This is a genomic window from Kitasatospora sp. NPDC022856 (genome assembly GCF_055561235.1).
In genome coordinates, this window is sequence record NZ_JBVHHE010000045.1 from 1 (window position 1) to 44,578 (window position 44,578).

The window sequence follows — 44,578 nt, forward strand, 5'->3', positions numbered from 1 at the left end:
CGGTCAGGCCCCCACCCTCCGGATACCTCACACCAACGGCATACCGCAGGGATCATGAACCGTCACTACCCGACGACAACCCGAAATCCTCAGTAGGTGGATTGGGGGCGCGAGGAAGCGCCCCGGGCGAATCTTCGCGGGCCCCGGCGGACTGCAAGGAAACGACGCCCACCAGAGACCGCGCGACACCTTCGAGGAGGCACCGCCGTGCATCAACTCATCGCCAGCCGGTTCCTGGACGATTACCTCGTCCTCCGCCCCGGTAGCACGGCTGGGATCAAGGTCCCGGCCCGACAGTTCGCCGAACTGGAGCAGTGCACGGAGGCCGGTGAACCGGCCCCGGCGTGGCTGGTCGAAGGTGCCCGTCGGCGTTGGGCGCTCGACCTCGCACCGGATAGTCCGGCGCGGGACTACCTACTGGTCCGCACCAAGGCCGCCCCGCGGTACAGCCGGGCGTCGTGGGAGATCAACCTCGGTTGCAACTACGACTGCGAGCACTGCTACCTCGGATTGAAGAGGTTCGAGGGCCTGTCCATGGATGGCAAGGCGAAACTCCTGTACACCATGCGTGACGCCGGTGTTCTATGGCTCCAGATCACTGGCGGTGAGCCGACCGTCGACCGGGACTTCACCGCCTCGTACGCGCTCGCAGCCGAGCTCGGCATGATGATCACAATCTCCACGAACGGCTCCCGGCTGTGGCAGCCGAAGATCCTGGAGGTCCTCACCACGCTGCCCGCCTACCGGGTCGTCGTCAGCGTCTACGGTGCGACGGCCGCCAGTTACGACGGCCTGACACGCCGCAAGGGCTCCTTCGCCATGTTCCGGAAGGGCATGTCCGCCGCGTTGGAGGCCGGAATCCCGATGCGGCTCAACCTCGTCGTCACCGAGCACAGCGCCGACGAGGAAGCCGCGATGGTCGCCATGGCCGAGAACTGGGGCCTTGAGCACAACTCCTACGTCAACATGTCGCCGACGATCTACGGTGGCGACGAGTCGCTGCCGTCGCAGTCCGCCCGGCACCTGCGGCAGCGGAAGGTGTTCTCCGGCTGCAACGCGGGCCACACCTTCTTCCACTCCGACCCGCACGGCATCGCGTCGATCTGCAAGGTCGGCCGCGACCCGAGCGTGGACCTGATGGCCGAAGGCGTCGACGGTCTCCGCAGGCTTGGCGCCATCGCCGACTCCCTCATGCTTCGCACCGGTGGTTGCTCCGGCTGCCGGCTCTCCGGCTCCTGCGGGGTCTGTCGGCCGCTGGCCAAGCTCTACCAGGAGGCGAAGGCACCACTCGCAAGTTACTGCCGGCACGGACGGAAGAGAAAGGAGGTGTCAGCATGAATCCGGTGGCCCTGGTCCAGCTCGGCAGGTCACGCGTCGGCCCGGTCGAGATCGAGATGGTCGATGACCTGGACGACCTCGCCGAGTCGACGAAGTGCTCCTGCAACGCGGGCGACGACAACCCGTTCTAGATCCTGACCGGTCCGGTCATCGCAGGCTCCGGCTCATTCGCGCCGGAGCCTGCGGCATACGGTGCCCGTGAGTAGGGTGCCGCCATGCGATTCGAATGGGACCGGCTGAGCCCCCTGGTGACCGTCCCGTATGTGCCCACCCTCGGCCCGGTCCACCCCGACGCTCTCACCGCCGAGTTGTTCGCCGACGTCCTGGCCGTGGCCGGTACAGGCTGCTTTCTGCCGCACGACAAGGACCAGCGCTGGTCCACCACGAAGGACGAGACCGTCCTGGTCGAGGCAATCACCCAGTACGGCGGCCACACCCTCATTCCCACCCTCACCCGGCGAGGCCGGGGCGCGATCAAGCTCCATTCCTACAGCCGTGCCGCGCCCGATCTGCCCCGCCTACTCGACGCAGCCGCCGACTTGCAGGCCGAGTACGGCGCCGGGGCGGCCCGCGTCCTCTGGTTCCAGCCGGCCGACGCCGTCCCGCCCGCCGGGGCCACCTGCACCCGGGTCCAACTCAAGACGTTCGGCCCCTTCGAGCAGCTCGGACCGAGAGTGGACGAACTCCAGAACCTCCCGGTGGCCGTAGCCGCCACCTTCGCCGAGTTCGCCGATGTGATGGCCGCTGATGGCTTCGCCTTCCTGTGGAACACATTCCAGGCCGGCGCCCTGGATGGACCGATCCTCGCCGTCGTCGTCGACGACAAGGTGGCCGGGGCGATCGGCCCGATGGAGATCATGAAGGACTCAGGCGGCGACCCGCGGCTGCTGCCCCAGTACTTCGGCGTCCTGCCGGACCACCGCAGCCGCGGCATCGGCCGTCGGCTGTGGCGTGCGGCCATGCAGTGGGGACAGGACCACGGCGCCTCCTACCAACTTCTGCAGACCGAGCTCGACGGCGCCTCCGATGCTCTGTGTCAGGCCGAAGGGCTCGCCACCCTCGGGTTCGTCCACACCGCAAGCTCCTGACGAACCCGCCGGTCGGCGGGTGACGAGGGGGCAGGTCCGGGGTATTCACGTAACGGTTGGCCCCAGGGTCTTCCTAAACGATCGTCGGAGCCACTAGACCCGAGGGACAAGCCACGACGAAACGAGCAGGACGATGACGAACCCACCCCCCGGCTACGGCTACCCGTCGGACGAGAACCCGTACGGCAAGCAGCCGCCGCCGGCGCAGCCGGGCTACGGGGCCCCGCAGGGCCCCTACGACCCGCAGCCCGGCGCCGCCTACCCGCCGCCCGGCTACGCCCAGGGCGCTCCCGGCTACCCGCCGCCCGCGCAGGGCTACCCGCAGGGCGGCGGCCAGCTCCCGCCGTGGGTCGGCCCGGCGGGTCCGTACGGACCGCCGCCGCCCGGGAGCCGGACCCTGGCCACCCCGGCCGACCGCTTCCTGGCCCGTCTGATCGACCTGGGCGTGCTGCTGATCCCGTTGATCGTGCTCCAGCTGGCCTTCACGACCGTGGCGGGTTCGATCCTGGCCGCCGTCATCGGCGCGCTGATCGTCTTCGCCTACGAGGCGGCGATGATGCTCAGCCAGGGCCAGCAGACCGTCGGCAAGAAGGCGATGAAGCTGCGGGTGGTCTCGGCGACGCACGGCGGCCGCCCGAGCGACAACGAGCTGTGGACCCGCAGCGCGGTCTACGGCCTGCCCCAGGCGGTCTACTGCGTCGGCTCGGTGTTCTCGCTGGTGAACGTGTTGTCGCTGCTCTGGGACAAGCCGCTCCAGCAGTGCTTCCACGACAAAGCGGCCAAGACCGTGGTGGTCAAGGAGTCCTGACCGCGGGCCGGTCCGCCCGGCGGGCCCGATGGAGCCCGGTCGCCCCGATCGTCGTCGGCGGTGACCGGGCTCCGTGCGTTCTGGTCGCACCGGGCAGCCCGGCAGCACGCCCCGACGAGGTCAGCTCGGGGCGGACGGTGCGAGGGGCGCTTCGCCGGCCAGGAGCCGGTCCTCGCACCAGGCCACCGCGTCGTCGCGGCTGGTGAAGGCCTGCCAGTCGGGGTGCCCGTCGGCCGCGGCCAGGAACGGCTCCTGGGCGGCGACGACGATCCGGTGGCCCCGCTGGGCGATGTCCGCCAGACCGGCGGCGAGCATCGCGGCGGAGCCGGGCCGGATGCCGGTGACGGCCATCAGGTCCAGCACCAGCCAGCCGGGTGTCGCGGGGACGGCCCCCTCGACGGCGCCCAGCAGCTGCTCGGTCTCGGTGAACTCCAGCTCGCCCTGGGCGCCGACGGCGATGATGCGCTGCCGGCTGCGGTTGAGCAGCGCGGTCTGCTCCGGGCTGCGGGTGCGGGAGGAGCGCGCGCCGTGCCCGGTGTCGGTGACGGTGGCCGTCAGGTGCACCGGTGCGTGCATGAGGTGGAGGGTGAGCCGCTCGGACATCGCGGTGAGCGCGGCCACGCCCCGCACGGAGTTGCCCTCCCGGTCCAGCGGCGGGCTGTAGACCGCGACCCCGAACCGGCCCGGGCTGGCCGCGATCAGCCCGCCGGCGACCCCGCTCTTGGCCGGCAGCCCGACGTTCAGCAGCCACTCCCCGGCGCCGTCGTACATCCCGCAGGTGGCCATGACGGCCAGGGTCCGTACCGCCACGCTCCGCTCCACGACCCGCTCGCCGGTGACCGGGTTGCGGCCGCCGTTGGCCAGGGTCGCGGCCATCACCGCGAGGTCGGCCGCGGTGACCAGGACGGAGCACTGGCGGAAGTAGGTGGCCGTCACGGCGTACGGGTCGTCGGTCAACGAGCCGGCCGAGCGCATCAGGTAGGCGAGCGCGCGGTTGCGGTCGCCGCTGGCGGCCTCGGAGGCGTACACCTCCTCGTCGTAGCCCAGTCGGCGGCCGGCGAACGCGGACAGGCAGTCCAGGATCCGGGCGGACCGCGCCTCGGGGTCGGCCGCCGCGACCAGGGCGGTGGTGGCGATCGCGCCGGCGTTGACCATCGGGTTGGCCGGGCGCCCGGTGACCGGCTCCAGGCTGATGGCGTTGAAGGCCTCGCCGCTGGGCTCGGCGCCGACCCGTCGGAGCATCTCGTCGGGCCCGAGGTCGGTGAGGGCCAGTGCGTAGACGAAGGGCTTGGAGACCGACTGGATGGTGAACTCGGTGTCGGCCTTGCCCGCCTGGTAGCGGCGGCCGCCCATGCTGGTGATGGCGATCCCGAAGTCGTCGGGGTCGGCCTGGGCGAGCTTCGGGATGTAGGAGGCGACTTCGCCGTCCGTCAGCCCGCTGATCCGCCGGTGCAGTTCGTTGAGCGCCTTCGTCACCGGGTCCATGCGCGCACCCCTTCCGTTCCTCTCCGCCGTTCCGGTCCCCCGGGCCCCAGGGCGCCCGCTGCCGCTGCCCACCGGGAGGCCCACCGGGAGGCCCACCGGGCGGCTCACCGGTCGGGAGGCCGGTCGTGAGGCCCGGTCGGGTGGGGCCGGACGAAGCCGAAGCCGCGCTCAGCAGCATGCCAGGGGCGCGGCCGCACCCGCCCGCGACGCACCGGCGGCGGGCGGGTGCCCCGTCGCCCCGGGGGGTCGCCGGTGCCCGGGGCGCCCGGTGCACGGGGCCCGCTCGGGCGCGGCAGCCGTTCAGCGGGTGCCGGGAACGGACGCTGACCGGCCTTGGTGTGATGAGCCCTCTATTCGGGACATCTCGCGGAGGGCTGTCCGGATCCCCCGGCAGGCCCGATCCTGGACGGACTAGTGGTCACCCACCCCGGGGGAGTGCCGAGTGTGGTCCGCAGCTGTCTCCTGGCCCCTGCCCGAGGGCGCCCCCGGGCCCGTGGCAGGACGTGCTCTTCCGGGCCCTGTCCACCGTCGTCGTCCTGTCGGCCGCCCAGGAGCCGCTGCGCGGGCTGGGAGTCGGTGCGACCTGGCGTCCGGGCACGCTCGGCGCGCGGGTGGGCGACCGCCTCGTCGGGCCCGCGGTCCGGACCGTCCTCGTCGACCGGCGCGAGAGGAGCGGGAGCCGGGCCCGGGCCCGGGCCCGCGCCCGGGCCCGGGCCCGGGCGCGTGACCCGCGGTCGGGCCCGAGCCCGGGGCCGGTGCTCCGGTCCGAGCACCGGCCCGGAGGCCCGGCCCGGTGGGCAGGTCAGCGCCGGGGCTTGTGCGCGAACACCCAGCGGTTGCCCGCCAGCGCGTCGTTCTGCTCGGGCAGCGGGCCGCGGCCGTGCCGGTGGGTGAACTCGAAGGGGGTGCTGACGGAGGTGGTCCAGCCCCGGTCCGCCAGGGCGCCCGCCGAGTCGGGCCGGGGTTCGAGGTTGAACAGGGTGAGCAGGTCGATCCCGATCTGCTCCCTCGTCGCGGTGTAGAGCGGGCTGTCTCGGTACCGCAGCAGGTCCGGTTCGAGCTTGGCCTCGTACGCCAGGGCGCTGCCGCCGGTGCTCAACCGGTCCACCGCGCCGACGAGGTGCGACTCGACGGCGCTGGGCAGGTAGAACAGCAGCCCCTCGGCCAGCCAGACGCTCGGGGCGGCCGGGTCGAAGCCCGCGCCGGTCAGCGCCCCGACCCAGTCGGCGCGCAGATCGGCCGGGACGGGTACGCGCGCCGCCCTCGGGACGGCGGACAGCCCGTCGAGGACCCGGTGCTTGAACGCCAGCACCCCGGGCCGGTCGATCTCGAAGACCACGCAGCCGGGCGGCCAGTCCAGCCGGAACGCCCGGGCGTCCAACCCGGCTCCGAGCAGCACCACTTGGCGGGCGTCGGCGCGGACCGAGCGGAGCAGGAAGTCGTCGAGGACCCTCGTTCGCAGACCGAAGTAGCGGGCGAACCGCCCCCAGAGCGGGTTCGCGTCCCCGCCAGGGGCCTCCCGCCCCCGGACCGGCCAGCCCGCGGAGGCCGGGGCGGCGCGCACGAAGTGCTCCGCGAAGGCGTCCTGGGCCAGGCTGTCCCGGCGGTGGGTCTCGATCGCCCGTGCGGCGGCGACCAGCAGCGCGGTGACCCCGACGCCCCCTTCCACGCCGCTGTTCCGATCCGTGGCGTCGGTCATGCGTCCCTCCCTGGGGTGAAGCCCTACCGCGATGGCGAGGTCGAGGACGGCGCTTCCGTCGCCGGCCCGGGCACCGGGTGGCCGTCGGCGCGGGCGGTGCGGGCCGTCGGCGTGGTGGGGGCCGGCGGCGCGGCACGGCGGCGACGCAGCGCCGCGCCGACGACCTTCCGCAGGACGGAGGGCTGGAAGAGCAGGGTGGGCGGCGCGACCATGTTGGCGACCCGGACGAACCGGGACCACACCTCCGGGTCGTGCACCGCCACCGTGAAGACCTGGGAGTTGTACCAGTGGGCCACCCGGGCCGGCAGCGGCCGCCCGTCCGGGTTCCACATCAGGTCCGAGTTGCTCGACAGCGTCCAGGGCACCAGCAGCACGCGGGCCAGCCGGCGCTGGAACCGGCGGCCCAGTCCGTCCAGTCCCTCGCCCCCGGCCCGGCGGGCGGCCAGCATCCGCTGCAGGAGCCGGGCCTCGAGCGCCGCCACGGTGAGCCCCTGCCCGTACACCGGGTTGAACACGCAGACCGAGTCGCCGACGGCGAGCAGGCGCTCGGGCCAGTCCCTGACCCGGTGGTACTGGCTCCACTGGTTGTTGGGATTGACGTACCGGCGGGTCGGCTCCGGACGGGTGCGGCGCTCGATCAGCTCGGCCAGCAGGGGGTTCGCCAGGCTCCGGGCGAAGTCGAGGTACCCCTGGTCGTCGGTCGGCGGCACCTGGTCGTCGAAGCCGAACAGCGAGCACGTCCAGCGGTTCCGCTCGACGGCCAGGATGACGCCGCCGCGCGGGATGCCCGGCGCGAAGGTCATCTGGTAGGCGGCGTCGAAGTCCGGGCGGTCCCGCTCCGGCCTGGCGAAGACCATCGAGGTGTAGGTGATCTTCGCCTTCACCACACGCGGCGCGGGCACCCGCACGCCCAGGGCGTCGAGCCGGCCGTCCAGCCCGCCGGCGCGCCCCGAGGCGTCGACCACCAGGTCCGCCGCCAGGGTGGCCGGCTCCTCGGCGCCGGCCACCCGGTACACCACCCCGGTCACGGCCCCGGGACGCTCCGCGAGCAGGCCCTCGCAGCGTGCCGGGGCCAGCAGCCTCACACCGGGCAGGGCCAGCACCCGGCGCCGCAGCCGGCGTTCCAGCTCGTCCCGGGTGAACGACTGGATCAGCACGCCCGTCGGGTGCCGCGGGGCGAAGCCGGCCGGTTGCAGGAAGCTCATCCGCTCCCCGTAGTCGTAGACCGGGGCGCCGAGTTCGCGCAGTTCCTCGCGCAGGCCCGGGAAGAGCGTCTCCAGCACCTCCGCGCCCCTGGCCAGCATGGCGTGCGCGTGGTGGCCCTGCGGGGCGTGCGGGTGGACGCCGGTGTGCTCGTCCACCTCGTCCCGCTCCAGGAGGACGACCTCGCGGAAGCAGTCGGTCAGCACCCGCGCCGTGACGAGACCGGCGTACCCGCCGCCGATGACCACGGCCCTCTCCCAGCGACGGTCCGACTCGTGCGCCCGCGTTCCCATGGACCCCTCCTCCGACGGCCCGGTGCCCGTCTCCCGCACCAGGGTGCAGGCGCGTCGGGACCGCTGACCAGAGCGACGCCCGCCCACTGCTTCCACGCGCCCCCATCGTGCCCCGTCGCACTCCGTCGGTCGTACCGCGGCCGCCGGGGGTCCGTCCGGGCGGGGCGGCGGGGGTCGGAGGGCCGTCCCGCGTCGTCCTGACTGAGGATCCGGTCCTCGGTCTCCGGAGGTACCCGCGTCCGCCGCGCGAAGGAGACTGTGTCGCAAGGGAGTTGAGAGATTCGATGCGGGCCGGGCGGAACCCCGGTCGCCTCGGCCGGCCCCTCGCCGCCCGACCGGCTCGCCAGAGTGGGTCGCCGGCTGCTCCCAGCCGACGAGGGTACGAACGCCGCGCGGTCCGGCCGGGCGGGGATCGGGGTGCGCGGTGGGCGGCCCGCCGCCTGCTCACCGAGGAACGCGTCACCCTGCTCGTGCCGCTCCGCCCCGGCGCCACGCTCCCCGACTGGCTGCCCCCGGCCAGTCGGGACGGCTGGACCCTGCTGTTCGGCGCCCGCTGGACACCCCTGCTGCCCGTCCTGGAGGACCACCCGATCCGCTACGTCAGCAGCGCCAACCGCACCGGCCACCCACCCGCCGCCTCGGCCGCCGACGCCACCGCGATGTTCCCCGACACCGTGCCCGTGCTCGGCGCCACCTCCCTCACCGGCGCCGGCCGCGATCCGGCCGGGCCACCCCGCCGGGCGACCACCACGCTGCGCCTGCACGCCGGCGGTCGGATCGATCTGCACCGCCACGGCGCCGAGGACCACCCCCACGGGAGCACCGACCGGTACCTCGAACGGGTCCGGGCCGGCTACGGGGGCACGGCGGCCCCGAACGGCCGCCCCTGAACGAGCTGTGACGTCGTGTCGGGACGCCGGTGCCCGAGCGTCACCCGGCCGACTTCTTTGTGTCATCCGCCAGTACGGCCGTCGCACCGCGCGGAGGAGACTCGTCGCCACGGCCCCGGCGGGCCTCCACCCGCCGCGTCCGGCGAGCCGGAGTGGCCGCGTACCGGACGAAGCACGGGCGAAGGACATAAAGGGGGGCACGTGAGCGTGCAGCAGTACGACGGGATCGGCGAGGCGTTCGAGGGTTTCAAGTCCCTGCCGCTGATGCGTTACGGGGAGGTGCCGAGCTTCCTCGGCATGGTCGGGGACGTGAAGGGCAGGTCGGTCCTCGACCTGGCGTGCGGCACCGGCTTCTACAGCAGGGAGTTCAAGCGGCGCGGCGCCTCCGAGGTGTTCGGCGTCGACATCTCCGTCGAGATGATCGCCGCCGCGCGGGACATGGAACGGCGTGAGCCGCTGGACGTGCGCTACGAGGTCGGCGACGTCGCCGAGCTGGCGCCGCTGGACCGGCGGTTCGACCTCGCGCTGGCCGTGCAGTGTCTCAACTACGCGGAATCCGTGGAGCAGCTGGAGCGGATGTGCCGCAACATCCACCGGAACCTGGTGCCCGGCGGCGAGTTCTTCGTGTTCGCCCAGCGGCCCGACTACGCGTTCGACTGTCCGTCCCTGGAGCGGTACGGGTTCCGCTGCGAGCCGATCGGTGAGGAGGCCGGGACCGGTCCGCGGGTGCGGGTCACGGCGCTCCTCGACCCGCGGCCGATCAGCATCGTCAGTACCGTTCCGCGTCGCGAGGCCTACGAGGAGTGCCTGCGGGCGGCCGGATTCCGTGACCTGGAGTGGGTGCCGATCCAGGTGTCCGAAGCCGGCCTCCGCGAGTTCGGCGCGGAGTTCTGGGCGGACCTCCTGGCCAAGCCGCCGCTGGTGATGCTGCGCTGTCGTGCCTGAGGTTGGTGTCGGGTCCGGTGCCGAAGAAGCTTCGGCACCGGACCCCGGGCAATCCGGCCCTCAGAGCGGGAGGACGGGACGGGTCGAGAACTCCTCGCAGAGACCGTCGCCGTCCGGGCCGTGCACGAACTCGGCCATGAAGGGGTTCCGGTTGGCCGTGGCCAGCGGGAGCCACCCCAGCAGGAAGCCGTACCCGCCGCACACCGACTCGCCGCCGTCCCCGCCGTGGACGGACGCGGTGTCGCTGCTCACCTCGGTGCGGTAGGTGTCGTAGGCGATGCGCAGCCCGAAGGCGTTCGGCCGGCTCTGCGGCCCGTCCGGCTCTCCGTGGGGGAGGCGGTCGAGCGGGCAGTCGTCGCCCCAGCGGAAGAGCGTGGTGGCGCCGGCCCCGCAGGCGTGCTCCCACTCGTCCGGGCTCGGCATCCGCAGCCCGCGGGCCGCGAGGACGGCCGGCAGGTCGCCGTAGGCCTCGGCCAGCTCCTCGTCCTCCACGGCCATCAGCACGGTGGCCAGGGTGACGGTCCGACGCGGGCTGAGCACCTGGGCGAGGTGCTCCCGGAGGTCGGCGCCGTAGCCGAAGCCGTGCTCCAGGCTCGCCGCGTAGTCGGAGGTCTGCTCGGGCCTCGGCCGCCAGGCGTCGAGGTCGAACCCGAGCGTCACCCGGCCGCCGGGGATCAGCGCGAACTCCTGGTCGTCCCGTTCGATCCGGACGCGGTGCAGCGGGGCGCCGAGGTGCTCGACGGTCTCCAGCGCGGTCACCCGGCCGCCCACCAGCTCCGCCGCCCCGTGGGCGACGCGGCGTGCGGTCGGCAGGTCGAACGACCGCCACTGGTCGAGGCTGAGGGCGCTGAGAGACATGTGCCGCAGTGTGCCACGGCCCTCCGACAGGGAGGCGCGCCCCGACAGCGGCCATGACCGAAGGCCCGCCAGGGCCGTTCAGCGGTCCAGCAGTTCCGCGAAGCGGTCCAGGGCGCGATTCGTGCGGTCGCGGTCGCCGGTGGTGGTGAGGTCGAACAGCAGGCCCCGGACGACGGCCATGATCAACGTGGGCGTCACGGTGTCGTCGGGGCCGCTGGAGACGTCACGGAAGGTGGCGCCGAGCGTGTCGAACCAGTCCGTGATCGCCTCGCCCTGCTCGGGGTAGGCCTCGGGGTGAACCAGCCCGTCGGCGTGCACCTCGAAGAACAGCCGGACGAACGGGGCACGTTCCTCCGCGCTGATCCACGCCCAGATGCCGCGCAGCCGCTCCTGGGCGGTGCCCGTCGTCGGCGGAACGTGCCCGGTCAGGCGCGCGGCACCTCGGCGCCGCGCCTCGGCGAGGACCGCCGCGACCAACTCCTGTTTGCTGCCGAAGTCGTAGAGCAGCATCCGCGGGCTGGTGTCGAGGGCCGCGGCCATCGGCCGCAGGCTGAGTCCGGTCAGGCCGTGCGCGAGCACGTAGTCGGTCGCCCGTGCCAGCGTGCGCTCCCGACGGGCGGGGTCGGCGGGTCGCCCCACGGTGGATCTCCGCTCGGTTCATCGAAGTTGAGACAGCATCAGTGAGTATATGGTACGACTGTTTCACTATTGAGGGGAGATCACCTTGCACACCTTCGACCGAGCACTCGTCCTGGGTCCCGGGGGCCACGTCGGCACCGCCTGGATGGCAGGGCTGGCCCACGGGCTGCGCCTGCGCGGTGTGGAACTGGGCGGAGCCGACGTGATCGTCGGGACATCGTCCGGCGCGATCGTCGCGGCGCTGCTCGCCACCGGCCAGGACCTGGAGCGGCTCGCGACGGCGGCCCGCCGGCCGGAGCACCGGGTCACGGCGGACCCCGGGCGGACGGGCGAGGTGTTCGCCGTGCTCGGCGACCGCGGCCTGGAGCCCGAGGAGGCCCGCCGCCGCGTCGGCCGCCTCGCGCTCGACGGTGCCGACCCCCACGCCGAGGAGGCGCTGATAGCGGGCCGCGCCGCGCTGATCGGCGCGGACACCTGGCCCGAGCGCCGACTGCTGATCACCGCCGTGGACACCACCTCCGGTGAGCCCGTGGTGTGGGACCGCGACAGCGGTGTGCCGCTGGTGCACGCGGTGGCGGCGAGCAGCGCCTTCCCCGGGGTCGCGCCGCCCGTCGCCGTCGACGGCCGGCGGTACATGGACGGTGCGCTGCGCGCGGGGCCCAACGCCGACCTCGCCGTGGGAGCCCGCACGCTGGTCGTGGTCGAGCCGATGGCCCACCTGTTCCCCCGGGAGCTGCTCGACCAGCAGCTGGCGGCCGTGGGAGCGGCGCGCGTCGTGACCATCGGTCCCGATCCGGCCTCGGTCAGCGCTTTCGGCCCGGACCTGGGCGACCTGGCGGCCTGGGAGCCGGCCTACCAGGCGGGCCTTCGCCAGGCGGGCGACGTCGACGAGGAACTCCGCGCCTCGTCGACGCCGGAGCCCGACGCGCGCTGACCCCCGACCACGTCGCCACACGGCCGGCGGCGACAGCCCACCGGACGGTCACGGCGTGGGCCGACCCGCCCTCCCCGAGCCTCCGGCGGGCCCGCTGTCCCGCTGTCCAGCCTCTTCCGGGGCCCGCTCAACCGGCCGACGACGGTGCCGCGGTCGGCCGAGCGGGCAGCCTTCCGGCCCGTCCTGGCGGAGGTCAGTCGTCGTCGGCTACCGCTCCCACGGCGCGCAGTCAGTGGTTCGCGTCCTGGGCCTGCCAGATCAGTCCCCGCCCGGCGGCCGCACTGGCGTAGGCGTCGTCCCAGTTGTCGTAGTACAGGGTGTCGGCCGCATCGTTGAACCGCGATGCGGCCCCCCGGAGGAGGTCCTGCAGCTCCTCGGTGAAGCACGGAGCCGCGTAGGACAGCTGGGCGGCGTCCGTGAGGCCGACGGCGGCGTTGCCCTTGTCCCGGTAGCTGATGGCCTGCTCGGCCTGGGCGGCGATGTCGTCGATGGTGTTGAGGGCGCTCCCGCAGGCAGGTGTCGCGGGGCGGGCGGTGGCCGTCGTGACGACGCTGCCCAGGCCGAGGGCCATCGCCGCGGTGACCACGGCGAAGCGGCCGAGAGTCTTTCGCATCATGCTTCCTCCACTCATGCCGCCGGAGCCGTGCGCGATCTCCGGGGCTCGTTCCCGGTCGAGGTGTCCCGCCGGGCTCTCCACCTTCGCGAGAGCTCACGTTGTCCACAACAGGAACGGGCGGAACCGCAGTTCGGCCGCGGACAATGGCCATTGTCCGCGGCCGGAAGCCGTTCGTCCGTCGTCGTCGTCGTCGGCGGCGGCCGGGCGTGCCGGTCCGGCCGGGCGCCCTCCTGCGCCCCGCCGCGGCGCAGGAGGGCGCCCGGCGCCGACAGCCCCCGGGCAGGATCACCGCCGGGCCGCGGGTCCGTGCCTCGGGTGCGTGGGGGCGGGTTTTGGGGGCAGGCGCTGGATACGGACTGAAGAGGGACGGAGGATCGGGCCATGGGCGACGCGTCGGTGAGGGCCACGGGATGGGCCCGTTCATTCCCCATAGCGGGCGGTGTCCGGGCGGGGCGGCGGTGGACTCGGAACCACCTGCGCTCGCTCGCGTGGACGCGGGACGCGCCCGAGACCGTGGACGCCGTCCTGCTCACCGTCTCCGAGCTGCTGACCAACGCCCACATCCATGCCCACAGCAGCGCCGAGCTGGTGCTGGTGTGGGACGGCCGGTGCCTGCACGTGTCCGTCCACGACGGGAGCACCGCGGTGCCGGAGCCGCGCAGCGCGGGCACCGACGCGCTCAACGGGCGGGGGATGGCGATCGTGGACGCCCTCGCCGACGAGTGGGAGATCCGCCGCCAGCGGGAGGGGAAGACGGTGATCGCCTGTTTCCACCCGCCGGGCGAGCGGGACCCGCACCCGCGCGACACCGCCGGGCGGCTGTGCGGCCCGGCCTGAGGGCGCCCGGCCTGAGGGCCCGCCGGGGCCCGCCCGCCGATGTCGCGGTCGGCCTCCGTAACGGACCGCCGCTCAGCGGACCTTGATGCCGATCAGGCGGGTGTCGTCGTCGGTGTCCGCGCTGCTGTACCGCCGTCGATCGCGCCGAGCAGGATGCCGGCGACCGCGGGCAGTTTGCGGGCCTGGCCGTCACGCAGCAGGAGTGGCGGCAGGTGGCCCGCCCTCGCCCGGCGCAGCACGTGGGTGCGCGGCTCGTAGAGCGCGCAGACGGCGGTGGCGGTCACGTTGTCGGTCAGGTGGTGCGTCACGCCGTTCAGCCAGGCGAGGAGCTGGGCGGGGCGGCGCCGGTGGCGGCCAGGCCGCGCAGCGCGTGGCGCTGGGCGACCATGCCGGTGGCGGCGTCGAGGACGGGGCGGGCAGGGTGCTCGGCTGGCCGCCCCGTGACTGCCCTGGGGCCGGGGAGGCGGCCGGCACCTCCGGCGGCCCCGGGACGGCGCTGTGCCCGCTCGGTCGACGGGCTCCGTCACCAGTAGTGCTTGCGTCCGCCGACGGCGTGCCCGACCGCTCCCAGGATCCACAGGATCAGTCCCACGACGACGAGGACCGCTCCGATCGTCCACAGGATGCCGAGGCCGGTGAGGAGACCGATGACGAGAAGGATGATTCCGAGGACGATCATGCCGCGCTCCTTGGGCTCTGTGAGCTCTTCCCCCGCGCCGTGCGTCTGCCCGATTGCCGACGGGTCAACCGGCCCTCGCCGGTTTGTTGTCGCCCGGACGGGCCGGCCCACCCGAACGAGCCCGAGGTGCCCCCGCCGAGCCCCGGGCCGCCCGTCGGGAACGCCCGCGTGACGGGGATTGGCCCCCGGGGGACCGGAAAGACGCCGGGTATGTCCATCTTGCGAGCCTGTGCACGACCGATGCTGGCGTCGATGTTCCTCTACGGAGGCGCCGACGCCCTACTGAACCCCGCCCGGCTGGAGGCCGCCGCCGAACCGGTGGTCGACCCGCTCGCCGAGCACGTCCCGGCCGTTCCGCGCCGGCCCGAAACGGCGATCCGGCTCAACGCCGGGGTCCAGGTGGTGGCCGGCGCGCTGCTGGCGTCCGGCCGTCTCACCCGGCCCGCCGCGCTCGCGCTGGCGGCGACCCTCGTCCCGGTCACCCTGGCCGGCCACCGGTTCTGGGAGGTCAAGGACGAGGAGGAGCGCGCCCGGCAGCGCATCCACTTCCTGAAGAACCTGTCGATGTGCGGCGGGCTGCTGATCACGGCGGCGGACACCGGAGCGGGGCCGTCGCTGGCCTGGCGCGCCCGGCACCGGCGGTGGACCGGCTGACGCCCCCGCTCCCGGTGCGGCCGCCCACGACGGGCGGGCGCACCGGGGCGGACCCGGCGTCAGCCGGCCGCCGCGAGGCTCTCCCGCGCGGCCCCGGCCACGGCCTCGGCGGTGAGCCCGAACTCGCTGTACAGGCGCCGGTAGTCGGCGGAGGCGCCGAAGTGGTCGAGGCTGACGATCCGGCCGTGCGGGCCGACCAGCTCGCGCCAGCCGAGCGCCACGCCCGCCTCCACGCTCACCCGCGCCGCCACCGCGGGCGGCAGGACGCCGTCGCGGTACTCGCGCGGCTGCGCGGCGAACCACTCCAGGCACGGCAGCGACACCACCCGGCTCGCCACGCCCTCACCGGCGAGCTGCTCCTGCGCCGCCAGCGCGAGGTGCACCTCGGAGCCGGTGGCCAGCAGCAGGACCCGGGGCGGGGCGCCGTCGGCCGGGTCGCGCAGCACGTAGCCGCCGCGGGCGGCGCCGTCCGCCGGTGCGCACCCGCCGGTCCCGCGGTCGAGGACGGGCACCTTCTGCCGGGTGAGGACGAGGCCGGTCGGTCGGTCGTGGTGCTCCAGCAGCGCGTGCCAGCAGGCGGCCGTCTCGTTGGCGTCGCAGGGGCGCACCACGTCGAGGCCGGGGATCGCGCGCAGCGCCGCGAGGTGCTCCACCGGCTGGTGGGTGGGGCCGTCCTCACCGAGGCCGATCGAGTCGTGCGTCCAGACGTAGACGGTCGGGAGCTCCATCAGCGCGGCCAGTCGCACCGCGGGCCGCATGTAGTCGCTGAAGGTCAGGAAGGTGCCGCCGTAGGGGCGGGTCAGGCTCTGCAGGGCGATCCCGTTGAGGATGGCCCCCATGGCGTGCTCCCGGATCCCGAAGTGCAGGGTGCGGCCGTACGGGCCGCCCTTCCACTCCGCGGTCTCCACGCCCTCGGGCAGGAAGGAGGGCTCGCCGTCCATGGTGGTGTTGTTGCTCCCGGCGAGGTCGGCCGAGCCGCCCCACAGCTCGGGCAGGACCGGTGCGAGCGCGGTGAGCACCCGGCCCGAGGCGGCGCGGGTGGCCAGCCCCTCCCGGTCCGCGGGGAAGGCCGGCAGGTGGTCGGCCCAGCCGTCCGGCAACCGGCGCTCCGTCAGCCGGTCCAGCAGTGCAGCGCGCTCGGGGTGCTCGTCGCGCCAGCGCTCGTAGCGCGGGGTCCAGGCCTCGCGGAGTTCACGGCCGCGCTCGCGTGCCCGGCGGGTGCGGGTGAGGACGTCGTCCTCGACGGTGAAGCTGCGCGCGGGGTCGAAGCCGAGCAGTTCCTTGGTGGCGGCGACCTCCTCGTCGCCGAGCGCGGAGCCGTGGGCCTTGCCGGAGTTCTGGAGGTTGGGGGCGGGCCAGCCGATGACCGTCCGCAGCACCAGCAGCGAGGGCCGGGTGGTCTCCGCGCGGGCGGCCCGGAGCGCGTCGAGGACGGCGTCGACGTCCTCGACGTAGCGGCCGGTGCGGGTCCAGTCGACGGTCTGCACGTGCCAGCCGTAGGCGCGGTAGCGGGCGGCGACGTCCTCGCTGAACGAGACGTCGGTGTCGTCCTCGATCGAGATGTGGTTCTGGTCGTACACCATGGTCAGGTTGCCCAGCCGCTGGTGGCCGGCCAGCGAACTCGCCTCCGCGGTGACGCCCTCCATGAGGTCGCCGTCCGAGGCGAGGACGTAGACGTGGTGGTCGAAGGGGCTCTCGCCGTCCGGGGCGTCCGGGTCGAGCAGGCCGCGTTCCCGGCGGGCCGCCATCGCCATGCCGACGGCCGCGCCCAGCCCCTGGCCGAGCGGGCCGGTGGTGATCTCCACGCCCCGGGTGTGCCGGTACTCGGGGTGGCCGGGGGTGGCGGAACCCCAGGTCCGCAGGGCTTCCAGGTCGGAGAGCTCCAGGCCGTAGCCGGTGAGGTACAGCTGGACGTACAGGGTGAGGCTGGTGTGTCCGCAGGACAGTACGAAGCGGTCGCGGCCCAGCCACTGGTCGTCACCGGGGTCGTGGCGCAGGACGTTCTGGAACAGCAGGTGGGCCAGTGGCGCCAGGCTCATCGCCGTCCCGGGGTGGCCGTTCCCGGTGCGCTGCACGGCGTCGGCCGCGAGCAGCCGGGCGGTGTCCACGGCCCGGACGTCCACGGCGTCCCAGCCCGCCCGTGCGGCGACGGGGTCGGCCAGCGACTGGTGGCGGGTCGCGGGGTGCTTGTCGGGGGGTGTCACGGGTGTCCTCCCAGGGAGCCGGTCGGGGTCGGTGAGGTCGCCGGGGACGGTTCGGCGCGTCCGCGCGGCCTCCAGCGCCTACCCGGTGACCGGACCCGCATGGCTCGATCCGGTCCGGGATTCACCCGCCCGGTCCGGCCGGCGCGGCTGCCCCGTCCGCGACCCGAAGGGCGGTCCCTCCGCACTCCGGTGTCGGGGCGGCGCGCGGGGGTAGCCTCCGGACATGCCACACCACGATCTTGTCGTCCTGGGCGCGGGCTCCGGCAACACGGTGATCGACGACCGCTTCGGCGGCCTCGACGTCGCCGTCGTCGAGGAGGGGCCGTTCGGCGGGACCTGTCTGAACCGGGGCTGCATCCCCAGCAAGATGCTCGCCCACACGGCCGACGTCGCGGACACCGTGCGGGAGGCGGGCCGCTTCGACGTGGACGCCGCACCGGGCGTCCTGCGGTGGCCACGGGTACGCGACCGCGTCTTCGGGCGCCTCGACGGGCAGGCCGCGGAGGGGGAGCAGGGCCGGCGCGGCTCGGACTTCGTCACCGTCCACCGCGGCCGGGCGCGCTTCACCGGCGAGCGGACGCTGGTGGTGGAGGGCGACGGGAGAGAGGTGCACATCACCGCGGACCGGGTCGTGGTGGCGGTCGGCAGCCGCCCGGTGGTCCCGCCGCCGGTACGCGACAGCGGGCTGCCCTACGAGACCTCCGACACGATCATGCGGCGCCCGACGCCGCCGCGGCACCTGGCCGTCCTCGGTGGCGGCTACATCGCCGCCGAGCTGGCGCACGTCTTCCACGCGGCCGGCAGCCGGATCACGATCATCGAGAAGCAGGAGACCCTGCTCGCCCCGCAGGACGAGTCGGTGTCCCGCGCCTACACCCGACTGGCCCGCTCCGCGTTCGACGTGCGCACCGGTGTCGAGCTGACCGGACTGGAGGGGGAACCGGGCCGGCTGCGGCTGCGCCTGGACGACGGCTCCGCGGTCGAGGCCGACGCCCTGCTGGTGGCGGTCGGCCGGACGCCCAACAGCGACACCATCGACGCCGACCGGGCCGGCATCGCCCTGCGGGAGGACGGCCGCGTGGTGGTGGACGCCCACCAGCGGACCACCGCGCCAGGCGTCTTCGCCCTCGGTGACGTGTGCACGCCCGTGCCGCTCAAGCACGTCGCCAACCGGGAGGCGCAGGTGGTCGCGCACAATCTGCTGCACCCCGACGACCTGATCGCCACCAGCTACGACGCCGTCCCCGCCGCGGTCTTCACCCGCCCCCAGATCGCCCAGGTGGGCCGGACCGAGCGGGAGTGCCGGGACGCCGGCCTCGACTACACGACCGCCACCCGCCGGTACGCGGACGTCGCCTACGGATGGGCGCTGGAGGACACCGCCGGCTTCTGCAAGGTGATCGCGGACCCGGGGACCGGCCGCCTGCTGGGCGCCCACGTCCTCGGCCCGCAGGCGTCCACCCTGATCCAGCCCCTGGTCGTCGCGATGACCCTCGGCATCGACGTCCCCACCCTGGCCGGCACCCCGTACTGGATCCACCCCGCCCTCACCGAGGTCGTCGCCAACGCCCTGCTCGACCTCGACCTCTGACGGCGGCGCCGGGACGGGCGCCGTGCTCGACCTCTGACGGCGGCGCCCGGGCGGGCCGACGGCGCGGGCGTCCGGAGGGCGCCGTCCGGACGGGATGCGCCGGCCCGGCCATGAAACGGCGGTGTCCGGGCAGACGAGGGGCGTGACCACAGGGGTAAGGCGTCCGCTCCGAACGATCGCACCGGCTCTGCTCGCCCAGACGGTGCTCATGGTGCTGGCCGGTCTCACGATCACCCACCCGCCGCTGCACCTCTGGCGGCCGGGGGAGAACGCGCTGACCGACCGGCTCGCCGCCGGCCGGGTACCCGTCCTCGACACCGTCACCGCGTGGCTCTCGGTCCTCGCGAGCACCGGGGCCGTGATCGCCGTGGCGGGCGCCGCCGTGCTCGCGCTGCTGCTGGGCGCCCGGCGGTGGCGCGAGGCCGCCTTCCTCGGCGGCGCCGTCGCCGCCCAGTCCGCGGTCTTCCTGCTGGTCACCCTGTGCGTGGACCGGCCCCGGCCGACCGCGCCCCGGCTCGACGGCGCACCGCCGACCTCCAGCTTCCCGTCCGGCCACGTCGGCGCGGCGGTCGCGCTGTACGGCGCACTGGCCGTCCTCGCCGTCCTGCGCCTGCGGGGGCCGCTCCGGCTGCCGCTGTGCGCCCTGGCGGCGCTGCTGCCGGTGCTGGTCGGGTTCAGCCGGCTGTACCGCGGCATGCACCACCCGACCGACGTGCTGGCCGGGCTGGTGAACGGCGGCGCCGTGCTCTGGATCATGTGGCGGGCTTTCCTCTCCGACCCCAGGGAGACCACCGTGGCAGCCGTACCCGATCACCCGTCCGCCGGCCGGGCGGTGGTGGTCTTCAACCCCGTCCTGGTCGACGAGGACACCCTCGACCGGATCGACCGCGTCCTCGCCGGCCACGGCTGGGCGGCGCCGACCAGAACCGCCACCAGCGAGGCCGACCCCGGCCGGGGCGCCGCGGCGGCCGCGGTCGCCGCCGGGGCCGACCTGGTGGTGGCCTGCGGCGGCGACGGCACCGTGACGGCGTGCTCGCACGCCCTCGCCGGTACGGGCGTCGCGCTGGCCATCGCCCCCTGCGGCACCGGGAACCTGCTCGCCCGCAACCTCGGCCTGCCGGCCGACCCGGCGCGGGCGCTGGCGGACGCCCTCGCTGGCGGGCCCCGCCGGATCGACCTCGCCCTGGCCGACGGCGACGGCATCACCGCCACGGTGGTCAGCGCCATGGCGGGCATCGGCCTGGACGCCGCGGCGATGGCCGGCACCAGCCGCCGCGCGAAGAGCCGCTGGGGCTGGCCCGCCTACCTTCCCCCGCTGCTCCGCCACCTCGGCGACCGCCGGATGCGGCTCACCGTCACCCTGGACGACGCGCGCCCGCTCCACCGGCGGGCCGCGATGGCCGTGATCGGCAACGTCGGCGCGCTCCAGGGCGGGATCCGGCTGCTGCCGGGCGCCCGGCCGGACGACGGCCTGCTCGACCTCGTCCTGGTCCACCCGCGCGGCCTCGCCGGCTGGCCGGCGGCGGCAGCGCGGCTGCTCACCGGGCGGACCGGCGCGGGGGGCGGGTCGGCGCCGTTCGAACACTTCCAGGCGCGCCGGATCCACCTCACCGCCGACCGGGACCAGCCGCGGGAGCTCGACGGGGAGTGCCTGCCGGCCGGCCGCACCCTGCGGCTGGCCGTCCGGCCCGGCGCCCTGCTGGTCCACACGCCGACGGCCGGCGGGCCCCCGGTCAACGGAGCTGCGGTCGGCGGGGCTGCGGTCGACGGAGCCGCGGGTGGCGGGGCTGCGGTCGACGGGTCCCACCCGGTCGGAGCCGATCCCGTCCCGGCCGAACGGAGCAGCTGAGTGGGAACCGCCACCCGCGTCGGCCACCGCGGCCGCGAGCCCGAGGAGCTCTCCGCCGACGAGGCCGTCACGACGCTGCGCGCGTACGGCCGGTGGCAGCTGCTCAGGGACGCCTTCCTGCGCTTCCGCTACGCCGACGGCTTCAGCCACGCCCGGGCCCTCGCCTTCCAGACCGTGCTCGCCCTCGTCCCGTTCGCGATCGCGGTGGTCGGCCTCTCGTCCGTCCTGCACACCCAGTGGCTCGGCCGGGTGACCGAGCTGACCATCGCCCGGCTCACCGCGGGCCCGAGTTCCGACCTGGTCGACCAGGTCCTGCGGAGCGGCCGCGAGCGCGCGGGGGACGGCGGGAGCGTCGCCCTGTGGGGCGGCGCCGTGTTCTCCCTCGTCAACGTCGCCACCGCGATGTGCCAGATCGAGCGCGGGGCCAACCGGATCTACGGCATCGAACGCGACCGGCCGTTCCACCGCAAGTACGCGCGCGGACTGCTGATGGCCGTGCTGGCCGGTCTGCCGCTCGGCCTCGGCTTCGTCCTGCTGGTGGCGGGCCGGGAGATCGCCGCGGCTGTCGTCGAGGCGGGCGGGCCGGGGACCCATCGGGAGGCCCTCGTCTGGGCGGTCCTGCGATGGCCGGCCGGCATCGTGCTCGCCCTGCTGTCCGCGAGCGTCATCTTCCACCGGGCACCGCGCCGCCGACAGCCCGGCCACACCTGGCTCGCCTTCGGCGCCGCCGTGTACCTGGTGCTGTGGGTCGGCCTGACCGCCCTGCTCGGCCTGTACCTGCGGCTGAGCAACTCGATCGACGCGGTGTACGGGCCGCTGAGCGTGATCATCTCGCTCCTGATGTGGGCCTACCTGACCGCGATCGCGCTCTTCCTCGGGATCGCCTTCGCCGCGCAGCTGGAGGCCGACCGGGCGGGCGTCGAGGAGCCGGTGCTGCCCGACCCCGAGGATGATTCCGCAGGTCGTGGGTAGACGAGCCACGATGACAGCTGACCGGAGGCCGCACCGAAGCCCCGCCCGTACCCGGGTCCCCGCGCTGCGCCGGCTCTCCCGGCGCTGGCTCACCCGGCGCCGCTTCTCCCAGCGCCGGGCCGACCGGCGCTTCGGGGAGCGCCTGCTCGCGGCCGTCCTGGCGTTCGCCGTGGCGGCGGTGCCGACCGCCGTCCTGCTGGTGCTGATCGAGGCCGGCTGGGAGCCGCTGCGCGAGCTGGACGCCGGCGCGGCGGTGCACCTGAACGAAGCCGTCCGGCACCACCCGCTCCTGCTGGAGACCACGCGGGTACTGAGCAACTGGGTCTGGGACCCGGTCACGATGCGCCTGCTGGTGGCGGCCACCGTCGGCTGGCTGCTGTGGCGGCGGGCCTGGCGGCTGGCCCTGTGGGCGGCCCTCACCGAGCTGGCCGCCGGTCTGACCGGCCTGCTGGTCAAGGTCACGGTGGCCCGGGTCCGGCCCCGGCTGCCCGATCCCGTCGCCCACGCGCCGGGCTTCTCCTTCCCGTCGGGGCACGCCATGACCGCCATGGCCTCGTGCGCGATCCTGCTGCTGGTGCTCCTGCCGGTCGTGCCCCGGCGGGCCCGCCCGGTGGCCTGGGCGATCGCCGCGGTGACCGTGCTCGGGACGGGTCTGACCAGGATCGCCCTCGGCGTGCACTGGGTCAGCGACGTCCTCGGCGGCTGGCTGCTCGGGTTCGCGCTGGTCGCTTCGACCGCCTGGGCGTTCGAGGCCTGGCGGCGGGAGAGCGGCCTCCGCACGCCGAGGCTCCCGGAGGGCCTGGAACCCGAACTCGCCACGGACGACGACCCCGGCCCGCGGCCGGCCGGCAGCCGCCCGCACCGACCGGTGGGGTGAGGCGCCGGCCGGCCGCCGGGGGCGGGCGGGAAGCCGGAGCGGCCTGCCGGTCGGACCGGCAGGCCGGGTGAACGAACAAGGCCCGGGGTCGGCGCACAGTGTGCGCCGACCCCGGGCCCTCGTAGTAGCGGGAACAGGATTTGAACCTGCGACCTCTGGGTTATGAGCCCAGCGAGCTACCGAGCTGCTCCACCCCGCGTCGGTGAACCCGACTGTACGCCATCACGGGGGCGAGGGCGAAATCAGGGGCAGCGACCGGGCGGGCGCGGCGCAGCCGTGCGGCCCTCGCGGGCCCGGCCGGCGCCGTCCCTCCGCGCCGGCCGGACCTGAACGGGGCTCACGCCTCGGGCGCGGCCACCTCCTCCAGCGTGCCGCCGGCCAGCCGCAGCCACCGGTCCACCCCGATGCCGGCCAGGAAACGCTCGTCGTGGCTGACCACGACGAAGGCGCCCTGGTAGGAGGCGAGGGCGCATTCGAGCTGTCCGACGCTCACCAGGTCGAGGTTGTTGGTCGGCTCGTCGAGGAGGAGCAACTGGGGCGCGGGGTCGCCGCACAGCACACAGGCCAGGGTGGCGCGCAGCCGCTCGCCGCCCGAGAGCACCCCGACCGGGAGGTGGGCGCGGGCGCCGCGGAAGAGGAAGCGGGCGAGCACGTTCATCCGCTCGGGCGCCGGCAGCTCCGGCGCGGCCACCGCGAAGTTGTCCGCCACGCTGCGGTCCGGGTCCAACAGGTCCAGCCGCTGGGAGAGGTAGGCGACCCGGCCGTCCGAGCGCCTGAGCCGTCCGCCGTCGGGGGCGAGGTCCCCGACCAGCAGGCGCAGAAGGGTGGTCTTGCCGGTTCCGTTCTGTCCGAGCAGGGCGATCCGCTCGGGCCCGCGGACGGTCAGATCGACGCCGCCACCAGCGAACAGGGGCGTGCCGCCGCGCAGCACCTGGAGGTTCTCGCCGACGAAGAGGTCGCGCCCGCTCGGCACCCGGGTGCCGGACAGGTCCAGGGTCAGGCGCTGGTCGTCGCGCAGGGCGCGCTCGGCCTCGTCGAGCCGGGCCCTGGCCTCGCCGAGGCGGGCCGCGTGGACCTGGCCGGCGCGTCCTGCGGACTCCTGGGCGCCGCGCTTCATGGTCCCGGCGAAGATGCGGGGCAGACCGGCGTTCTTGAGGTTGCGGCCGGCGTTGCTCGCCCGGCGGTCGGCGCGCTCCCGCGCCTGCTGCAACTCCCGCTTCTCCCGCTTGAGTTCCTGTTCGGCATTGCGGATGTTCTTGGCCGCGACCTCGCGCCCGGCCTCCGCGGCCTGCTCGTAGGCGGTGAAGTTGCCGCCGAACAGCCGCAGTTCGCCGGAGTCGAGCTCGGCGATCCGGTCCATCCGGTCGAGCAGCGCACGGTCGTGGCTGACCAGCAGCAGGCAGCCGGAGAAGTCCTCCAGGACGCCGTGGAGCCGGTGGCGGGCGGCGAGGTCGAGGTTGTTGGTGGGTTCGTCGAGCAGCAGCACGTCGGGCCGCTTGAGCAGTTGCGCCGCGAGGCCGAGCTGGACGATCTGGCCGCCGCTGAGGGTGCCCAGCCGCCGGTCCAGGCCGACGCCGGCCAGGCCGAGACGTTCGAGCTGGGCGAGGCTGCGCTCCTCGACGTCCCAGTCGTCGCCGATGGCGGTGAAGTGCTCCTCGGCCACGTCACCGGACTCCACCGCGTCGATGGCGCGGATCACCCCGGCGACGCCGAGGACGTCGGCGACCGCGAGGTCCGCCGTCAGCGGGAGGTCCTGCGGCAGGTAGCCGGGTGTGCCGCTGACGGTCAACGATCCTGTGGTGGGCGTCAGTTGACCGGCGATGAGCTTGAGCAGCGTGCTCTTGCCCGCGCCGTTGGGAGCGACCAGGCCGGTGCGGCCGGTGCCGAGGGCGAAGGAGAGGTCCTGGAAGACGGGGGTGTCGTCGGGCCAGGAGAAGGAGAGCTGGGAGCAGACGATGGACGCATCGGACATGAGGACAACCCGGAGGATGGGCAGGCGGAGACACCTCGGCCTGCGAGCAGACAGGGGGAAGGGGAACGACGAACGAAGCCGTTGGCCCGGGGCACCGATGCCCGCCGACGGCTTCAGGACCGGGTCTCACCCGGAGATGTCGTCGTCACCCGCCATGTCTGCTCCACGCTTTCCGTCAGATGGGTTTTCCGCCGTCGAGCATAGCACCGTGTGTGGGCGATCGGTCGGGGTCGGCCGCGGGGGGCGGGCCGCCGCGCCGGGCCGGGCGCGTCACGGCGCGCCGGCCCCCCGCAGCAGGGTGTCGACCACCAGGTCGGCCGCCGGTCCGGCGGCCAGGTCGGGCGCCTGACGTGTCACCAGGTGCACGAGCTGGGGCAGCAGGGCGGCGACCCAGCCCTCGGGGAGGCCGGGGCGCAGCAGCCCTTCGGTGACGGCGCGTCGGAGGAAGTCCCCGACCTCGGCGACGGAGCTGTCGCGGCGCCTGCGGGTCTCCTCGTCGGCGAGCATCCGGGCCAGGTCCACCGGCCAGGCGCGGTTGACCTCGATGACGTTCTCCACGTAGCGGTGCAGGGCCACGGCGACGGGGGCCTCGCGCAGACGGGCGTCGGCGATGGCCCGCTCGACGGCGTCCAGGCGGGCGGAGTGGATGGCGGTGAGGAGTTCCTCGCGGGAGCTGAAGCGCCGGTAGACGGTCCGCCGGTCCACCCCCGCCTCGGCGGCGATGCTCGCGATGCTCGCGCCCGGGTCGGCGGCCAGCATCCGCGCTCCCGTCGTCAGGACGGCTTCGATGTTCCGCGCGGCGTCAGCTCTCACGGGGGGAGTCTAGCGGCGGTGTGCAGCTTCGGCTCGCAACCACCTCGTCGCTGTGTCAGTAGCGCGGGGACCTGCGCCGGGAGGGGGCCGGCCCCCTCCCGGCGGCGCGCCGTCAGAAGTGGTCCACGTCCACGACGGCCTGGGCGAACGCGGTCGGCGCCTCCTGGGGCAGGTTGTGGCCGATGCCGCCGAGCGTCCGGTGCTCGTACTTCCCGGTGAACATGGCCCGGTACGAGGCGCCGTCGCCGGGAGCGGTGAACGGGTCCAGCGCGGGGTCGAGGGTGATCGTCGGCACCCCGATGGTCGGCTTCAGGGCCAGCCGGTCCTCGTAGCGGTCGTAGCGGCGCTCGCCGTCGGCGACGCTGAGCCGCCAGCGGTAGTTGTGGATCACGACCGCGGCGTAGTCGGGGTTCTCGAAGGCGGCCTCCGTGCGCTCGAAGGTCGCGTCGTCGAACTTCCAGGTGGGGGAGACCTGCTGCCAGACGAAGCGGGTCAGATCGTGGCGCAGGCCCTTGTCCTCCATGGCCTTCCTGCCGCGTTCGGTGGCGAAGTAGTACTGGTACCACCAGGTGTGCTCGCCGGCCGGCGCGATCGGGTCCAGCTGCGCCTGGCGGTTGGTGATGAGGTAGCCGCTCACCGACACCAGGGCCTTGACCCGTTCGGGCCACAGGGCCGCGAGGACGTCCCCGGTCCGGGACCCCCAGTCGAACCCGGCCACCACGGCGCGGTCGATCCGGAGGGTGTCCAGCAGGGCGATGACGTCCATCGCGATGGCGGACTGCTGGCCGTTGCGGAAGGTCCGGGGCGACAGGAACCGGGTGGTGCCGTGCCCGCGCAGGTAGGGGACGATCACGCGGTACCCGAGGCCGGCCAGGAGCGGGGCGACGTCGACGTAGCTGTGGATGTCGTACGGCCAGCCGTGCAGGCAGAGCACCACCGGTCCGTGCGTCGGGCCGAGTTCGGCGTATCCCACGTTCAGCAGCCCGGCCTCGGCCTGCTTCAGCCGCGGGAAGGACGTGTGCGTGCCCGGGGTGACCGTGGGCACGACCGGGGCCGCGCCGGGGCCGCCGGGGACGGGCGCGGCGGTGGCCGTGCCCGGCAGGGTGGCCATCGAGACCGCGGCCGCACCGGCACCCAGTCCCAGGGCCCTGTTGAAGCTACGCCTGTCGATCATGTCGAGCCTTCCGTGTGACGCGGATGTGTCCCCGGACGGGGCGGCTGTCCGTCCTGCCCGGCACACCGCACTCTTCCGTTCCCGGCGGGCCGGCACATCAGTCAGTTGACGGTCGGGGCGGCGGCCGCGCCGCGCCCCTCCGGGCGTCTCCGGGGCCGCAGTCGAATGACTGATGCCGCGCGCCGACGCCGTGCGCAACCGTCGTGACGGGGCGAGGCCCCCGGTCCGCGCGGCATCGGACCTCGGCGGTCGGACGGACCGCGGCGCCACCCCGCCATCAAATGCAACGACAGCGAGTTTAATCAGCAAGTAAGTGCTACTGTCGAGTGACAGATAGCGAAGGAGTGGAAGCGTGATCGTCTATGACCGGCTCTTCATCGCAGGCGCCTGGACCGAGCCGAGTGAGGCCGCCCTGCTCGACATCCGGTCCCCGCACGACCGGACGGTGATCGGCCGCGCCGCGCAGGCCCGGCGGGCGGACGTCGACCGTGCGGTGGCGGCGGCCCGGGCCGCGTTCGTCGAGGGCACCTGGCGCGACACCCCGCCGCTGGAGCGCGTGGCGGTGCTGCGGCGCTTCAACGCGCTGCGCGAGCGGCAGGCGGAGCGGATCGCTGCCCTGATCGCCGCCGAGAACGGCTCCGCGGGCTGGTTCACCCGGGCCGGCCAGCCGGGCCTGACCCGCCAGGCCAACGCCTACCTGAAGGCGGCGGAGGAGTTCGGGTGGGAGGAGACCCTGCCGCCCTCCGACCCGGCCTCGCCGGTGCGGAGCGTGGTCCGTCGTGAGGCCGTCGGCGTGGTGGCCGCCGTGATCCCGTGGAACTCGCCCTTCTCCTCCGCGACCACGAAGATCATCCCGGCGCTGCTCGCCGGCAACTCGGTGGTCCTGAAGGTCTCGCCGGAGAACTCGCTCAGCATGGGCCTCCTCGCCGACCTGCTGGCACAGGTGGGGCTGCCCGCCGGGGTGATCAGCGTGCTGCCAGCCGACCGCGAGACCAGCGAGTACCTGATCTCCCACCCCGAGGTCGACAAGATCGCCTTCACCGGCTCGACCCCGGCCGGCCGGCGCATCGCCGCGATCGCGGGGGAGCAGCTCAAGCGGGTCAGCCTGGAGCTGGGCGGCAAGTCCGCGGCCGTCATCCTGGCCGACGCCGACATCCACCGGGCGGTGCAGGGGCTGAAGTCCTCCTCCCTGCTCAACAACGGCGAGTCCTGCATCGCCCAGACCCGCGTCCTGGCCCCGCGCAGCCGCTACGAGGAGGTGGTCGCGGAACTCAAGGCGCTCGTCGAGTCCCTGAAGGTCGGTGACCCGGCGGACCCGGACACCTTCATCGGACCGATGATCCGCCCCGACCAGCAGGAGCGCGTCCGCCGGTACATCGCGATCGGCATCGAGGAGGGCGCCCGCCTCGTCACCGGCGGCCCCGAGGTCCCGGCGGGGCTGGAGGGCGGCAACTACGTGACCCCCACCCTCTTCGCCGACGTGGACAACGCCATGCGCATCGCCCAGGAGGAGATCTTCGGCCCCGTCCTGGTGGTCATCCCCTACGAGGGCGAGGACGACGCCGTCCGCATCGCCAACGACTCCGAGTACGGCCTGTCGGGCGGCGTCTGGTCCGCCGACGAGGAGCACGCCCTGGCGGTCGCCCGCCGGATCCGGACCGGCACGGTGACCGTGAACGGGGCCGGTGTCGGCTTCGACGGCCCCTTCGGCGGTTTCAAGGCCAGCGGCATCGGCCGCGAGTTCGGCGCCGTCGGCCTCGGCACCTACACCGAGTACAAGACCATCACCCTCTGACGCGCGCCCGCGCGGCGGTGGCCGGACGCCCGGCCACCGGGCCCTCACCTGGATCGGTGGGGGCCCGGCCTGGTTGGATTCCGGTATGACGAATGACCTCTCCGACGGCTACGAGATCTCGACGGACCCGGCACGCCTCGATGCCGAACTGATCCACCGGTGGCTGTCCCAGGACGCCTACTGGGCACGCGGCCGCCCCCGGGAGAAGCAGGACTCCGCGATCGCCGCCTCCCTCAACTTCGGCGTCTACGACCGGGCTGCGGGTACCCAGCTCGGCTACGCGCGGGTGGTCACGGACCGGACCACCTTCGCTTGGCTCTGCGACGTGTACATCGAGCCCTCGGCCCGCGGCAGAGGGCTCGGGACGGCCCTGGCCGCCGCCGTCCGCGACCACCTCGCCCCGTACGGGCTGCGCCGCGTCATGCTGGCCACGGCGGACGCCCACGAGGTCTACGCCAAGGCCGGGTTCGTGCCGATGGAGAAGCCGGAGAAGTGGATGGTCCTCGGCGAGGAGTGAGGGCGCCGCGGAGCGGGGCCGACCCGCGCCCGGCTCCGGCCGTCCCGGGGCGGGGACGGCCGGAGCGGAGCGCTACTTGGCGCAGGTCCGGTCGCCCTTCGGCAGCCGGCCCCCCGCCAGGTAGGCGTTGACCGTGTCGTCCACGCAGGCGTTGCCGTACAGGCCGTACAGGGCGTGCCGGTTGGCACCCTCCAAGGTCAGCAGCCGGGAGGCGGGCAGCAGCCCGTGCAGCGCGACGCTGTCCCGGTAGGTGGTGCGCGGGTCGCCGGTGGCGGCGACTATCAGCACCTCGGCGTCGCGTCGCACCTCGGTGCGGGCCTCGCGCGGGCGGTCCCAGAAGGCGCACGGGTTGATGTTGTGGACCAGCGGGCCGAACAGCGGGTGCTCGGCCCGGCTGCGCTCGATCTCCCGCCAGTACGCCTCGGGGTCGCGCGGCGCCGAGGCGTCCGCGCACATGACCGCCTGCTGGGAGCTGCCGGTGGGCGACGCCTCCCCGGTGAACGCGAACCGCAGGATGGCGGTGAAGGCCGCCGACGGCAGGGCCGGCCGCCCCGCCGCCGCCTCGGCGAGCACCGCGATCTGCTCGGCCAGGCTCGCGCGTGCGGCGTCGGTGTCGTCCGCGAGTCCGGCGAAGAGCAGGAACGGCACCCGGGTGTCGTCCAGTCGGAAGGCGTCGGTGCCGCTGCCGACGGTCAGCGGGGCGCGCGCCGACGCCTCGACGAGCCGCCGGATGCCCGCCGTCACCTCGTCGGCGGTCCGGCCGAGCCGGTAGGTGTCGTGGCGGTCCGCCGTCCAGGCCGCCCAGTCGGCGAGCGCCTGCTCGTTCTCCGCCAGCAGGTGGGGGAGCAGCACCGGCCCGTAGGTGCGCGGGTCGAGCGCCCCGTCGAGTACCACCCGGTCGTAGCGGCCGGGGAACATCTGGGTGTAGACCGTGCCCAGGTACGTCCCGTACGAGACCCCCAGGTAGGAGATCCTCCGCTCGCCGAGCGCACCGCGGATGACGTCCATGTCGCGGGCCGTGTTGCGCGTGCCGGCGTGCGGCAGCAGCGGTCCGGCCGCCGCCCGGCACTTGGCGGCGAGGTCCTTCTGGAGGGCGACCTGCCGGTCGAAGCTCGCCCGGCCGAGCCCGGCCGAGACGAGGTTGGTGCCGACCGGCCAGCCGCAGTCCAGCGGGGTGCTGCGGCCGACGAAGCGCGGGTCCATGCCGATGATGTCGTAGTGGCCGGCGGTCTCCTTGAGCGCCGTGTGGACGCGCGGCGGGCTCCCGAGGGTCTGGCCGCCCGGGCCGCCGTCGTTGAGCAGCAGTGGGCCGATCCGGTGGCGGGTGTCGGTGGCCTTGATCCGGGAGATCGCGACGGTGATCGTACGGCCCCGGGGGTCGGCGTAGTCGAGTGGCACGGTGACGTCGGCGCAGGTCGCGCCCGCCTCCTCCAGGCCCGCGCCGACCTGGTCGTCCGGGCCCTGGACGCAGCTGCGCCAGTCGAGGGGCTGGTGGTAGTAGCGCTCCAGGCCCCGGGGGGTGGAGGCGGCGCTGTCGGCGGAGGCGGACGCCGCCCCGGAGGCGGGGGCGGTCACGGCGGACGCCACCGTCAGGCAGGCGGCGAGGGCGAGGCCCGCCGCCGTGGCCCGGCGGGCGACCGGCGGTGCCACGGCGGCCGGACCGAAGGGAAGGTGAGGAGCTGTCATGTGACCACGCTAGGAACCCGGCGGCCGAAGATCACGACAGCACACCCCCGGACCCGCCCGGGGGACAGCCCCCTCCGCCGCCTTCCCCTTCGGGCAGGAGCACCGGCCGTCGGCCGGGACTCCTGGCCGTCCGGCCCGCCTCCCGTGCCCCGACGGCCGGGCGGCCGCCCGGTCAGGAGTCCCGGCGGAGGCGGGTGACCATGGTCAGCGCGTCCTCGCCCTCGCGCGGGTCGTGCACGCGGAAGCCCTCGCGCTCGTACAGCCGGAGGGCGGGGTTGTCCCGCTCGACGCTCAGCGAGACGCGTTCGACGCCGGCCTCGGCGGCGGTCCGCAGCAGACGCCTGATCAGCAGGGTTCCGATGCCCCGGCCACGCTGGGCGGCGGTGATGCCGATGCTCAGCTCCGGCACGGCCGGGTCGACGAAGCCGTAGCCGGGGTCCTCCGCCGGGAGGTACCGCAGCCACGCGGCGCCGACCGGGAGCGGCTGCCACCCGGTGGCCTCCCCGGTCGAGAGGGCCACGATGCCCAGGTCGCCCCGACCGGGCCAGCCGTCCACGTAGTGGGCGTTGCGCGGGTCGGAGAGCACCGCCTCGCGCGAGACATCCCGGCCGGGTGCCCAGTTGACGGCGGCGACCACCAGGTCGCGGAGGAACTCGGCGTCGTCGGCGAGCGCGAACCGCGTGTGGATGTCGGACGGCCCCCCGTCGGGGTAGATGTCGTCCTCCCTGCCTTCGGGGGCGATCTGCCGCAGCCTCGGGCCGTGGAACATCCAGACCCGGAAGTAGGACTGCTCCTGGTCCATCACGAACAGCTGCACCAACTCCGGGTGGACCCACGGGACGCGCTCGACACGGGCGACCAGTCCGGCGAGGTCCGCGTGGTTGAGCGCACCGGCGAAGACCTCGCACTCCGGGTACCTGCCGCCGCCCCAGCGCGTGTCGCTCCCGGTCGTCTCGTTCAGCGACCCGACCCACCCGACGGCGCCCGGTTCGTAGCCGCGTCGTGGGGCGGACGTCCGCAACCACTGGCTCAGCGCTTCGACGGCCGGCCGGTCGGTGAACTCGACGGAGATCATGATGTTGGCCACGTGACTCACGCCGGAAGTCAACACGACCGCTGATCGACCTGCCACCGAGTTCCCGCGTGGTGGGGCACCGCCGACGGTCGGGCGGTCTCCGACCCCGTCGCGGCGGCAGCGGCCCCCGGCGGGACGCTCCGCACCTGCGAATGCTGCTCGACGGTGCCACGCCCGTCTCCCGGATGCTGCCGCACTCCGACTTCCATACTCCGGCTTCCATACTCCGGCTTCCGGGTCGGACCGGACCGGCCGGTGTTGGTCGCGGCGGGCGACCGGCTCTCGTACGAGGAGGGCGACGTCGTGGTCACCCGCCCCGGCGGTGGGCGGCAGCGGCCCCGGGCGGGCGACGGCTACCGGATCTGCCGCTGATCCGTTCGCGGCCCCGCTCCGGGAGGACCGGCTCCGCCGGGTGCCCGCCTGTGGGGCGCAGGGTGACCGGCGGCGCTCAGCCCGGCTGTTGGTCGTCGTCGCTCTGCGACACCCGCAGGCGCTCGGCCGCCTCCTGGACGCCTTCGTGGGCCTTGGCGGCCCGGTCGTCGGCGGTGCGCGCCGCGTCTTCGGCGGATCGCGCCTGCTTCTCGGCGCGCGTGAGGCGCTCCCGGGCGAGGGCTTCGCGGTCCTGCGCCTCGGCCAGCGCGGCCCGGGCCTGCTCGGCTTCGGTCTCCGCCCGTCGGCGGGCCGACTCCGCCTCGTCGAGGGCCCGAGAGGCCTCCGCGGCCCGGGTGTCGGCTTTGTCCGCGGCCTGTTCCGCGCCGGCCAAGGCCTTGCGGGCCTGCTCCTGTTCGTGCCGGCGCCGCCGTTCGGCCGCGGCCTGTGCCTTCGTGGGGCGCGAGTCGCGCGCCGACGCGGGGGACGTCCCGGCAGCCTTCTTCGTCGCGGCCCCGGTCCCCGGCTTCCGGCTCCCCGGCTTCCCGGCGTCCGGCTTCCGGCTCCCCGGCTTCCCGGCGTCCGGCTTTCCGCTGTCCGGCTTCCCGGCGCCCGGCCACAGCACCGGGTCCAGCGGAGCCGTCAGCCGCCCCGCCGCGAGGGCGCGGGCGGCGTCCGGGTCCGCCAGCGCGGCGCCCAGCGTCCGGTCCACCTCGGCGACGGCGTCGGCGCCGAGCGGGTGTCCGGCCTCCGCCGCGTCGCGCTCGGCCTGCCCCGTCAGCGCCCGCACCAGCTGCCGCCGCTGCTCGGTGAGCGTGCGCAACTGCTCCCCGGAGAGGTGCTCCTGGGCGTCGCGCAGCGCCTGCCCGAGGTCCAGCAGCTGCCCGACCAGGTCGCCGTGCCGGTGAGCGAGGAGGTTGGCGGCCCAGGCGGCCTGAGTGGGGCGGCGCAGCGCACGGACCTGCTTGGCGAGCTGCGGGTCGGTCTTCTTCAGGGCGTCCGCGTGCCGGTTCCGGGCCGCCGTGAAGTCCTGCGGGGCGAGGGTGTGGAGCTCGTCCGCGATCGCGTCGAAGTCGGGTTCGTTGTCGGCCATCGTTCGGGACCCTACGGGCGCGGGCCGCTCCGGCCCGGTACGACTCGCCCGGTCGGGCACGGTCGACACCGCCGGTCCCCGGCCGGGTCGTCGGCAGTGGGCCGAGCGCGGCGGCCAGCAAAAGGACCCGCCACATCAAGAAGACCAAGAACCGCACCAAGTTCCTGGGGCTGTGCCGCTTCCTGCGCTCACTGCATCCGGCGGGCGTGCGGATCGCGATCGTCTCTGACAACTCCTCGCCGCACCTGACAACGAGGCGGTGTCAGCGGGTCGGGACATGGGCGGCCGCGACCAACGTGGAGATCGCCTGAACCCCGACCAACAGCTCCTGGCTCAACCGGGTCGAGGCCCAGTTCACCACCCTGCGCTACTTCGCCCTCGACGGCACCGACCACCCCGGCCACAAGGCCCAGGGGCAGCATGATCCGCCGCTGCATCATCCGGCGGAACAAGCACGCCACCGACGAACGCCTACGCGAGGTCGTCACCAGGGCGAACGTCGTCTGAGCGGCATCAGACCCGTTCGTCTGGATCCACGTTCGCGAGCACCTCGCAGTCGCAACCGCCGCCATCGGCCAGCAGGCCCGCTTCCAGCTCGGACCACGCCACTGAACAGGAGTCGGCCCAGGACCGGGAGTGCCTCAGCGTGTGATCACATCCGGTCTCCGCGAGACGCTCTTCGACGTGACCGAGGAGGCCGTCGAGCTGTTCACGGTCGATGCCGAGCAGGTTCCACTCATCACGCTTGCGCTCTGCCTTGTAGGCATCGCGAAGGATCCGCCGTCGTTCTCTCTCCGAAGACATCTGCGCAACTCGCTCCTCATCAGACCAGCTGGAGCCCCAACCCTAAGGTCGTCGACACCAGAGCCCGTAGCCGGGACGAAATCACGATGTCGTCCTCTGAACAGGGCGAAGGTTGTCCGATGCGGCGCTAGCCGCACCTCGGCCCGTACCCCGGCCGCGTCACTCCGGTCGGAGCAGGCTGCCCGTGACGAAGCGGTGGAAGCCGCGGGCGAAGGCCCGGGCCTCGTCGGCGGGCCAGTCGGCCAGCGAGGCCTCGATGTGGGCGGCGAGGCGCTCGCGCGTGGTCCGGATGACGCGCTCTCCGGCGTCGGTGAGGGTCAGCAGCGTCGCGCGCCCGTCGTCGGGGTCGGGGACGCGGCGCAGCAGGCCGGCCTCTTCGAGGCGGCTGGCGCGGCGGGTGACGCCCGAGCGGTCGAGGCCGATCTCCTCGGCGAGTCTGGCGGCGCTGCACGGCCCGGTGCGGGCGAGCGCGCTGAGGACGGGGTAGGTGACGGCGTCCAGCGCCCCGTCCAGGCCGCTGGTCAGGAGCTCGTAGAGGTGTGTGCGAGAGCTGCGTCGGAGGACGACGGCAAGTGCGTCGGCGATCTCGTGTCCCACGTCGTTCGGCATGCGTCCAAGAATAGCGTGCGCAACGCACGCACCATGGGGTACTGTTCAGATGCGTGCTCGACGCACGCAAAGTCTCTTCACTCCGACGCCAAGGGGACCCGTCATGACCACCGCCACGCGGACCGACATCGCCACCGCGCTCACCGACCTGCTCTTCACCCCCGGGCTCGACCTGGCCGAGGCCGTCGACCGGCACTTCGCCCCGGACTACCGCCAGCGCACCGACGGCAGCTGGGCGGACCGGGCGGAGTTCACCGCCCACATCGCCCACCTGCGCGAGGTCGTCGCGAGCGGCCGCGTCGAGGTCCTCGACGAGCTGGTCCAGGGGGACCGCTACGCCGACCGCCACGTGGTCGACGTCACCAAGACCGACGGCTCCACCGTGCGCATGGAGGTGTACGTGTTCGCCGAGTTCGCCCCCGACGGCCGGTTCCGCCGCCTGGAGGAGACCACCCTGATGCTCCGGGGCGGCGAGGAGGACCGTGACCTCGGCAGCGCCCGCTGACCGACGACGACCCGGCCCCGCCCTGCCACCCCGCCGCGCTCGGCGGGGTGGCAGGGCGGGGCCGCCGTCCGTCCGGGGCCGTTCAGTCCTCCTCGGCCACCTCGTGGTCGGCCTGCGAGCCGATGTGGGCCCGCGCGGCCCGCTCGGCCGCCTCCGGGTCCCCGCTGCGCAGCGCGGCGATGATCGTGTCGTGCTCCTCGATGACGGCCTTCCAGTTGTGGAGGTCCATCGGGGCGGTGATCCGGTGCCGGCGGATGGTCAGCAGGAGCTGCTCGGTGAGCTCGCCGAGGACGCGGTAGCCACCGGCCCGGGCCAGTGCGCGGTGGAACTCCGAGTTGTGCTCGGGCAGCCGGTCGACCGCCCCGGTGGCCAGGGCGGCGCGCATGTCGTGCTGGGCCGCGTCGAGGTCGGCCAGCAGGGCGTCGGTGACCCGCTCGGCCGCCAGCCGGGCGACCAGCCCCTCGATCGCCTCCCGGGCGAGGAAGACCCCGCGCATCTCGGTCTTGTCGATCTCGGCGACGGTGACACCGGCGTGCACGCGGGAGACGACCAGGCCGTCGGCCTCCAGGCGCTTGACGGCCTCGCGGATGGGGATCTTGCTCACGCCGAGGTTGCGGGCCAGCTCGTCCATGTTGATGCGCTGGCCCGGGCGCAGGTCGCCCCGGGCGATGGCGTCGTGCAGGCTGCCGTAGACGAGGTCGGCCTTGCTCTTCACGGGCGGTATCGGCTCAGCCCAGCTCTTCTGACTCATTCGTTCATCGTATGCGATATCTCTCCGGTGACGAACGGCCCGGTGGCACTGCGTCCCGGGCGGCGTCCGAAGGCGCCGTGGGGTAGTTTCGTATATCGAATACCTTCATCCCGTGCCCCGCGAGTCGGCACCGCCGGATCGCGGATCGGCCTACGAGGCTGCGGTCGCAGAGAACGGGCCCGGGGGCCGGCCCGTTCCGCGCGCGACTCGGGCGGGACCGGACGACGGTCCCGTCACAGGCGGTTCCGCCGGGCGGTCGTCGGCGCGGGAACCGCCCGCCGGGGCTTCGGCACGGACCCTAGAGGACCCTCCAGAGGGCGAGCGCGAAGACCGCGGCGACCCAGGTCCAGAGGACCGAGAGGCCGATGTGCGCGGCGGTCCGCAGGGGGTCGCCGCGCCAGAGCCTGGGGGAGAAGACGGCGAACTCGAACAGCCAGCGCAGGCCCCAGAAGAGCGTCTGCCCGGCCAGCAGGGCGGTGCCCAGGCGGGTGCCGGCGAGGAGGTCGGGGGCCAGGCAGAGCGGCATCAGGCCGAGCAGCGCGCAGGTCAGCGCGATGAAGAAGAGGTGGACGTAGGAGACCTGGCGGGTCAGCAGGCTGGCGCCGGACAGGTCGGCCGGCCACTGGACGATGCGCGGCAGGACGGCGTGGAACAGGCCCATGCCGACCAGGGCCGCGCCGACCAACCTCAACTGGGCTTCCAGGGTGAACAGTTCGGTCATGCGGCGGGACTCCGGAAGGCGAAGGCGGTGATCAGTGTGGCGATCCGGCGTTCGGCGGCCGGGTGCAGTCCGGCCTCGGCGGCGTGCCGCAGCCAGGTGGCGCGCGGCTGGAAGTGCCAGGCGCCCGGGCCGTAGGCGGCGGTGTTGGCGAGGTCGCGCAGGTGCTCCACCAGCAGCAGGGTGCCGCCGGGCCGCAGGGTGCGGACGGCCTCGGTGAACAGTGCCGTGCGGTCGGCGGGCCGACGCAGTTCGTGGGCGGCGAGGACGGTGAGCACGGTGTCGAGGGAGCCGGTGGCGGCGGGCAGGGCGTCGGGGCGGGCGGAGACGGTGCCGGGGGCGGGCGGGGCGTGGCGACGGGCGCGCCGGATCGAGCCCTCGGTGGTCAGGGCCGGGTCGTAGAGGTCGGCGACGAGCTGGCGGGCGGTGGGGTACCGGGCGGCGACCGGGCGGCTGGCCTCGTCGAGTCCGGTGCAGACGACCAGGTGGTCGCCCGGGCCGTCGGGGAGCAGGTCGGACAGCCAGTCGTAGGAGTGGAGTTCGGAGCGGTCGTAGACGTGCCAGGTGGCCAGGGTGCTGGTGGCGAGGAGCGCGGCGGCGCCGGCCGAGGCGGCGCGGGCGAGGGCGGCGGGCCGGGTGGGGAGGTGACGGGCCAGGGCCCAGCCGGTGGCGGCGGTGACGGCGCCGGCGGCGTACATCGGCCAGTTGTAGCGGATCACCTCGCGGACACCCGAGGGGCGCCGCGCGGGCCCGGCGGGCCGGGCGTTCATCGGCGGGCTCCGTCGAGGGCACGGCGGTGGCCGGCCTCCCAGCCGTAGTCGACGTCCGCGACGTGGAAGGCGTTGGCGAGGACGGGGCGGCTGCCGGTGAAGGGGCCGTGGTCGAAGAAGGTCAGCCGGGGGACCTCGACCGCCACCGGGACGGGGTCCCAGTGGGTGCGGGTGGCCTTGACGACGATCATGGAGCGGGTTTCCGGCTCGTACTCGAAGGTGTAGGGCAGCGGTCCGGCGAACCGGCGCGCGGCCCGGGCGTCGGCGAACGGACTCCCGGGCGGTAGGGGTGCGGGGCTGCTCGCGAGGTCGGCGCGCACATGCAGGTCGGCGCGGCCGTCGGTGCTGAGCACCTTGAACTCCAGGGTGTCGCCGAGTACCCGGGTGCCGATCCTGGCGGAGCGGTACTGGTAGCGGGAGAAGAGGTTGCCGCCGGCGGCCATCAGCCGGTTGTCGGTGTCGGAGCGCAGGATCCGCAGTCCGCGCATGGTGCGCCCGCCCGGGGTGGGGAACCGGGTGAAGATCCGGTAGCCGGTGAGGATGAAGTCGCGGCCGAGGCGGGCGGGCAGGGCGGCCGGGCGCAGCGCGCGGGTGTCGACGACGGCGGCGGCGACGAAGCCGTGTTCGGTGCCGGTGGGGTCGGTGTAGGTGTCGAGGGCGAGGCCGGGCGGCACGAGGGGCACGAGGAGGTGCGGCGGGAGGGCGTAGGTGAGGACGAGGGAGTGCGCGAAGTGGGTGCGCATCGGGAAGGGGTGGCGTTGGAGCAGGTGTCGCACGGTCGACTCCGGTGGTGGGCGCGAAGCGGTGGGTGGTCCTCGGAACCGGCGGCCTTGAGGGCCGGGGGCTTTCAGAGCCGGAGCCTTGAGAGCCGGGTGGCCTTCGGAGCCGGGTGGTCTTCGGAGCTGAGTGGTCCTCGGGACCGGGGCCCTCAGAGCCGGAGCACCCGGATGACGCCCCAGAGCAGGGAGGGGTCCTCGGCGGCGGCGCCCGGGCCGGCGGGGCCCGGTTCGCGGATGCTGCGCAGGACGGCGGTTCCGCCGGGGCGGACGGCGTGCTGGACGGCGGCGCGCAGGCGCCGGGCGAAGGCCGGGCCGGGGCCGTCCAGGACGTTGGAGAGGGTGACGGCGTCGTAAGGGCGACCGCGGAGGTGCTCAGCCGGGTCTGCCAAGGAGTCGGCACGGTGGACGGTCCTTTCTTCCGCTGCCGGCGAGCGCGGGTGCGCCGGGGCAGGGCGGGGCACGGCGGGGTGGCCCGAACCCCTCGGTCGGGGTCGGGGGCTCCCGCTCGGGATCATCATGGCGCACGGGTTTGAACATGTTCAACTGGGGGCGTGCCGGGGTGCCGGGCGGGCGCGCGGGCGCCGTGTCCGCCCCGGGGACGCCGAAGGGCGCCCGCTCGGTTCGAGCGGGCGCCCAGCGGCGGGTCGGGACGGCGGGCCGGTCGGAGCGGGCGCCCACGGTCGGGAGGGCGGACCGGTCGGAGCGACGGTCAGAGCGGATCTCCCAGCGGCCCGAACTCCGCCTCCAGGGAGTCGGCCCAGTGGGCGGCGAAGTCCGGTCGCGTGCCGTCGGCGTCGGTGAACCCGTACTCCCGGTAGAGGCCCCAGGTGGCGAGCGCCCGGCCGGTCTTGGCCATGATGGCGGGGTCGGCGGCCAGCGCGGCGACCGCCCGTCCCAGGTAGGCGGGGGTTTCCGAGTGGGCGAAGTTCGGGTCCTGGGCGACGCCGTCGCGCCAGTTGGCCTCGGTGACCCCGAAGTGCTCCAGCACGGCCTCCGAGCGCAGGAAGCCCGGCGTGATCGCGACGGCCGCGACGTCGTGCGCCTTCAGCTCGGCGGCCTGCGCGACGGCGAGGCGGATCACCGCGGACTTCGCGAGGTCGTAGAAGAACGAGCCGCGGTAGCGGGCGGTGTTGCCGTCGGTGACCTCCACGACCAGACCGCTCCGGCGCGCGACCATCAGCGGCAGTGCGAAGCGGCTGGTGATCACATGGGTCTCCACCGCCCGCCGCAGCAGCCGGAGGCCGGTGTCGAGGTCCTGCTCCCACAGCGGGTGCGTCCAGTCCGTCAGCTGGTCCCCGCCCCATACGGAGTTGACCAGGACGTCGAGCCGGCCGTCCTGTTCGGCCGCGATCCGGTGGATCAGGGTGCGGACCTCCTCCGGGCGGCTGTGGTCGGTGCGGACGGGGACTCCGACGCCGCCGGCGGCGGTGATCCGCTCGGCGGTCTCCTCGACGGTCTCCGGACGGTCCAGGTCGGAGCGTTCGGCCGTGCTGCTGCGGCCGGTGACGTACACCGTCGCGCCGGCCGCCCCGAGCTCGACGGCGATGCCCCGCCCGCCGCCCCTGGTCCCGCCGGCGACCAGCGCCACCTTCCCCGCCAGCGGCCGGGTGGCGTTCGTCATGCTTCCTCCAGGTCGTGGTGGTGCCGGGGTGGGTGGTGCGGGGCCAGGAGGGCGTCGAGCTCCCGGCGCAGCCGCTGCGCGAGGGTGCCCCGGCGGTCGAGCGCCCAGACGAGGCCCACGCCGGCGGTGACCGCCTGGACGGACCCGGCCACCGCCGCGACGTCCGTCCCGGCCCGGAGTTCGCCGGCGGCGACGGCCTCCGCCAGCAGTGCCCGGATCACCCGTTCCTGGGCCCGGTGGGCGGCCAGGGCGGGCTCGTAGAGCTGCGGGTCCGTGAGATCCGTGCACAGGAAAGCCAGGTGGTTGGCGAAGCTCTCCGGCGTGGCCATCGGAGCCATCGACTCGACGACCAGCGCGGCCAGCGCCCCGAGGACCGATGGGTGCGCCTCCCGCACCCGGCCGTGCAACGCGTCCGCGTCCTTGACGGACTGTTCGGCGAGCGCCACCAGCAGGCCGTGCTTGGAGCCGAACCGCTGCACGAGGGTGCCGGGCACCAGCCCGACCTCGCGGGCCACGGCGGCCAGCGTCAGCCCGGCGGGGCCCACCCGGCCGATCACCTCGGCCGTCGCGCGCAGGATCACCACGTCGTCCACGCCTCGGGGACGTCCGGCCATCGCTACCCCCTCATTAATAAATGCCTGTTCATTTATTAAAGCCCACGATCGCCCGCAGGGCAACCGGGGGCCTCGGGCCGCTGCGACGGCCCGTCTCACCGTCGACGGAACCGGGCCCCTCGATCACGCGGCCAGGGGGTCATGAGGTCACGGGGTCGCGGGTCACGGGGTCACGCGGGCTCGTTCAGGAGCGTCTTCCGGTGTAGCCAGGCGAGGTGGAGCAGTTCCGCGCCCGCCGGCTGCATCGGCTCACCGGTGGTGAGGCGCTCGACCTGTTCGGCGGTGAACGGGATCCCCACCGCGTGCCCGGTGCCGTCGTCCAGCCGTACGCGGTGCCCCTCGTCGTTGGTGGAGACGATCCGCGCGAACACCGTGTCGAACAGCTCGGCGTCGAACACCGCGACGGTCAGCAGGTCGGTGACGAAGGTGAGCGGGTCCATGCCCAGGCCCAGCCAGGAGACCCGGAGCGTGCCGGCCGCGCGGGCCTCGCTCAGAGTCCGGTTGAACGGCCACGCGTCGTAGTCGAGAGGGGCCGCGCCGCTGCCGTAGTCCTCGCTGCCGCCGAGCAGTTCCTCGCTGAGCTCGCGCACGACCGCGCGCCACAGGTCGAAGTCGTTGGCCTCGTTCCACGGCGCGTCGTGGGAGGCCTGGAACATGCCCACGGGCATGACCTGGAAGAGGCCGCCGCCGCTGGCGACCTTGGCCGGGTCGCGCCAGTGCAGGACGAACTCGGCCGCGCCGGTCCGCCGGTCGTGGCGGATGACCAGGGTGCTCACGGCGGTCATGACCGGCCGCCGGTCGAGATCGGTGGGATCACCGAGGGCGGCCCGCAGCGGTGTGGCGCCGCCGGCCGGCACGGGCCGGCCGGGCGCGGCCAGCGCGGCGGCGGCGTACTCGTGAGCGGCGGCCTCGCAGACGTTGATGACGTCGAAGTAGGTGCCGCGGCCGAAGGTCAGCGTGGGCGCGGCCGCGTCCGGCGCCACCGCCAGGAGCCGGTAGCAACTCCGGTCCTCGAACAGTTTCGGCCCGGCCAGGTCGCGGACGGCGTCGGCGTAGCAGGGGTACGGGGTGCCGTCGTCGCGCCGGGCGCGGGTGGCGTCCAGTTCCGGGCCGCGGCCGTCGACGGGGGCGGCCGGGGTCCGCTCCTGCCACCGGAGCCGCACCCGCTCCAGGGGTACGGGCGCCTCGGGAATCCAGTGCTCGCGCGCCAGCAGCCGCCCGCCCGGAGCGAACTGCCGGGCGGCGTGCTCGGCCGCAGCCGCCCGGGTCAGCTCGAAGCGGTGGCGGTTCAGGTGGTCGCGCACCTGCCGCCAGCGGGCCCGGCTCGCGGCCGGGGTCACCTCCGGCGTGCCGTCCGGCGCCGGCTGCGGGGTGGTGGACACGGCTCTCCTCGGGGTTCGGCGATCCGCACCGGCGGCCCCCACGCACCGCGGGGGAGGGCGGGTGCTTCCGGGGTCTGGCCAAGTATGCCGAGCCCGGCGGTTGCCGGCCGCTCAGCCCCGCCGGCCCACGTCGCCCGGCTGATCGGGGAGCAGGGGGAACAGCCGGGTGATGAGGGCCACCGGCCGGGCGCCCTCGGGTCGGGCCAAGGGGCGCTGTTCGCGGTGCTGGTAGGGGGCGAGCGCCTGCCGGACCGCGGCCGCGACCCCGCTCATCTCCTCGGGCGTCAGGTAGGCGACGGCACTGAACGCCTCGTCGTGCCGCCATGCGGCGGGCGCCAGCTCGCGTTGGCCGAGCCATCGTCGCCAGCTCTCGTCCTCCAGTCCCCGGGCCAGGTCGCCGAATTCCTCCGCCGGGGGAGCACCGGCCTCCGGCGCCTCCTGCCGCAGACGCCAGGGCCGTGCGCGGCCCCCGGTGTGCGGCGCTTCCTCGATGAGTCCGTGCCGGGCGAGCTGCCGCAGGTGGAACGAGCAGAGCCCGGAGCTGTGCCCCAGCCGCGTCGCCGCCTCGGTCGCCGTGACGGTGCCGACTTCGGCGAGCAGCTCCAGCAGCGCCGTGCGGACCTCGTGCGCGGGCAGCCGGTCCTCGGCCTGTCGGGACCGACCGTGTGGGGTCTTGACGTCTTCTTCAGTCACTTTGCAAAGTCTGCTACTTTGCAAAGTGACTGGCAAGCGGTCCATCACAGGGGTGGGCCAGAGGGTGAGTGGGGGAGACAGCATGTCCGTTCGTCACGAGCGGCCCGGTCCCGTCGACCGGCGGGTCCGGGTCCAGGGCAGACCGGTGGACTCCTACCCGGCGCTGTCACCCGAGGCGGAACGCGGCTCGGTCCGCCGGGTCACGGAGGCGGGCGAGGAGATCCTGCACCGCCCGTGCCGGGAGGTCACCGAGTTCGGCACGCCCGAACTGTCGGCACTGATCGACGACATGTTCCTCACCATGCACGTGGCCGAAGGCGCCGGACTGGCCGCCAACCAGGTCGACGTCGACCTGCGGCTCTTCGTCTACGACTGCCCGGACGACGACGGGATCCGGCACGTCGGCCACATCCTCAACCCGGTCCTGGAGCTGCCGGAGCCGGGCGACCGCCGACTGGTCGACGACGTGGAGGGCTGCCTCTCCGTGCCCGGTGCCGCCATGGCCGTCCCCCGCACCGACCACGCCGTCGTGCGCGGGTTCGACCAGGACGGCAGGCCGCTCGTCATCGAGGGGACCGGCTACTTCGCCCGGTGCCTGCAGCACGAGAGTGACCACCTCGACGGCCACACGTACCTGGACCGGCTGTCGAAGCGGGACCGCAGGGACGCACTCCGACAGACGGCGGACCGCCGCGAGACCGTCTTCGCCCAACGCGCCGTTAGGGCCGCCACCTTCGCCCGCTGATGGGTCCGACGAACGCGGCCCGAGCCATACCGAGCCGGTCGCGCTCCGTCGCCCCTGTCACGCCGGGGGATCGCGGGAAGGGCGCACGCCTACGGCCGCGCGCCCTTGACGGGTCGTCATGTCTGCGAAACCGTGGCGCACGGCGTGGCAAGCGATCTGGTAGCGGGAGGGCGTCGTGCACCTGCAGTTCGTCGGCATCGACCCGGAGATCGAGCGTGCGGTTCCGGCGGAATGACGGTCCGCAAGAACTCGCAAGTGCGTTGAGTGACCGACCCGTCACTCCGTACTGTCAAAGGTGTCGCTCCGTGAGAGGTGACCCGGGGGACCGCCGGTCCCCGGGACTGCGGAGCGGCGGCCATTCCCGTGGGGAGAGGAGCCGGTGATGGACACGGTCGAGAACACCGAAGGTGGGAGCGGCAACGGTGGTGACAGGCACCCCGGAACCCCCTGGACGCCGCCACCCGATCCGCCGTCACCCGACGGCACCACGCCCCCCGGCGACGGAGGGCACCGCAAGTGACGCTCGCGTCCGAGCAGAAGGACCGCTCCGTGCCGGGGCGGTCCTTCCCCGTCCCCGACGCGTGGGTGCCGGCCTTCGACGCCGTCCCGCGCTCACTCTTCCTGCCGGATCTGATCTGGGCGTACGACATGGCCGTCGGCACCGCCCAGCCCGTCGACCGGGTCGCCGACGAGCCCGCCTGGCTCGCGGCCGCTGCCGCGGACATCCCGGTCGTCACCCAGTGGGACGACGGCCGGCACACCGGAAGGGAACCCGGCGCGGTGGCGACCAGTTCCGCGTCGATGCCCTCGCTGGTCGCCACCATGCTCGACGACCTCCAGGTCGAGCCCGGGATGCGAGTGCTGGAACAGGGCACCGGGACGGGCTGGAACGCCGCCCTGCTCGCCCACCGGCTCGGCGACGCGAACGTGGTCACCATCGAGATCGACCCGGAGGTGTCCGCACGGGCCCGCACCGCGCTGGAGCGCGCCGGCTACCGGCCGGGGACGGTGTGCGCCGACGGCCGTGGCGGCTGGCGGCCAAGCGCTCCCTACGACCGGATCATCGCCACGTACGGGCTCCGGCGGATTCCGTACGCCTGGATCGAGCAGACCCGGGTCGGCGGCCTCGTCCTGGCGCCGTTCGGTACGCACTACTCCAACGCCGACGCGCTAGTCCGCCTCACCGTCCACGACGACGGCACCGCGTCCGGCCCGTTCCTGCAGCCGGTCGAGTTCATGAAGATGCGCTCCCAGCGCCTTGCCCGGCCCGAACACCCGGCGGCCGGTGGCACCGTGGCGGAACACCACACCACCGTCGGGCTCCCTCCGCACGGGAAGTTCGCCCCTTTCCCGCTCGCCGCCGGGCTGCGCCTGCGCGACATGACGCACGCGGTCCAGCCGCACGAGGACGGCCACACCCTGTGGCTGTACTCCCTCACCACGCCGGCCTGGGCCGCCACGACCTTCCGTGACGGCGAGGAAGCCCACCAGGTCCGCCAGTACGGTGGTCGTCGGCTGTGGGACGAGTTCGAGAGGACCCTAGTGTCCTGCGCCCGAGATCCGTCGGCAGAATCGGGCGAGGGAATCGAGGATCTCGTCCGCGGTCTTGGTCCAGGTGAACGGTGTGGGGGCCT

General features: G+C 74.1%; 43 protein-coding genes, 1 tRNA gene and 2 pseudogenes. 19 read left to right on the forward strand and 27 right to left on the reverse strand.

The features are described 5' to 3' along the window. The first annotated feature begins 207 nt into the window (after window positions 1-207). The 4 genes from ACZ34W_RS33175 to ACZ34W_RS33190 all read left to right on the forward strand — a co-directional run bounded on the left by ACZ34W_RS33175 (window position 208) and on the right by ACZ34W_RS33190 (window position 3,234). Window positions 208-1,338 (forward strand): radical SAM protein, encoded by a 1,131-nt coding sequence (locus tag ACZ34W_RS33175; RefSeq protein WP_465609471.1) that lies wholly within the window; start codon window positions 208-210, stop codon window positions 1,336-1,338. Further along, window positions 1,335-1,469, forward strand: coding sequence for a hypothetical protein (locus ACZ34W_RS33180; RefSeq protein WP_465609473.1), 135 nt, complete (start codon window positions 1,335-1,337; stop codon window positions 1,467-1,469). The genes ACZ34W_RS33175 and ACZ34W_RS33180 overlap by 4 nt, the downstream gene beginning before the upstream one ends. Before the next feature lie 84 nt (window positions 1,470-1,553). Further along, entirely contained in the window at window positions 1,554-2,426 is an 873-nt protein-coding gene (locus ACZ34W_RS33185; RefSeq protein WP_465609475.1) for a GNAT family N-acetyltransferase, read from the forward strand. A gap of 133 nt (window positions 2,427-2,559) precedes the next feature. Continuing rightward, the gene (locus tag ACZ34W_RS33190; protein WP_329485503.1) at window positions 2,560-3,234 is read left to right on the forward strand and encodes an RDD family protein; all 675 of its coding nucleotides are present in this window, start codon (window positions 2,560-2,562) and stop codon (window positions 3,232-3,234) included. A 120-nt stretch (window positions 3,235-3,354) separates the two neighbouring features. On the opposite strand, the gene glsA is transcribed toward ACZ34W_RS33190, so the two are convergent. The 3 genes from glsA to ACZ34W_RS33205 form a co-directional block, all read right to left on the reverse strand. Then, a complete protein-coding gene (gene glsA / locus ACZ34W_RS33195; protein ID WP_465609477.1) occupies window positions 3,355-4,719 on the reverse strand; it encodes a glutaminase A in 1,365 nt (454 codons plus the stop codon). An 802-nt stretch (window positions 4,720-5,521) separates the two neighbouring features. Beyond that, entirely contained in the window at window positions 5,522-6,418 is an 897-nt protein-coding gene (locus tag ACZ34W_RS33200) for a class I SAM-dependent methyltransferase (protein ID WP_465609479.1), read from the reverse strand. Between the two features lie 23 nt (window positions 6,419-6,441). Next, window positions 6,442-7,914 carry an FAD-dependent oxidoreductase gene (locus ACZ34W_RS33205; protein WP_465609481.1) on the reverse strand — a complete coding sequence of 491 codons (1,473 nt, stop codon included), beginning with the start codon at window positions 7,912-7,914 and terminating at the stop codon, window positions 6,442-6,444. A 470-nt stretch (window positions 7,915-8,384) separates the two neighbouring features. Between ACZ34W_RS33205 and ACZ34W_RS33210 the strand changes: the two genes are divergently transcribed. Further along, window positions 8,385-8,804 carry a hypothetical protein gene (locus ACZ34W_RS33210; RefSeq protein WP_465609483.1) on the forward strand — a complete coding sequence of 140 codons (420 nt, stop codon included), beginning with the start codon at window positions 8,385-8,387 and terminating at the stop codon, window positions 8,802-8,804. A gap of 201 nt (window positions 8,805-9,005) precedes the next feature. Then, window positions 9,006-9,749 carry a class I SAM-dependent methyltransferase gene (locus ACZ34W_RS33215; RefSeq protein WP_465609485.1) on the forward strand — a complete coding sequence of 248 codons (744 nt, stop codon included), beginning with the start codon at window positions 9,006-9,008 and terminating at the stop codon, window positions 9,747-9,749. A 60-nt stretch (window positions 9,750-9,809) separates the two neighbouring features. Here ACZ34W_RS33215 and ACZ34W_RS33220 read toward each other — a convergent pair whose 3' ends face one another. Both ACZ34W_RS33220 and ACZ34W_RS33225 read right to left on the reverse strand, forming a co-directional pair. Next, window positions 9,810-10,607, reverse strand: a complete 798-nt coding sequence (locus ACZ34W_RS33220; protein ID WP_465609487.1) for a PIN domain-containing protein — start codon at window positions 10,605-10,607, stop codon at window positions 9,810-9,812. 78 nt (window positions 10,608-10,685) lie between these two features. After that, window positions 10,686-11,246 (reverse strand): TetR/AcrR family transcriptional regulator, encoded by a 561-nt coding sequence (locus tag ACZ34W_RS33225; protein WP_329485496.1) that lies wholly within the window; start codon window positions 11,244-11,246, stop codon window positions 10,686-10,688. An 85-nt stretch (window positions 11,247-11,331) separates the two neighbouring features. Here ACZ34W_RS33225 and ACZ34W_RS33230 point away from each other — a divergent pair, with 85 nt between their 5' ends. Continuing rightward, on the forward strand, window positions 11,332-12,180 hold the full coding sequence (locus ACZ34W_RS33230; RefSeq protein ID WP_465609490.1) for a patatin-like phospholipase family protein: 849 nt from the start codon (window positions 11,332-11,334) through the stop codon (window positions 12,178-12,180). 229 nt (window positions 12,181-12,409) lie between these two features. On the opposite strand, the gene ACZ34W_RS33235 is transcribed toward ACZ34W_RS33230, so the two are convergent. Then, a complete protein-coding gene (locus tag ACZ34W_RS33235) occupies window positions 12,410-12,796 on the reverse strand; it encodes a hypothetical protein (RefSeq protein ID WP_329485494.1) in 387 nt (128 codons plus the stop codon). Between the two features lie 381 nt (window positions 12,797-13,177). On the opposite strand from ACZ34W_RS33235, the gene ACZ34W_RS33240 reads away from it, so the two are divergent. Then, window positions 13,178-13,633, forward strand: coding sequence for an ATP-binding protein (locus ACZ34W_RS33240; RefSeq protein ID WP_359808858.1), 456 nt, complete (start codon window positions 13,178-13,180; stop codon window positions 13,631-13,633). Between the two features lie 137 nt (window positions 13,634-13,770). Here ACZ34W_RS33240 and ACZ34W_RS33245 read toward each other — a convergent pair. Further along, window positions 13,771-14,039, reverse strand: a pseudogene (locus tag ACZ34W_RS33245) (SpoIIE family protein phosphatase); the annotation flags it as partial. Window positions 14,040-14,156: 117 nt separating this feature from the next. Beyond that, the gene (locus ACZ34W_RS33250; RefSeq protein WP_329485492.1) at window positions 14,157-14,312 is read right to left on the reverse strand and encodes a DUF6131 family protein; all 156 of its coding nucleotides are present in this window, start codon (window positions 14,310-14,312) and stop codon (window positions 14,157-14,159) included. A 240-nt stretch (window positions 14,313-14,552) separates the two neighbouring features. On the opposite strand from ACZ34W_RS33250, the gene ACZ34W_RS33255 reads away from it, so the two are divergent. Next, window positions 14,553-14,966: a DoxX family protein gene (locus ACZ34W_RS33255; protein WP_465609528.1), complete on the forward strand. Its 414-nt coding sequence runs from the start codon at window positions 14,553-14,555 to the stop codon at window positions 14,964-14,966. 59 nt (window positions 14,967-15,025) lie between these two features. On the opposite strand, the gene tkt is transcribed toward ACZ34W_RS33255, so the two are convergent. Next, window positions 15,026-17,170: a transketolase gene (tkt, locus tag ACZ34W_RS33260; protein ID WP_465609493.1), complete on the reverse strand. Its 2,145-nt coding sequence runs from the start codon at window positions 17,168-17,170 to the stop codon at window positions 15,026-15,028. 223 nt (window positions 17,171-17,393) lie between these two features. Here tkt and ACZ34W_RS33265 point away from each other — a divergent pair, with 223 nt between their 5' ends. The 4 genes from ACZ34W_RS33265 (at window position 17,394) to ACZ34W_RS33280 (ending at window position 22,459) form a co-directional block, all read left to right on the forward strand. Further along, a complete protein-coding gene (locus ACZ34W_RS33265; RefSeq protein WP_465609494.1) occupies window positions 17,394-18,761 on the forward strand; it encodes a mycothione reductase in 1,368 nt (455 codons plus the stop codon). 142 nt (window positions 18,762-18,903) lie between these two features. Then, the gene (locus ACZ34W_RS33270; RefSeq protein ID WP_465609496.1) at window positions 18,904-20,610 is read left to right on the forward strand and encodes a bifunctional phosphatase PAP2/diacylglycerol kinase family protein; all 1,707 of its coding nucleotides are present in this window, start codon (window positions 18,904-18,906) and stop codon (window positions 20,608-20,610) included. Then, entirely contained in the window at window positions 20,611-21,582 is a 972-nt protein-coding gene (locus tag ACZ34W_RS33275; protein WP_329485487.1) for a YihY/virulence factor BrkB family protein, read from the forward strand. Between the two features lie 10 nt (window positions 21,583-21,592). Beyond that, window positions 21,593-22,459: a phosphatase PAP2 family protein gene (locus tag ACZ34W_RS33280; protein WP_465609499.1), complete on the forward strand. Its 867-nt coding sequence runs from the start codon at window positions 21,593-21,595 to the stop codon at window positions 22,457-22,459. Window positions 22,460-22,584: 125 nt separating this feature from the next. Here the strand turns inward: ACZ34W_RS33280 and ACZ34W_RS33285 are convergent. The 4 genes from ACZ34W_RS33285 to ACZ34W_RS33300 all read right to left on the reverse strand — a co-directional run bounded on the left by ACZ34W_RS33285 (window position 22,585) and on the right by ACZ34W_RS33300 (window position 26,418). Beyond that, window positions 22,585-22,658 (reverse strand) — tRNA-Met (locus ACZ34W_RS33285). 138 nt (window positions 22,659-22,796) lie between these two features. After that, on the reverse strand, window positions 22,797-24,431 hold the full coding sequence (locus tag ACZ34W_RS33290; protein WP_465609501.1) for an ABC-F family ATP-binding cassette domain-containing protein: 1,635 nt from the start codon (window positions 24,429-24,431) through the stop codon (window positions 22,797-22,799). Between the two features lie 270 nt (window positions 24,432-24,701). Next, a complete protein-coding gene (locus tag ACZ34W_RS33295) occupies window positions 24,702-25,190 on the reverse strand; it encodes a TetR/AcrR family transcriptional regulator (protein WP_329491987.1) in 489 nt (162 codons plus the stop codon). 166 nt (window positions 25,191-25,356) lie between these two features. Continuing rightward, window positions 25,357-26,418: an alpha/beta fold hydrolase gene (locus ACZ34W_RS33300; RefSeq protein ID WP_465609503.1), complete on the reverse strand. Its 1,062-nt coding sequence runs from the start codon at window positions 26,416-26,418 to the stop codon at window positions 25,357-25,359. Window positions 26,419-26,770: 352 nt separating this feature from the next. Between ACZ34W_RS33300 and ACZ34W_RS33305 the strand changes: the two genes are divergently transcribed. Together ACZ34W_RS33305 and ACZ34W_RS33310 are read left to right on the forward strand one after the other, a co-directional pair. After that, the gene (locus tag ACZ34W_RS33305) at window positions 26,771-28,213 is read left to right on the forward strand and encodes an aldehyde dehydrogenase (RefSeq protein WP_465609505.1); all 1,443 of its coding nucleotides are present in this window, start codon (window positions 26,771-26,773) and stop codon (window positions 28,211-28,213) included. An 85-nt stretch (window positions 28,214-28,298) separates the two neighbouring features. Further along, window positions 28,299-28,730, forward strand: a complete 432-nt coding sequence (locus ACZ34W_RS33310; protein WP_359838683.1) for a GNAT family N-acetyltransferase — start codon at window positions 28,299-28,301, stop codon at window positions 28,728-28,730. Window positions 28,731-28,802: 72 nt separating this feature from the next. Here ACZ34W_RS33310 and ACZ34W_RS33315 read toward each other — a convergent pair whose 3' ends face one another. The 3 genes from ACZ34W_RS33315 to ACZ34W_RS33325 form a co-directional block, all read right to left on the reverse strand. After that, window positions 28,803-30,416 (reverse strand): alpha/beta fold hydrolase, encoded by a 1,614-nt coding sequence (locus tag ACZ34W_RS33315; RefSeq protein ID WP_465609508.1) that lies wholly within the window; start codon window positions 30,414-30,416, stop codon window positions 28,803-28,805. A gap of 172 nt (window positions 30,417-30,588) precedes the next feature. Continuing rightward, on the reverse strand, window positions 30,589-31,512 hold the full coding sequence (locus tag ACZ34W_RS33320; RefSeq protein WP_465609510.1) for a GNAT family N-acetyltransferase: 924 nt from the start codon (window positions 31,510-31,512) through the stop codon (window positions 30,589-30,591). Between the two features lie 427 nt (window positions 31,513-31,939). After that, complete coding sequence (locus ACZ34W_RS33325; protein WP_465609512.1) at window positions 31,940-32,953, reverse strand: hypothetical protein; 1,014 nt, start codon at window positions 32,951-32,953, stop codon at window positions 31,940-31,942. Between the two features lie 131 nt (window positions 32,954-33,084). Between ACZ34W_RS33325 and ACZ34W_RS33330 the strand changes: the two are divergent. Further along, window positions 33,085-33,460, forward strand: a pseudogene (locus ACZ34W_RS33330) (hypothetical protein); the annotation flags it as partial. Window positions 33,461-33,466: 6 nt separating this feature from the next. Here the strand turns inward: ACZ34W_RS33330 and ACZ34W_RS33335 are convergent. Beyond that, on the reverse strand, window positions 33,467-33,757 hold the full coding sequence (locus ACZ34W_RS33335; RefSeq protein ID WP_465609514.1) for a DUF2695 domain-containing protein: 291 nt from the start codon (window positions 33,755-33,757) through the stop codon (window positions 33,467-33,469). A gap of 159 nt (window positions 33,758-33,916) precedes the next feature. Next, a complete protein-coding gene (locus tag ACZ34W_RS33340; RefSeq protein WP_359811730.1) occupies window positions 33,917-34,366 on the reverse strand; it encodes a MarR family winged helix-turn-helix transcriptional regulator in 450 nt (149 codons plus the stop codon). Window positions 34,367-34,469: 103 nt separating this feature from the next. Between ACZ34W_RS33340 and ACZ34W_RS33345 the strand changes: the two genes are divergently transcribed. Then, window positions 34,470-34,871: a nuclear transport factor 2 family protein gene (locus tag ACZ34W_RS33345; RefSeq protein ID WP_329485470.1), complete on the forward strand. Its 402-nt coding sequence runs from the start codon at window positions 34,470-34,472 to the stop codon at window positions 34,869-34,871. 82 nt (window positions 34,872-34,953) lie between these two features. Here the strand turns inward: ACZ34W_RS33345 and ACZ34W_RS33350 are convergent, their stop codons facing one another. From ACZ34W_RS33350 to ACZ34W_RS33390, 9 genes are all read right to left on the reverse strand, one after another. Then, window positions 34,954-35,622, reverse strand: a complete 669-nt coding sequence (locus ACZ34W_RS33350; protein ID WP_465609517.1) for a GntR family transcriptional regulator — start codon at window positions 35,620-35,622, stop codon at window positions 34,954-34,956. 298 nt (window positions 35,623-35,920) lie between these two features. Then, entirely contained in the window at window positions 35,921-36,343 is a 423-nt protein-coding gene (locus ACZ34W_RS33355) for a hypothetical protein (protein WP_329485468.1), read from the reverse strand. Further along, entirely contained in the window at window positions 36,340-37,110 is a 771-nt protein-coding gene (locus ACZ34W_RS33360) for a class I SAM-dependent methyltransferase (protein ID WP_465609518.1), read from the reverse strand. The genes ACZ34W_RS33355 and ACZ34W_RS33360 overlap by 4 nt, the downstream gene beginning before the upstream one ends. Next, a complete protein-coding gene (locus ACZ34W_RS33365; protein ID WP_465609520.1) occupies window positions 37,107-37,886 on the reverse strand; it encodes a DUF2071 domain-containing protein in 780 nt (259 codons plus the stop codon). Before ACZ34W_RS33365 ends, ACZ34W_RS33360 begins: the two co-directional genes overlap by 4 nt. A gap of 152 nt (window positions 37,887-38,038) precedes the next feature. Continuing rightward, window positions 38,039-38,278, reverse strand: coding sequence for a hypothetical protein (locus tag ACZ34W_RS33370; RefSeq protein ID WP_465609521.1), 240 nt, complete (start codon window positions 38,276-38,278; stop codon window positions 38,039-38,041). Between the two features lie 320 nt (window positions 38,279-38,598). Further along, window positions 38,599-39,510 (reverse strand): SDR family oxidoreductase, encoded by a 912-nt coding sequence (locus tag ACZ34W_RS33375; RefSeq protein ID WP_465609522.1) that lies wholly within the window; start codon window positions 39,508-39,510, stop codon window positions 38,599-38,601. Then, window positions 39,507-40,124, reverse strand: a complete 618-nt coding sequence (locus ACZ34W_RS33380) for a TetR/AcrR family transcriptional regulator (protein WP_465609523.1) — start codon at window positions 40,122-40,124, stop codon at window positions 39,507-39,509. Before ACZ34W_RS33380 ends, ACZ34W_RS33375 begins: the two co-directional genes overlap by 4 nt. Window positions 40,125-40,294: 170 nt before the next feature. Beyond that, window positions 40,295-41,506 (reverse strand): hypothetical protein, encoded by a 1,212-nt coding sequence (locus tag ACZ34W_RS33385; protein ID WP_465609524.1) that lies wholly within the window; start codon window positions 41,504-41,506, stop codon window positions 40,295-40,297. Between the two features lie 111 nt (window positions 41,507-41,617). Further along, the gene (locus ACZ34W_RS33390) at window positions 41,618-42,199 is read right to left on the reverse strand and encodes a helix-turn-helix domain-containing protein (RefSeq protein ID WP_465609525.1); all 582 of its coding nucleotides are present in this window, start codon (window positions 42,197-42,199) and stop codon (window positions 41,618-41,620) included. Between the two features lie 82 nt (window positions 42,200-42,281). Between ACZ34W_RS33390 and def the strand changes: the two genes are divergently transcribed. Beyond that, on the forward strand, window positions 42,282-42,944 hold the full coding sequence (def, locus tag ACZ34W_RS33395) for a peptide deformylase (RefSeq protein ID WP_465609526.1): 663 nt from the start codon (window positions 42,282-42,284) through the stop codon (window positions 42,942-42,944). A 516-nt stretch (window positions 42,945-43,460) separates the two neighbouring features. Continuing rightward, a partial coding sequence (locus ACZ34W_RS33400; protein ID WP_465609527.1) for a methyltransferase domain-containing protein occupies window positions 43,461-44,578 on the forward strand: 1,118 nt, incomplete at its 3' end.

Excerpts from the sequence above, each read along its gene's own strand:
- ACZ34W_RS33300 (WP_465609503.1), bottom strand. The coding sequence starts at position 26,418 with ATGATCGACAGGCGTAGCTTCAACAGGGCCCTGGGACTGGGTGCCGGT.
- glsA (WP_465609477.1), bottom strand. The coding sequence starts at position 4,719 with ATGGACCCGGTGACGAAGGCGCTCAACGAACTGCACCGGCGGATCAGC.
- ACZ34W_RS33235 (WP_329485494.1), bottom strand. The coding sequence starts at position 12,796 with ATGATGCGAAAGACTCTCGGCCGCTTCGCCGTGGTCACCGCGGCGATG.
- ACZ34W_RS33310 (WP_359838683.1), top strand. The coding sequence starts at position 28,299 with ATGACGAATGACCTCTCCGACGGCTACGAGATCTCGACGGACCCGGCA.
- ACZ34W_RS33325 (WP_465609512.1), bottom strand. The coding sequence starts at position 32,953 with ATGGCCGACAACGAACCCGACTTCGACGCGATCGCGGACGAGCTCCAC.
- ACZ34W_RS33280 (WP_465609499.1), top strand. The coding sequence starts at position 21,593 with ATGACAGCTGACCGGAGGCCGCACCGAAGCCCCGCCCGTACCCGGGTC.
- ACZ34W_RS33180 (WP_465609473.1), top strand. The coding sequence starts at position 1,335 with ATGAATCCGGTGGCCCTGGTCCAGCTCGGCAGGTCACGCGTCGGCCCG.
- ACZ34W_RS33205 (WP_465609481.1), bottom strand. The coding sequence starts at position 7,914 with ATGGGAACGCGGGCGCACGAGTCGGACCGTCGCTGGGAGAGGGCCGTG.
- ACZ34W_RS33355 (WP_329485468.1), bottom strand. The coding sequence starts at position 36,343 with ATGACCGAACTGTTCACCCTGGAAGCCCAGTTGAGGTTGGTCGGCGCG.
- ACZ34W_RS33220 (WP_465609487.1), bottom strand. The coding sequence starts at position 10,607 with ATGTCTCTCAGCGCCCTCAGCCTCGACCAGTGGCGGTCGTTCGACCTG.
- ACZ34W_RS33265 (WP_465609494.1), top strand. The coding sequence starts at position 17,394 with ATGCCACACCACGATCTTGTCGTCCTGGGCGCGGGCTCCGGCAACACG.
- ACZ34W_RS33380 (WP_465609523.1), bottom strand. The coding sequence starts at position 40,124 with ATGGCCGGACGTCCCCGAGGCGTGGACGACGTGGTGATCCTGCGCGCG.
- ACZ34W_RS33295 (WP_329491987.1), bottom strand. The coding sequence starts at position 25,190 with ATGCTGGCCGCCGACCCGGGCGCGAGCATCGCGAGCATCGCCGCCGAG.
- ACZ34W_RS33255 (WP_465609528.1), top strand. The coding sequence starts at position 14,553 with ATGCTGGCGTCGATGTTCCTCTACGGAGGCGCCGACGCCCTACTGAAC.
- ACZ34W_RS33340 (WP_359811730.1), bottom strand. The coding sequence starts at position 34,366 with ATGCCGAACGACGTGGGACACGAGATCGCCGACGCACTTGCCGTCGTC.
- ACZ34W_RS33190 (WP_329485503.1), top strand. The coding sequence starts at position 2,560 with ATGACGAACCCACCCCCCGGCTACGGCTACCCGTCGGACGAGAACCCG.
- ACZ34W_RS33250 (WP_329485492.1), bottom strand. The coding sequence starts at position 14,312 with ATGATCGTCCTCGGAATCATCCTTCTCGTCATCGGTCTCCTCACCGGC.
- ACZ34W_RS33315 (WP_465609508.1), bottom strand. The coding sequence starts at position 30,416 with ATGACAGCTCCTCACCTTCCCTTCGGTCCGGCCGCCGTGGCACCGCCG.
- ACZ34W_RS33360 (WP_465609518.1), bottom strand. The coding sequence starts at position 37,110 with ATGAACGCCCGGCCCGCCGGGCCCGCGCGGCGCCCCTCGGGTGTCCGC.
- def (WP_465609526.1), top strand. The coding sequence starts at position 42,282 with ATGTCCGTTCGTCACGAGCGGCCCGGTCCCGTCGACCGGCGGGTCCGG.
- ACZ34W_RS33335 (WP_465609514.1), bottom strand. The coding sequence starts at position 33,757 with ATGTCTTCGGAGAGAGAACGACGGCGGATCCTTCGCGATGCCTACAAG.
- ACZ34W_RS33350 (WP_465609517.1), bottom strand. The coding sequence starts at position 35,622 with ATGAGTCAGAAGAGCTGGGCTGAGCCGATACCGCCCGTGAAGAGCAAG.
- ACZ34W_RS33240 (WP_359808858.1), top strand. The coding sequence starts at position 13,178 with ATGGGCGACGCGTCGGTGAGGGCCACGGGATGGGCCCGTTCATTCCCC.
- ACZ34W_RS33185 (WP_465609475.1), top strand. The coding sequence starts at position 1,554 with ATGCGATTCGAATGGGACCGGCTGAGCCCCCTGGTGACCGTCCCGTAT.
- ACZ34W_RS33200 (WP_465609479.1), bottom strand. The coding sequence starts at position 6,418 with ATGACCGACGCCACGGATCGGAACAGCGGCGTGGAAGGGGGCGTCGGG.
- ACZ34W_RS33345 (WP_329485470.1), top strand. The coding sequence starts at position 34,470 with ATGACCACCGCCACGCGGACCGACATCGCCACCGCGCTCACCGACCTG.
- ACZ34W_RS33375 (WP_465609522.1), bottom strand. The coding sequence starts at position 39,510 with ATGACGAACGCCACCCGGCCGCTGGCGGGGAAGGTGGCGCTGGTCGCC.
- ACZ34W_RS33290 (WP_465609501.1), bottom strand. The coding sequence starts at position 24,431 with ATGTCCGATGCGTCCATCGTCTGCTCCCAGCTCTCCTTCTCCTGGCCC.